We start from the raw sequence: 55,971 nt of genomic DNA on the forward strand, positions 1-55,971 counted from the left end.
CCCCCCCCCCCCCCCCCCCCCCCCCCCCCCCCGTCCAAGCACGGCTGTTGCCTTCACGATCCCCCCACCAGCCACGAGGGGCTTCGCCGTTGGCCGTATCCGCGCCGAAGGCGCGATAATGATCGGATGGAAACCGTCCGCATCGCCACCCGCAAGAGCCCGCTCGCCCTCTGGCAGAGCGAACACGTCGCCGACCGCCTGCGCCAGGCACATCCCGATCTGCACGTGGAACTGGTGCCGATGAGCACCCGCGGCGATGAGGTGCTTGACCGCTCGCTGGCGGCCATCGGTGGCAAGGGCCTGTTCCTCAAGGAACTGGAACTGGCCATGCTGCGTGGCGAGGCCGACTGCGCGGTGCACTCTTTGAAGGATGTGCCGATGGAACTGGATGCGCCGTTCGCGCTGCCGGCGATGCTGACTCGCCACGATCCGGCCGATGGCTTTGTTTCCAACTTGTATGCCTCGCTGGATGCGCTGCCGATCGGTGCGCGCGTCGGCACATCGTCGCTGCGTCGGCAGGCGCAGCTGCGCGCGCTGCGACCGGACCTGCAGCTGCTGGACCTGCGCGGCAACGTCAACACCCGCCTGGCCAAGCTCGACAACGGCGGCTACGACGCCATCGTGCTTGCGGTGGCCGGGCTGGAGCGGCTGGGGCTGGGCGAGCGCATCGTCGCCCGCCTGCAACCGCCGCAGTGGCTGCCGGCGCCGGCACAGGGCGCGGTTGCGGTGGAATGTGATGGCAGCAATGCGCGCTTGATGGCGCTGTTCGCCGGCCTGGATGACGCGGCTACCCGTGCCTGCGTCGAGGCCGAGCGGGCGATGAACCGTGCGCTGCATGGCAGCTGCCACGTGCCGGTAGCGGCGATCGCGCAGTGGCAGGGGCAGGATCTGCACCTGCAGGGGCTGGTCGGCAGTGCCAGTGATGGCCGCGCGGTGCGCGCCGAGGCGATCGGCCCGGCCAGTGACCCGGAAGTACTGGGCCAGCGCGTGGCGAAGATGCTGCTGGATGCCGGTGCCGGCGAACTGCTGAACGTCTGAGGCATCGCAGGTAGTGCCGGCCGCTGGCCGGCAACCTCGTGCCCCGATTGAATGCAGTTGCCGGCCAGCGCCCGGCACTACCGAAAGAAGAACGGGCGCCTTTGGCGCCCGTTTCTTATTTGAATTTGTAGACCACGTTCATCGTGGTCAGCGTATCGGTCTTGCGCTTGTCCTCGGCCACGTCACTGTTGTAACGCGCCTGCCAGCCGGCCTTCAGCGCCAGGTGCTCGTTCATGCTGACCGAGACGCCGAAGTCGTTCTGGCCGAAGGTGTTGTACGAACCCGATTCGACCAGGAGGGTGTTGACCAGGTCGGTGTTGTCGGTCAGCGAGTACTTCAGGTCGAACAGGCCACGACCAATCATGCCGGTGCGGGTGCGGTCGTCTTCGGTGCTGTGGGTGCGGCGCACACCGGGGCCGATCTGCGCGTCGAACGAGAAACGCTCGGTGTTCCACAGGCGGGTGCCGTAACCCAGACCGAACGAGCTCTGGCGGTCGTAGGTGGCGAAGTCGTCACGCTCGGTACGTACCGTCGCGGTCAGCTGGCGATGCTCGCCCAGCTGCAGCGCGCTGCCGGCACTGCCGGTGTAGCGGTTGGCGGTGGTGTTGTTGCGGCGGGTGGTGGTGCCGTCGTCGTTGGTCTCGGTCACCTTGGAGCTGGAGCGCAGGCCGAACAGGTCCATGCTGTGCACCCAGTCGCCGTCGGTGTAGCGCAGGCGCAGGCGACCGTTGAAGCTCTCGGTGCTGCTGTTGCCGCGTGCCGAGGCGAAGCCGAGCTCGCCGCCGCTGCCGCTCCACGGCGAAGACATCGCCGCCAGTTCGGAGGCGTCCTGCGCATACGCAAGCGGCGCGCACAGCAGCAGGGGGATCAGCAGGGACACACGCAGGGACATCGGGGCTTCTCCGAAGCGGTTGACAGCCGGTGATGATACTGGAAGCGTGATGGCGGTCCGAATCGATCCAAAACGCGCTTCAGGAAACGTTCCTGCCGCCAGCCCATTCAGGGTAGATCGACGCGCAATGCCGGGTCGTTGAAGCGCGAATAGCGCAGGCGCAGCTGGAAGCTGCGGCCGTTGCTGCTGCCACTGCGTACGATCTGCCGAGGCAGGCCCTGCGCGTCCACCCAGTACTCCATGCGTTCGCCGGGCTGGGCGCCGCGCAACCGGTAGTGGCGGGTTTCGACCCCATCCAGGGACTGGCTGCCGAGGTCTTCGGCCCGCAGGTCGGCGGGCAGGGCATCGGCCGGCAGCGGGTTGCGCCATTGCTCAAGCAGGCCCGGCGGGGTCGGGACCTGGCGGACCCCGCCGTCGGCCTGCAGGAACATGGTGTCGCCGATGATCGTCTGCGGTCCGGCCGCGGTCTGCAGCCGGAATCGATCGGGGGCGACGAAGTCCATGGCGCTGCGCACAGGTTCCGGCGCACCCAGCACCTCCAGCTCGGCATGGAAGCTGCGCAGGGTGGCGAAGCGTTGGCTGGCCGCCAGCACTGCCTGCGCCGGATCGGCGGCAGGGACGGCGGCCTCAGTGCCGGCCGGAGCCGGTGCGCGATCACAGGCGGCCAGCAGCAGGCAGGCCAGCAGGGGCAGGGCAGGCAACCGGCGCATCGGGTGTTCCATGGGGCGGGGGGCGCCCACGATAGCCCAAACGTCCCACACAAGACCCGCGACTCGGACATAATCGGGGGTATGGACCGATACGAACGCATCACCGCCCTGCATCGTCTGCTCAAGTCCGCGCGCTATCCGGTGACGGTGGCGACCCTGCAGGACAAGCTCGGTTGTTCCCGCGCCACCGTCTACCGCGACCTGGCCTTCCTGCGCGATGCGCTGATGGCACCGATCGAGGGCGACGGCGAGGCCGGCTTCCGTTACCAGGCCGACGAGAGTGACCGCTTCGAGCTGCCCGGCCTGTGGCTGAGCTCGGAGGAGCTGCACGCCCTGCTGGCCTCGCAGCACCTGCTGGCACGGACCGGCGGCGGCGTGCTGTCCTCGGTGCTGGCACCGCTGCAACAGCGCATCGAGAGCCTGCTGGCGGCCCAGGCCGGCGTCTCCAACTGGCCGGTGGACCGTGTGCGGGTGATCCCGCACCGTGGCCGCAAGTTCGACGAGGGCAGCTTCCGCAGCGTGGCCTCGGCCGTGCTGGAGCGCCGCCAGCTGGCGTTCGAGTACCGCGCACGCTCCACCGACGAGCCGACCAAGCGCACGGTCTCGCCGCAGCGCCTGACCCATTACCGCGACAACTGGTACCTGGATGCCTGGGACCACGACCGCGAGGCCCTGCGCAGTTTCGCCGTGGACCGCATCCACAAGGCGCGGGTGGTCGACAGCACGGCCCGCGACGTGGCCGACAGCGAGCTCGACGAACAGCTGGGCGCCAGCTACGGCATCTTCTCCGGTGCACCGAAGGGCTGGGCGACCATCCTGTTCAGCGCCAAGGCCGCGCGCTGGGTGGCCGACGAACACTGGCACTCCAAGCAGCAGGGCCGTTTCCTGGCCGACGGCCGCTACGAGCTGAAGGTACCGTACAGCGTCTCCCGTGAACTGCTGATGGACGTGCTGCACTACGGCTCGGATGCCGAGATCGTCGAACCGGTGATGCTGCGCGAGCAGGCCAAGGCGCTGCTTGAGCTTGCCCTGAGCAACTACGACAACTCCTGACCCTCCCCCCGAGAACCCTTTCGCCCATGAAGAAGACCCTGTTGCTGCCCCTGCTCGCCGCTGCGCTGGCCCTGACCGCCTGCGGCAAGTCCGGCGAGCCCTCGCAGAAGCTGGTGGTGGCCGCCACGGCCGTGCCGCATGCCGAGATCCTGGAAGTGGTCAAGCCGATCCTCAAGCAGGAAGGCGTGGACCTGGATGTGCGCGTGTTCAATGACTACGTGCAGCCCAACGATCAGCTGGTGCAGAAGCAGGTGGATGCCAACTACTTCCAGACCGAGCCGTACCTGGATGCCTACAACCGCGATCGCAAGAGCGATCTGGTGAAGGTGATCGGCGTGCACATCGAGCCGTTCGGCGCGTACTCGCGCAAGATCAAGTCGCTGGCCGAGCTGCGCGAAGGCGCCGACGTGGTGATCCCGAACGACCCGAGCAACAACAGCCGCGCGCTGATCCTGCTCCACAAGGCCGGTGTGATCGAGCTGAAGGACCCGACCAACGCGCTGTCGACCCAGCGCGACATTGCTGCCAACCCGAAGAAGCTGAAGTTCCGCGAGCTGGATTCGGCGATGCTGCCGCGCGTGCTGGACCAGGTCGATCTGGCCCTGATCAACACCAACTACGCGCTGGATGCCGGCCTCAACCCGACCAGGGATGCACTGGCGATCGAGAGCAAGGATTCGCCGTACGTGAACTTCCTGGTCGCACGCCCGGACAACAAGGACGATGCCCGCGTGCAGAAGCTGGCCAAGGCCCTGACCAGCCCGCAGGTGAAGGCCTTCATCGAGACCAAGTACAAGGGCGCGGTGCTGCCGGCGTTCTGACCGGCGCCGCGGACGTTCTGGCCATGCGGTAGTGCCGGCCGCTGGCCGGCAATCTGCAAATGCTGCCAAGGATCATGGGGTTGCCGGCCAGCGGCCGGCACTACCGTCAGTCGACGTGGAAGGCGAGGGTGGCGGCCACCGCCTGTTGCCACCCCGCATACAGCTTCTCGCGCCGGGCCACCTCCATCTGCGGCTCGAAGCGCCGGTCCAGGCCCCACTGCGCGGCGATCTGCTCGCGGCTTGACCAGAAGCCCACGGCCAGCCCGGCCAGATAGGCCGCGCCCAGTGCGGTGGTTTCGGTCAGCCGAGGCCGCAGCAGCGGTACGCCGAGGATGTCGGCCTGGAATCCGGCCAGGAAGTCATTGCCGATCGCACCGCCGTCGGCGCGCAGTTCGGTCAGCGCGATGCCGGCATCGGACTGCATCGCATCAAGCACGTCGCGGGTCTGGTAGGCCATGGCCTCCAGTGCCGCGCGCACGAAGTGGGCCTTGCGGGTGCCACGGGTCAGGCCGAACATCGCCCCGCGTACGTCACTGCGCCAGTAGGGCGCGCCCAGGCCGACGAAAGCCGGCACCAGGTACACGCCACCACTATCGGGAACCTGCGCGGCCAGCGCCTGGCTGTCGCTGGCGCGCTCGATCATGCGCAGTCCATCGCGCAACCACTGCACCACGGAACCGGCGACGAAGATCGACCCCTCCAACGCGTACTCCACGCGCCCGTCCAGGCCCCAGGCGATGGTGGTCAGCAGGCCATTGCGCGAGCGCACCGCCTGCGCGCCGGTATGCATCAGCATGAAGCAGCCGGTGCCATAGGTATTCTTGACCATGCCCGGCTGGAAACAGGCCTGGCCGAACAGCGCTGCCTGCTGGTCACCGGCGATGCCGGCGATCGGAATCGGATGGTCGAAGAAGAACTGCGGCCGGGTGTGCGCGTACACCGAACTGGAGTCGCGTACCTGCGGCAGCATCGCGCGCGGGATGTCCAGCAGCGCCAGCAGGTCGTCGTCCCAGTCCAGCGTGTGGATGTTGAACAGCAGGGTGCGCGCGGCATTGCTGTAGTCGGTCACGTGCGCCTGGCCACCGCTCAGGTTCCACACCAGCCAGCTGTCGATGGTGCCGAACAGCAGCTCGCCGCGTTCGGCGCGTTGCTGCGCGCCCTCCACATGGTCGAGGATCCAACGGATCTTGGTGGCCGAGAAATAGGCATCGATCAACAGGCCGGTACGCTCGCGAACCAGCGCTTCATGGCCTTCGGACTTCAACCGTTCGCAGATGGCGTGGCTCTGCCGCGACTGCCAGACGATGGCATTGTGGATCGGCTGGCCGGTCGAGCGGTCCCAGACCACGGTGGTTTCGCGCTGGTTGGTGATGCCCAGTGCGGCGATGTGGCGCGGGTCGATCTGCCCGCGGCTGAGCAGTTCGGTCAGCGTGGCATAGACACTGGTGAGGATCTCGCGGGGGTCATGCTCGACCCAGCCCGGCTGCGGGAAAATCTGCGCGAACTCGCGTTGCGCGCTGCCGACGATGTCGCCGGCATGGTCGAACAGGATCGCGCGCGAACTGGTGGTGCCCTGGTCGATGGCCAGCACGTAGCGGGGCGTCATGCAGCGTCTCCGGTAGCGACGGTGTTGGTAGAGTCGAGCTTGCTCGACTGCTTTTCATGTCAGTCGAGCAAGCTCGACTCTACCGTCTATCGATCCATTCCTGCAGCCGTGCCACCTGCGCGGTATCCAGCCGCAGGCCCAGCTTGCTCCGCCGCCACAGCACGTCCTCGGCACTGCGCGCCCACTCGTGCTCGCACAGGAACGCCACCTCGCGCGCATGCAGTCCAGCGCCGAACGCATCGCCCAGATCGGCCATGCTCTGTGCGCCTTCCAGCAACGCCAGGCTTCGGCTGCCGTAGGCTTCGGCCCAGCGCCGCGCGATGTCCGCTGGCAACCACGGCACCAAAGCCAGCAAGCGTGAGCACGCCTGAGCGGCGTCGCCCCAGTCACTGCCCGGCAGTGGTTCTCCCGTTGCCGTCCATGCCGCTCCCATCTGCGACAGGGCGGGGCGCAGCAGCTCCAGCGCTTCCTCGGCCAGCACCCGATAGGTTGTCAGTTTCCCGCCCAGCACGTGCAGCGCCGGTGCCGGATCCACCTGCAGCTGCAGGCGGTAGTCGCGGCTCAGCCTTGCCGCGCGCGGGTCGGGGTCGGCCAGCAGCGGACGCACCCCGGCGAACTGCCAGACCACATCTGCCGCGCTGATCGGTTCGCGCAGATAGCGGTTGGCGGCCTCGCACAGGTAGGCGACCTCCGAAGGCAGCACGCTGCAGCGTGCCGGGTCGCCGCGGTAGTCGGTGTCGGTGGTGCCAACCAGCAGGTGGTCGTGGGCGAACGGCAGCAGGAACACTACGCGGCCATCGGGTTGCTGCAGCAGGCAGGCACTGTCGTCAGGCCAGGCGCGGCGCAGCACGATGTGGCTGCCCTGCACCAGGCGCAGGGCAGGGCCGGCGCTGCGCGGCTGCATCCAATCCAACAGGCCGCCTGCCCACGGACCGGCGGCATTGACCACGGCACGGGCGATCACCGCCTGCTGCTGGCCGTCGGCTGTTTCCAGCGTCACGTGCCAGCGGCCCTGTTCGGCGCGCAGGTCGACGCAGCGGCTGTGGACCCGTACCTGTGCACCACGTTGCGCGGCATCCCGCGCGTTGAGGATGACCAGACGCGCATCATCGACCTGTGCGTCGGCATAGCTGAACGCCTGTCGCAGCGATGGCGAGAGCTGTGCACCCAGCGGGTCCTGTTGCAGATCCAGTGCGCCCGATGCAGGGAAGGCGGGGCTGCGCGGCCCCAGGTGGTCGTACAGCCACAAGCCCGTGCGCAGCAGCCAGCGTGGGCGCAGGTGAGGTTCCCAGGGCAGCACGAAACGCAGCGGCCGGACCAGGTACGGGGCCTGGCGGCGAACGACCTCGCGTTCGCCCAATGCCTTGCGTACCAGGCCGAACTCGCGCTGCTCCAGGTAGCGCAGGCCACCGTGGATCAGCTTGCTGCTGGCGCTGGAGGTATGCGCAGCAAGGTCATGCTGCTCGCACAGCAGCACGCGCAGGCCACGACCGCTGGCATCACGGGCGATGCCGGCACCGTTGATGCCGCCACCGATCACCAGCAGGTCGACTTCATGCATCGCGCCTCCGCATCCTGTTTGTGTGTAGAGCCGACCGTCAGTCGACTGCTTTTTCGATAGTCGAGCATGGACTCTGCTCTACAAGAGCAGTCGACTGACAGTCGACTCTACAGACAGCGGGTGACGGAAAGGACGACGGGCCCCGAAGGGCCCGTCGCGTTACATCAGTGAAGCAGGTACAGCCTGGATCAGAAGCGGGCGCCGATGCCGAAGCCGACGGTCCACGGATCCATCTTGGCTTCGCCGATCTTCTCGCCGCCGATCTTCACGTCCGGGCGCGAGCGCATGTAGCGGGCGTCGGCACGGGCGAACCAGGTGGAGTTGATGTTCATGTCCACACCGACGGTGCCGATCACGCCCTTGGCATCCTTGAAGCGGATGTCGCTGTCAGCGCCGTTGCCCAGCTTCTCGTTGCTGAAGCTCGACTGGTAGTAGCCCACGCCCACGAACGGACGGAACACGTTGTCAGCCTGGCCGAAGTGGTACTGGCCGCTCAGCGCGATCGGCTGCTGCTCGACCGAGCCCAGGCGGGCGTTGTCCGGACCCTTGAACTTGTTGTCGAACTTGTCGGCAGCGCCCCACAGTTCAACGGCCCAGTTGTCGTTGATGTAGTAGCTGAAGCTGACGGTCGGCGCCGGGCCGCCATCGGTCTTCTTCACGCCGGTGATCGGGTCGTTCTTCGGTTCCAGCAGCGAGATGCCGCCAACAACGGCAAAATGCTTGCCCGAAGCGGTATCGGTGGTGCTGCTGTCCTGGGCGAAAGCGGCCGGCGCGAACGCGGCGGAGGTCAGCAGGGCGAGACTCAGGATACGGATGGAGCGCATGGGGGTATCTCCTAATGTTTCTTGTTTTGGGCTCCCGGTTGCGGGGCGAGCACACCGTAGTCGCCCCAACATGAATCGAATCCGACGCGCGTTAAAAAATAGTTTTCCTTGTTCAGCGACTGGAGCGGAAAGCCTGTTTTCATGGGCTTTTCGGCCATCGGTGGCATTCATGCAGTTGGAGAAGATGTGAGCGAAGCAACGTTGTGCATCGGCCTGCAAGCGCAGGTGAACGTGGATTGCAGGGTGCTGCTGCTGGGCTCGATGCCCGGCGTTGCGTCATTGCAGGAGCAGCGCTACTACGCCCATCCGCGCAATCGTTTCTGGCCGTTGCTGGCCGATATCTGCGGCTTCGACGCAGGACTGGCCTACCAGCAACGGCTGCAGGCACTGATGGCGGCAAAGGTCGGCCTGTGGGATGTGATTGGCCAGTGCGAGCGGCGCGGCAGCCTGGATGCCGACATCGTGCGTGGCACGGAAGTGCCCAATGCGTTGCCGGCACTGATCGCTTCGCTTCCTGAGCTGGAGCTGATCGGCTGCAACGGCGGTGCGTCGCTGCAGGCGTTCCAGCGCTGGGTGTTGCTCCGTCTGGAGGCCCCTCCGACGCTGCTGGCGCTGCCATCCACCAGCCCGGCCAATGCCGCGTGGTCGTTGCCGCGCCTGCGCCTGGCCTGGCAGCCGGTGGCCGACGCACTGGCGACATGAAGCGGACATCGTCCGGACAATACGCTACCGACTGGATGCAGCCGCAACCCATGGGCAACAGCGTGTCCCGGCTGCGTGCGTACTGAAAACACCTGTAACGGTTGGCGCTGGCCCCCGCTGGCCGCACAATAGACGTTTCCCTACACCAGATTGCCGGAGTTATCCCCATGGCCGAAATCAAGGAAGCACTTGTCCCCGATATCGGTGACTACAGCGATATCCCGGTAATCGAGGTGCTTGTCGCCGTCGGCGACACGGTCAAGAAGGACCAGGGCCTGGTGACGCTGGAAAGCGACAAGGCCACCATGGAAGTGCCGTCGGCCGTCGCCGGGGTGGTCAAGGAGATCAAGGTCAAGGTCGGTGACACCCTGTCCGAGGGCAAGGTCGTGGCGCTGATCGAAGTGGCTGAAGGCGAGGCTGCCAAGCCGGCAGCTGCCGCCCCGGCACCGGCCAAGGCAGCGGCTCCGGCTGCCGCCACCCAGAGCGCACCGGCCCCCGCCGCTGCTGCGCCGGCTGCCCCGGCCGCCAGCGGTGGTGCGGTTGAAGCGCTGGTGCCGGATATCGGCGACTACTCCGGAATTCCGGTCATCGAAGTGCTGGTCGCCGTCGGCGACACGGTCAAGAAGGACCAGGGCCTGGTCACGCTGGAAAGCGACAAGGCCACCATGGAAGTGCCGTCTTCGGTGGCTGGCGTGGTCAAGGAGCTGAAGGTCAAGGTTGGCGACAATCTGTCGCAGGGCAATGTGGTCGCCATCATCGAGGCCGAGGGCGCTGCTGCGCCGGCACCGAGCAAAGCAGCGGCTGCCGCTGCTCCGGTTGCCGCAGAGACCGCCACCAAGGTGGAGCCGGTCGCCGTGCCGGCTCAGCCGGACAAGCTGGCTGCTCGCGAGATCGCCTCGGCGGGTACACCATCCAGCCCGCCGGTGCAGTTCAACGCCGATGGCGTGCTGCCGGCCAAGGTGCCGTATGCCACTCCGGCCGTGCGCGTGTTCGCCCGCGAGCTGGGCGTGGACCTGCTGCAGATCAATGGTACCGAGAAGGGTGGCCGCATCACCAAGGGTGACGTGCAGAAGTTCGTCAAGGCCGCGCTCAGCGGCGGCGTACCGGCGGCTGCCGGTGGTGCCGTTGCCGCCGGTGGCGGCCTGAACCTGCTGCCGTGGCCGAAGGTCGACTTCAGCAAGTTCGGCGACGTTGAAGTGCAGCCGTTGTCGCGCATCAAGAAGATTTCCGGCGCGAACCTGGCCCGCAACTGGGCCATGATTCCGCACGTCACCCAGTTCGAACAGGCCGACATCACCGACCTGGAAGGCCTGCGCGTGGCGCTGAACAAGGAAAACGAGAAGGCCGGCATCAAGCTGACCATGCTCGCCTTCCTGATCAAGGCCAGTGCCGCGGCGCTGAAGAAATTCCCGGAGTTCAACGCCTCGCTCGATGCCAGCGGCGAGAACCTGACCCTGAAGAAGTACTTCAACATCGGCTTTGCCGCCGACACCCCGAACGGTCTGGTCGTGCCGGTCATCCGCGACGTGGACAAGAAGGGCGTGGTGCAGATCGCGCAGGAAACCGGCGAACTGGCCAAGAAGGCGCGCGACGGCAAGCTGGGCCCGGCCGACATGAGCGGCGGCTGCTTCTCGATCAGCTCGCTGGGAGGCATCGGCGGCACCGCGTTCACCCCGATCGTCAATGCACCGGAAGTGGCCATCCTCGGCGTCTCCAAGTCGTCCATCCAGCCGGTCTGGAATGGCAAGGAGTTCGCACCGAAGCTGATGCTGCCGCTGTCGCTGAGCTACGACCACCGCGTCATCGATGGCGCCCTGGCCGCACGCTTCACCACGTACCTGTCGCAGGTACTGGCCGACATGCGCCGCGTGCTGCTGTAAGGCATCCGCTTCGCCCCCATCGTGCGGCCGCTGCCCCTGGCGCGGCCGCCTGTCGAAACGCAGTGACAGCCCGCCGGCCACGCCGGGCGGGCCCGAGGAAAACCCACCATGGCCACGATTGAAATCAAGGTTCCCGACATCGGCGATTACAGCGATGTACCGGTGATCGAAGTGCTGGTCGCCGTCGGCGACACGGTGAAGAAGGACCAGGGTCTGGTGACCCTGGAATCGGACAAGGCCACCCTGGAAGTGCCGTCCTCGGCTGCCGGCGTGGTCAAGGAAATCAAGGTCAAGCTCGGCGACACCCTGTCCGAAGGCGCCGTGGTCGTGGTGCTGGACGCTGAAGGTGCCGCCGAAGCCCCGGCCAAGGCTGCCGCGCCGGCCCCGGCAGCGGCCGCTCCGGCCAGCAAGCCGCCGGTGACCCCGTCGCACCGCGCCCCGGCTGAACCTGCTGCGCCGAAGCCGGCGCTGTCCAGCGGCAAGCAGGCCGACATCGAATGCGAAATGGTCGTGCTGGGCTCCGGCCCGGGCGGCTACACCGCCGCCTTCCGCGCCGCCGACGTCGGCCTGGATACGGTCCTGGTCGAGCGCTACGCCAGCCTCGGCGGTGTCTGCCTCAACGTGGGCTGCATCCCGTCCAAGGCCCTGCTGCACGCCGCAGCGGTCATCGACGAAGTGGCCCACGCCGGTGATTTCGGCGTCGAGTTCGGCAAGCCGACCATCACCCTGGACAAGCTGCGCCAGTACAAGGAAAAGGTGGTCAACCAGCTGACCAAGGGCCTGGCCGGCATGGCCAAGCAGCGCAAGGTCCGCAGCGTGCAGGGCGTGGGCAAGTTCGTTTCCGCCAACGAACTGCTGATCACCGCCGAAGACGGCAGCACCCAGCTGCTGCGCTTCCAGAAGTGCATCATCGCCGCCGGTTCGCAGGCGGTGAAGCTGCCGAACTTCCCGTGGGACGACAAGCGCGTGATGGACTCCACCGACGCACTGGAACTGGCCGAAGTGCCGGGTTCGCTGCTGGTCGTCGGTGGTGGCATCATCGGCCTGGAGATGGCCACCGTGTATGGCGCGCTGGGCAGCAAGGTCACCGTGGTCGAGTTCATGGACCAGCTGATGCCAGGCGCCGACAAGGACCTGGTCAAGCCGTTGGCCGACCGCCTGAAGAAGCAGGGCATCGAAGTGCACCTGAAGACCAAGGCCTCCGGCGTGACCGCCGATGCCAAGGGCATCACCGTGACCTTCGAAGCCGCCGAGGAAGGCCAGGCGCCTGCGCTGGCGCAGGGCACCTTCGACCGCGTGCTGGTGGCCGTGGGTCGCTCGCCGAACGGCAAGAAGATCGATGCCGAGAAGGCTGGCGTGCAGGTGACCGACCGCGGGTTCATCCCGGTTGATCGCCAGATGCGCACCAACGTGCCGCACATCTTTGCCATCGGCGACATCGTCGGCAACCCGATGCTGGCCCACAAGGCCACGCACGAGGGCAAGCTGGCCGCCGAAGTGGCTGCCGGGCACAAGAAGGAGTGGGTGGCCCGCGTGATTCCGTCGGTGGCCTACACCAACCCGGAAATCGCATGGGTTGGCGTGACCGAGACCGAAGCCAAGGCCAAGGGCCTGAAGGTCGGCGTGGCCAAGTTCCCGTGGGCGGCGAGCGGCCGCGCGATCGGCATTGGCCGTACCGAGGGCTTCACCAAGCTGATTTTCGACGAAGAGACCCACCGCATCATCGGTGGTGCCATCGTCGGCGTGCATGCCGGTGACCTGCTGGCCGAGATCGGCCTGGCCATCGAGATGGGTGCGGAAGCGGAAGACATCGGCCACACCATCCATGCGCACCCGACGCTGAGCGAATCGGTGGCGATGGCCTCGGAAATCTACGACGGCACGATCACCGATCTGTACATGCCGAAGAAGAAGTAAGGCGCCCGCGCCTTTGCGAACGAAAAGCCCCGGCATTGCCGGGGTTTTTTTTGTTGGGCCTCGATCATTCTCACTGCAAGCGTTCGGGCCGGCCGCGCAGCGGTTCGGCGTGCGGAAGGCGGAGCCACAACCGCCGCCACCGCAGCGGCTGCCTGGATGCCTGACACGCGGAGGGAGAGGGGGCTGGGTGCGAAGTAAAGGAGGAGGTGACGTCCGCAGGCCGGCGCCGGGGGACATTCGAACCCAGCCCCCTCTCCCTCAAGCGCTCGACCAACCCGCTTCTGCTCTTCTGTCAGAAGCCACAAAAAACGCGGCCCCGATGTTCCGGAGGCCGCGCCAGGAGAGAGGATGCCGTGGAAGGGGGCGGGGGATCAGAACACGAAGCTGACGCCGGCCACCGGGCCCTTGAATTCCTGCTTCAGGCCGATGGTGCCATCGCTGCCCTTCTTGTCCGCGTCGAGCTTGAACCAGTCGTAGCCAGCGAACACACCGAAGTTCTTCGTGAAGCGGTAATCGACGATGGCGTTGGCGCGGCTCAGGTCGCCCTTGTAGTCATCGAAGCTGCCCCAGCGCGTATTGAGGTACTGACCCTGCAGCGTGATCATCCACTTTTCCGACGGGGTGAAGCTCAGGCGCGCACCGACCACTGGCGCGACGCCGTCGGTCTTCTCGTTGAGGAACTGGCCCTCATAAACGGTACCCAGATCGGCGTAGGCCTTGGTGCTGACCTTGGCGTACTCGGCACCCAGCTGCAGGCCGAGGTCGAAGGTATCGGTGTCCACCACCGAGTAGTCATAGACCAGGCTGGCGACCTGGTATTTCAGCTCACCCTTGACGAAGCTGCCGGACGGCACGTTGACGTCACCGAAGGAGATGTCCTGGCCGAGGGTCTCGCGGCGGTCCTTGTCGTACTTGAAGTAGTTGAACAGCAGGCGCTGGCGGTTGCTGATGCGGAACATGCCGTCGATGCGCGGCTCCCATTCCTTGCCACCCAGCTTGAAGTCCTCGGAGAAGCCGATGTCCTGGCCGGCGACGTTGGTCTTGCCGCGAAGGGTGTTGTCCGAGTCGATGTTCATCGCACCCAGGCGCAGGGCGAAGCGGTCATCGCCTTCAGCGGCGTGGGCGGCTGTGGCGAACGAAGCGCCGGCGGCGAGCAGGGAAAGGGCGAGCAGGGTGGGTACAGGGCGCATCGAAGAGTCCTTGCAGTGGTTCATCAGAATGAAGACCACTGTGCCGGACGGCGCCGTCCACCATCCGTGAACGTATGGTCCACGGCATGTGCACGGTTCAGCGCTGTCGCGACGATGCAAAAAAGATGGCCCCGGAGCGGGGCTTCGGGGCCATCGTGGGACCTGCGGGGCGAAGCGTCGACGAGGTTGCTGCAGGCAGGTCGAAAGATCGGACCGGCACCCTGCGGCGAAAGTTCCGTGGCCTGCGACCAAAGTTCAATACTGCGCTGCAACATCGCGCGGACGTCATTGTCCCCCGGGTGGCACGCAAAAATGTAAGCGCTACCGCAACTTGCGGCTTCCCGGGATGAACAGGCAGCGGTTGTCTCGCAAATTGTCCCATTGCTATAATTTGGCGGCTCGATGAGGCCCCCCTTGCTGTAGCCGCCTCAGCCTTCCACTTGCAACCACGCGGGACGTCCTGTGCTGAACTCCGTTGATGCGGGTCGGCGACTGATGCTGCGCGCCGCGGTCTACCCGCTGGCCGCAGTGGCTGTCCTGGCCCTGGCCTTCCTGCTGGTTGGTCCGAAGTATGCCCTCGGCGCGCTGGCGTCCGGTGTGGCCATTTCGGCCGGTGGCTGGGTTGCGGCACGGATGGCACTGGGCGGGGGGGCACTGGGCGCAGGATCGGCGATGGCTCGCCTGATCATTGCGATCGTCGCCAAGTGGGTAGTGGTATTCGGCGTCCTGCTGGTGGGGTTCCTGGTCTTCAAGCTGCCTGCATTGGCGCTGTTGGCCGGTATCGCCGTCGGTCTGATGTTCCAGGTCCTGGCCATGGCCAGGCGTTGACAGAATTCAATTAACTGAAGGTTCCGGACACATGGCGGGCGAGGCTCTAACCCCTACCAGCTACATCCAGCATCACCTGCAAAACCTGACCGCGCCGGTCGGCAAGGGTGAGGGTATGTTCTGGCACATCCACGTCGACACCTTCCTCACCGCGGTCCTGATGGGCCTGGTGATTGTTGTCGCGTTCTGGCTGGGAACCCGCAAGGCCACCGCCGGCGTGCCGGGCAAGTGGCAGGCTTTCGTGGAAATCTGCCTGGAGTTCGTCGATCGCCAGGCCAAGGACACCTACCACGGCAAGAGCAAGCTGGTGACGCCGATCGCCATCACGATCTTCTTCTGGATCCTGATGATGAATCTGCTGAAGATGATCCCGGCCGATTTCATCGCCAAGCCGCTGGAATGGGCGGGCGTCCACTACTGGAAGCCGGTGCCGACCGCTGACGTCAATGCCACCCTGGGCATGGCCTTCAGCGTGTTCTTCCTGATGCTTTTCTTCGCGCTGAAGTCCAAGGGCCTGCTCGGCTTCATCAAGGAATTCCTGACGGCGCCGTTCGGCAAGTGGATGATGCCGTTCAACCTGATCCTCAACATCGTCGAGTGGCTGAGCAAGCCGATCTCGCTGGCGATGCGACTGTTCGGCAACATGTTCGGCGGCGAAATCGTGTTCCTGCTGATCTGGGTGCTGGGTGGTGCCGGTTTCTTCGGTGCCATTGCCGGTGGTGCGTTCGGCCTCGGCTGGATGCTGTTCCACCTGCTGGTGATCCCGCTGCAGGCCTTCATCTTCATGATGCTGTCGATCGTGTACCTGAGCCTGTCGGAAGACGCTCACTGAGTTTCAAGCTTCAACGCGTTTCAACCTTCATCCGTTTCATCACCCTTAGCAACTTAAGTTCCTGGAGATAACCATGTACTTCGCCGTCCTGACCAACTTCGCGCAGATTCAGAGCTCCACCGCCCTTGCCGTCGGCATCATGATCGGCCTGGCCGCGCTGGGCGCCGGTCTGGGTCTGGCCATCATGGCTGGTAAGTTCCTGGAGTCGGCCGCCCGCCAGCCGGAACTGATCCCGGTCCTGCAGGTGCGCATGTTCATCACCGCTGGCCTGATCGACGCCGCGTTCATCATCTCGGTCGCCGTCGGCCTGCTGCTGGCCTTCGCCAACCCGCTGTCGGCTGCCTTTGCTGGCGCCGTCACCAAGGCTCTGGCCGGCTGATACAGCGGTTTGAGACGACCGGGTGCTGATGCACCCGGTTTCGGATGAAGGCCGGATGCGCCGCTTCGGCGGCGCGTCCACCCCGAAACCAGCGATCGAGCTAACCATGAATATCAATTTCACCCTTCTTGCGCAGGCGCTCGCCTTCGCTGGTCTCATCTGGATCATCGCGACCAAGATCTGGCCGCCGCTGATGAACGCGATCGAAGAGCGCCAGCAGAAGATTGCTGAAGGCCTCGCTGCTGCCGACCGCAGCCAGAAAGATCTGGCCCAGGCGCAGGAGAAGGTCAACGAAGCGCTGAAGGAAGCCCGCACCAAGGCCAACGAGATCATCGATCAGGCCCACGCGCGTGCCAACCAGATCGTTGATGCTGCCCGTACCGAAGCGATCACCGAAGCCACCCGTCAGAAGGATCTGGCCCAGGCCGAGATCGACGCCGCCGCCAACCGTGCCCGTGAAGATCTGCGCAAGCAGGTGTCCGCGCTGGCCGTGACCGGTGCCGAAAAGCTGCTCAAGCGCGAAATCGACGCCAACGCCCACAAGGCGCTGCTCGACGAGCTGGCCTCGGAGATCTAAGGATGAGCCAGGCCCTCACGCTTGCCCGCCCGTACGCCCGCGCCGCGTTCGCGACCGCGCGCGACGAAGGCGCGTTCGCGCCGTGGTCGGATGCCCTCGCGTTCTCCGCCCACGTCGCCGCCGACCCGCGCGTGGCGGCCCTGCTCGCCAACCCGGAGCTGGGCCGTGACGCCGCCGTCGCCCTGCTGGCGCCGGTGACCCACGGCGAGACCTACTCGCGCTTCCTGGCCATCCTGGCCGAATCGCATCGTCTGCCGCTGCTGCCGGAAATCTCCGGCATGTTCGACGCCCTGCGCGCCGATGCCGAGCACGTGGTCAAGGCCAACGTGACCTCTGCCGCCGAACTCTCGGCCGGTGAACTGGACGCGATCAAGGTCGCGCTGCGCAAGCGCTTCAACCGCGAGGTCGAAGTGACCACCGCGGTCGACGCCTCGCTGATCGGTGGCGCCGTGATCGACGCCGGTGACGTGGTCATCGATGGTTCGCTGAAGGGCAAGCTGGCCCGTCTGCAGACCGCGCTCGCTAACTGAATTCATTTAACGTCCGGCCCCGCTGCCGGCACTAGGACTTGACGATGGCAACCACGCTCAACCCCTCCGAAATCAGCGAACTGATCAAGAACCGCATCGAGAAGGTCAAGCTGGCCGCGGAATCGCGCAACGAAGGCACCGTGACCAGCGTGTCCGACGGCATCGTGCGCATCTTCGGTCTGGCCGACGTGATGCAGGGCGAAATGATCGAACTGCCGAACAACAGCTTCGCCCTGGCCCTGAACCTGGAGCGCGACTCGGTCGGCGCCGTGGTCCTGGGCGGCTACGAGCACCTGCGCGAAGGCGACGTTGCCAAGACCACCGGCCGCATCCTGGAAGTGCCGGTCGGTCCGGAACTGCTGGGCCGCGTCGTCAACGCCCTGGGCGAGCCGATCGATGGCAAGGGCCCGCTGGGTACCGACCTGACCGCTCCGGTGGAGCGCGTTGCACCGGGCGTGATCTGGCGCAAGTCGGTCGACCAGCCGGTGCAGACCGGTTACAAGTCGGTCGACTCGATGATTCCGATCGGCCGTGGCCAGCGCGAGCTGATCATCGGTGACCGCCAGACCGGCAAGACCGCGATGGCCATCGATGCGGTGATCAACCAGAAGGGCACCGGCATCAAGTGCGTGTACGTTGCGATCGGCCAGAAGGCTTCGACCATCGCCAACATCGTGCGCAAGCTGGAAGAGAACGGCGCGCTGGCGCACACCGTCGTGGTCGCCGCCACTGCCTCCGAATCGGCTGCCATGCAGTACATCAGCGCCTACTCGGGCTGCACCATGGGTGAGTACTTCATGGACCGCGGCGAAGACGCGCTGATCGTGTACGACGATCTGTCCAAGCAGGCCGTGGCCTACCGCCAGATCTCGCTGCTGCTGAAGCGCCCGCCGGGCCGTGAAGCCTACCCGGGTGACGTGTTCTACCTGCACTCCCGTCTGCTCGAGCGCGCTGCCCGCGTGTCCGAGGAGTACGTCGAGAAGTTCACCGAAGGCAAGGTCACCGGCAAGACCGGTTCGCTGACCGCGCTGCCGATCATCGAAACCCAGGCGGGCGACGTTTCCGCGTTCGTTCCGACCAACGTGATCTCGATCACCGACGGTCAGATCTTCCTGGAAACCGACCTGTTCAACGCCGGCATCCGCCCGGCCGTGAACGCCGGTATCTCGGTGTCGCGCGTCGGTGGCTCGGCCCAGACCAAGATCATCAAGAAGCTGTCGGGCGGCATCCGTATCTCGCTGGCCCAGTACCGTGAGCTGGCTGCGTTCGCGCAGTTCGCCTCGGACCTGGACGAAGCGACCCGCAAGCAGCTGGAGCGTGGCCAGCGCGTCACCGAGCTGATGAAGCAGAAGCAGTACGCGCCGATGTCGATCGCCAACCAGGCGCTGTCGATCTACGCCGTCAACGAGGGCTACCTCGACGACGTGCCGGTCAACAAGCTGCTGGCGTTTGAAGAAGGCCTGCACGCCCACTTCGCCAACACCCAGGGCGAGCTGATCGGCAAGGTCAACGCCACCGGCGGTTGGGACAACGACATCGAAGGTGCCTTCAAGAAGGGCATCGCCGAGTTCAAGACCACCGGCAGCTGGTAAGACGGACGTGTGGCGGGGCCTGGCCCCGCTACACCGTTGATTGCAGCGGGGCATCGCCCCGCTCTACGGGAATCAAAGATGGCAAGCGGACGCGAAATCAAAACCAAGATCAAGAGCGTGCAGAACACCCGCAAGGTGACGCGCGCCCTGGAAATGGTCTCGGCCTCCAAGATCCGCAAGGCGCAGGATCGGATGAAGACCTCGCGTCCGTACGCGCAGGCGATGAAGCAGGTGATCGGCCACCTGGCGCAGGCCAGCACCGATTACCAGCATCCGTTCCTGGTCGAGCGCGAGCAGGTCAAGCGGGTCGGTTTCATCGTGATCTCCTCCGATCGCGGCCTGGCTGGCGGCCTCAACAACAACCTGTTCCGCAAGCTCCTGGGTGAAGCCAAGGCCTGGCAGGACAAGGGTGCCGAAGTGGACATGGTGACCATCGGCCAGAAGGCGTCGACCTTCTTCCGCCGGGTCAAGGTCAACATGGTCGGCAGCGTGACCCACATTGGTGACGTACCGAAGCTGGAATCGCTGATCGGCGTGATCAAGGTCATGCTCGATGCCTTCACCGAAGGCAAGATCGATCGCGTGTACCTGGTCTACAACCGCTTCATCAACACGATGACGCAGAAGGCCAGCTTCGATCAGCTGTTGCCGTTGCCGGCCGCCGAGAAGCAGGTCGCCCATCACGACTGGGACTACCTGTACGAACCCGATGCCGCGACCGTGCTCGAGCACGTGATGACGCGTTACATCGAATCGCTGGTGTACCAGGCGCTGCTGGAAAACGTCGCGTCCGAACATGCCGCGCGCATGGTCGCGATGAAGTCGGCCAGCGACAACGCCAACAAGCTGATCGGCGATCTGCAGCTCGTCTACAACAAGGCGCGCCAGGCAGCGATCACCCAGGAAATTTCCGAAATCGTCGGCGGCGCGGCAGCAGTCTGACCGCGTTCGTTCAAAGCACACATTTAGAGGATGCAGCAATGAGTCAGGGCAAGATCGTTCAGATCATCGGCGCCGTCGTCGACGTCGAATTCCCGCGTGAGTCGGTGCCGAAGGTGTATGACGCACTGAAGGTGGAAAACACCGAGATCACCCTTGAAGTCCAGCAGCAGCTGGGCGACGGCGTGGTCCGTTGCATCGCGCTGGGTTCCACCGACGGCCTGAAGCGCAACCTGGTTGCGATCAACACCGGTCGCGGCATCTCGGTGCCGGTCGGCGCCGGTACCCTGGGCCGCATCATGGACGTGCTTGGCCGTCCGATCGACGAAGCCGGCCCAGTGGCCGCCAGCGACAGCTGGGAAATCCACCGCGACGCGCCGTCGTACGAAGACCAGTCCCCGGCCACCGAGCTGCTGGAAACCGGCATCAAGGTCATCGACCTGATGTGCCCGTTCGCCAAGGGCGGCAAGGTCGGCCTGTTCGGCGGCGCCGGCGTCGGCAAGACCGTCAACATGATGGAACTGATCAACAACATCGCCAAGGCGCACAGCGGTCTGTCCGTGTTCGCCGGCGTGGGTGAGCGTACCCGTGAGGGCAACGACTTCTACCACGAAATGAAGGACTCCAACGTCCTGGACAAGGTCGCGATGGTGTACGGCCAGATGAACGAGCCGCCGGGCAACCGTCTGCGCGTCGCCCTGACCGGCCTGACCATGGCCGAGTACTTCCGCGACGAGAAGGACGAAAACGGCAAGGGTAAGGACGTCCTGCTGTTCGTCGACAACATCTACCGCTACACCCTGGCCGGTACCGAAGTGTCGGCACTGCTGGGTCGTATGCCGTCGGCGGTGGGTTACCAGCCGACCCTGGCCGAGGAGATGGGTGTCCTGCAGGAACGCATCACCTCGACCAAGAACGGTTCGATCACCTCGATCCAGGCCGTCTACGTTCCCGCGGATGACTTGACCGATCCGTCGCCGGCGACCACCTTCGCCCACCTTGACTCGACCGTGACCCTGTCGCGTTCGATCGCCTCGCTGGGTATCTACCCGGCAGTCGATCCGCTGGATTCCACCAGCCGCCAGATGGACCCGCTGGTCATCGGCCACGAGCACTACGACACCGCCCAGCGCGTCCAGCAGACCCTGCAGAAGTACAAGGAACTGAAGGACATCATCGCCATCCTGGGCATGGACGAACTGTCCGAAGAAGACAAGCAGGCCGTGTCGCGCGCCCGCAAGATCGAGCGCTTCTTCAGCCAGCCGTTCCACGTGGCCGAAGTGTTCACCGGCTCGCCGGGCAAGTACGTGTCGCTGAAGGACACCATCCGTGGCTTCAAGGCCATCGTCGATGGCGAGTACGACCACCTGCCGGAACAGGCGTTCTACATGGTCGGCAGCATCGAAGAAGCGGTCGAGAAGGCCAAGAAGATGGCCGAAAAGGCCTGATGCGGCGGGGACGGGTTTCGGCCTGTCCCATCCGTGAAACGGGGTGGGCCTGCGCCCACCGCTGCGGAAACCCCTGCGGTGGGTAACACCCGCCCCCTAGCGAAGAGAGTTCCATGAGCACCATCCGTTGCGACATCGTCAGCGCCGAGCAGGAAATCTTCCGTGGTGAAGCGACCCTGGTCGTGGCCACCGGTGAGCTGGGCGAACTGGGCATCGCGCCCAAGCACGCGCCGCTGATCACCCGCCTGAAGCCGGGCAAGGTGGTGGTGACCACGCCGAACGGCGAGCAGCTGGATTTCGCCATTTCCGGCGGCATCCTGGAAGTGCAGCCGCAGGTCGTGACCGTGCTGGCCGACACCGCGATCCGCGCGCAGGACATCGACGAAGCCTCGGTCCGCAAGGCCAAGGAAGAAGCCGAGCGCATCCTGGCCAACCGCGGCGAAGCGATGGAAGTGGCCGAAGCCCAGCAGAAGCTGGCTGAGGCCGTTGTCCAGCTGCAGGCGCTGGAGCGCCTGCGCAAGACCCTCAAGCACTGAGGTCCACGCGGTACCCACGAGAACGCCGGCCCTGTGCCGGCGTTTTTGTTTGGCTGGTGGGGCAGGGCCGACTGGGTAGAGTCGACTGTCAGTCGACTATCGCGCGCAGCGCGGGATTTTCGCGGTCTGATGGAAGAGCAGTCGACTGACAGTCGACTCTACCGATCCCGATCCCGATCCCGATCCCGATCCCGATCCCTGCGCCGCGTCAGCGATACACCACGTAGCGCATCAGCAGGAAGGACACGCCGGCCAGCCCGCCTTCCACCAGTGGCTTGGCCAGCCAGGTGTACTGCAGGCCCAGTGTGTGGTCGACCAGGCTTACCAGCAACGTGCTGGCCACGGTCAACAGCAGCCACAGCCCGAAGAAGCGCGCGAAGCGCCTCCAGCCCAGTTTGTGCGTGCCTGCCTCGGCAAAGGTGTAACGGCCGTTGAGCCAGAAGCCCAGCAGCATCCCGGCCAGGCGACCGGCAATGTTTGCTGGCACCACGGGCAGGCCCAGCGCGGTCGCGGCGACGAACACCAGCCAGTCGAGCAGCAGCTGCAAGAGCCCGATGATGAGATAGGTGCTTCCCTGGCGGACGAGGCCCATTGGTACGGTGAAGGAGGTGGGATGCACATGTTAACGGCCCACGCTCTAGAATCATCGGCAACGAACCACGGACTGCCGTTTCCATGACCCAACCCCTGCACGTCATCATCCTCGCCGCTGGCGCGGGCAAGCGCATGAAGTCGGTGCTGCCGAAGGTGCTGCAGCCGATCGCCGGCCAGCCGATGCTGGCACACGTGATCGCGGCCGCCCGCGAACTGGAACCGGCGGCGATCCATGTGGTCTATGGCCATGGTGGTGAAGCGGTGCGCCAGCACTTCGCTGACCAGCCCGACCTGCAATGGGCTGAACAGGCGCAGCAGCTGGGTACCGGCCATGCGGTGGCCCAGGCGATGCCGCAGGTTCCGGATGCGGCCCAGGTGCTTGTGCTGTATGGCGACGTGCCGCTGATCCGAGCGCAGACCCTGCGCGACCTGCTGGCGCAGCCGGGCCGGCTGGCCGTGCTGGTCGCCGATGTCGAAGACCCGACCGGTTACGGCCGCGTGCTGCGCGACGCCGAGGGCAAGGTCGGCTCGATCGTTGAGCAGAAGGACGCCAACGACGACCAGCTGCGCGTACGCACGATCAACACCGGCATCATCGCCGCCGAATCCACCGCGCTGCGCCGTTGGCTGTCGCAGTTGTCGAACAGCAATGCACAGGGCGAGTACTACCTCACCGACGTGTTCGCCTTCGCCGCGCATGAGTACACCCCGGCCGAGATGGCGCTGGTGGCTGATGCACAGGAAGCCGAAGGGGCGAACGATCCCTGGCAGCTTTCGCAGCTGGAGCGTGCCTGGCAGCGCCGCGCGGTGCGCGCTTTGTGCGCGCAGGGGGCGCGCGTGCGTGACCCGGCACGCCTGGACATCCGCGGTACTGTCAGTGTCGGCAGCGACGTGCTGATCGATGTTGACGTTGTGCTCGAGGGCAACATCGTGCTGGGCGATGGCGTGACCATCGGACCGTTCAACCGGCTGAAGGACGTCAACCTCGGCCCGGGCACCGAAGTGCGCGCGCATTGTGACCTGGAAGGCGTGGTCACCGAAGGTGCTGCGCTGGTGGGGCCGTTCGCGCGGCTACGCCCGGGTACCGTGCTGGCCGACGGTGTGCACGTGGGCAACTTCGTCGAGACCAAGAAAGTCACCCTCGGTGTTGGCAGCAAGGCCAACCACCTGACCTACCTGGGCGACGCGGTGATCGGTAGCAAGGTGAACATCGGTGCCGGCACCATCACCTGCAACTACGACGGCGTGAACAAGTCGACCACCACCATCGGCGACAACGCCTTCATCGGCTCCAACAGTTCGCTGGTAGCACCGGTGACCATTGGCGACAGCGCGACGATTGCCGCCGGTTCGGTCATCACCCGCGACGCCCCGGATGGCAAGCTGACCCTGGCACGTGCACGACAGGAAACCATCGATGGCTGGAAGCGCCCGCTCAAAAAGCCCTGAGCCACGTGCAGCACGCGCCGATGAGCTCGGGGTGCTGCCTGCGATCGAGCGACGTGCTGGCGAACTGCTGAAGGGCCACCCGGCCTACACGGTGTTCGCCGGCCATGGGTTGGACCTGCAGACCCTGCAGGAGGGCCTGCAGCGCGGTCAGTTGTGGGTGGTGGATGCAGCTGATGGCGGCATCGCGGGTTACCTGCTGGCCGGCGAACTGTGCGGTGAGTTCCATGTGCTGCAGATGGACGTGGACCCCATGCATGCCCGGCGCGGCCACGGCCGCGCGTTGCTGCGGCATGCATTGGGCGAGGCCAAAGCGCTTGGTTACCCGGCGGCAGTGCTGACCACGTTGTCCGATGTACCGTGGAATGCGGACTTCTATGCAAGCGAAGGATTCGCGGTAGTGCCGCAGGCGGAGTGGAGCGATGGCCTGCGCGCCGTGATGGCTGAAGAGGCCGCGCTGGGGTTTCCGATGCATCTGCGGGTGGCGATGCGGCGCGTTTAGTAGCTGCCGACCTTGGTCGGCATATCCACGCATGGCGTGGATCTACTGACAGGCCGACCAAGGTCGGCAGCTGCCGGGAAACCCGCTCAGCCCACCGGCAACAGGATCGACACGCACAACCCGCCATCGCCGCGGTTCTGTAGTGACACCCGGCCGCCATGCGCTTCCACGATCTCGCGGGTCAAAGCCAGGCCCAATCCGGTGCCGTTGCGCTTGGTCGAATAGAACGGCATCAGCGCGTTCTGCAGCACCTGCTCGTTCATGCCCTTGCCACGGTCGAGCACGTCCAGGCGCAGCCACTGCGGCAACCGCGTCAGCTGCACCTGCACATCGTCGTTCGGCGGATCAGCCTCGGCGCAGGCTTCATGTGCATTCTTCAGCAGGTTCAACAGCGCCTGCCCGAACTGCGCGATATCGATGCGGCTGCACAGCTCTTCATCCGGCTCGTGCTCCATGCCGAACGGGATCTGCTGGCGCATGCTGGACAGGAACGGTGCCCAGTGCACGGTCTGCAACTGCGGCTGCGGCAGCTTGGCAAAGCGCGCATAGCCGCGGATGAAACCTTCCAGGTGGCGCGCACGGTCTTCGATGGTGGTGAAGATCTCCGGCAGCCGATCAAAGCGTTCGCGCTGCACCAGCACGCCGCCGGAGTGGGCCAGCGATGCGATCGGCGCCAGCGAGTTGTTGAGCTCGTGGCTGATCACCCGGATCACCTTCTTCCAGGTCTGAACTTCCTGGCGGCGCAGCTCGGCGGTCAGCAGACGCACCAGCAGCAGGTCATGCGGTCGGCCATTGAGCTGGAAGGCGCGCCGCGACAGGTGGTAGACCTGCTCGTCGTCCTCGTCACCATCCTCTCCCTCGGCGTGCACCGCGAACAGACTGTCGCCGCCACGGGCGATGGCATCGCGCAGCTCCACCGGCACCTGTTCCAGCACTTCTTCCAGACGTTGGCCTTCCAGTTTCCAGCCGCCGTGCAGCAGCTTGCGCGCGGCCAGGTTGGAGAACACCACGCGGGCGATGCCATCACCGCCGGAGGCGATCAGCAGCATTGCCACTGGCGTGTTCTGCACCATGGTGTCCAGCAGCAGCTCGCGCTGCACCAGGCCCTGTCGCTGCGCGCGCAGCACATCACCCAGCTCGCGGTGGGCTTCCACCAGGTCACCCAGTTCATCGTTGCCGGGCCAGTACACGCCGAAGTTGTACTCGCCATCGCGGTAGCTGCTGGTGGTGCCGGACAGGGCGCGCATCAGCGAACGTACCGGCGCGGTGGCGCGACGCAGGGTCCACCACATCAGCGACAGCAGGACCAGCGCCGATACCGTGGTGACCACCCAGCCATGGTCCATCCAGTACGCCAGCAGCCACGGCAAGGCAGCGGCCAGCGCCAGCACTGGCAGCAGGCGCAGGAACAGTCGGAAGGTGAACGAGCGCCGTTTCATTCGCGAGGGATGCCGTGGCGATCCATCCGCCGGTACAGCGCCTGCCGGCTCAGGCCGAGTTCGGCGGCGGCCTGGGCGATGACGCCGTGGTTGCGCGCCAGTACGTCTTCGATGCGCGCGCGGTCGGGATCATTGCCCACACTGGGCGTCGGGCGCGGAGCGGCGGCTGCGCGCGGCAGGTTGAGATCGGCGACTTCGATGCGATTGCCGGTGGCCAGCAGTTCGGCGCGCTGGATCACGTTGCGCAGCTCGCGCACGTTGCCCGGCCAAGGGTGCCGCTGCAGGGCTGCGGTGGCGGCACTGGACAGGGGTTTGCCAGCGGTCAGGAAGCGCTCGGCCAGCGGCACGATGTCGCCCGGACGCTCGGCCAGCGGGGGCAGCACCAGTTCCACCGTGTTGAGGCGGTAATAGAGGTCTTCGCGGAAGCTGCCCTCGCGGATCATCGCTGGCAGGTCGGCGTTGGTCGCACTGACCACGCGCACCTTGACCTGGCGCTCGCGGTTGGAGCCCAGGCGCTCGAAGCGGCCTGTTTCGAGCACACGCAGCAGCTTCATCTGCCCGCCCAGCGACAGGTTGCCGATCTCATCCAGGAACAGGGTGCCACCATCGGCGGCTTCGAACTTGCCTTCGCGTGCCTTGTTGGCGCCGGTGTAGGCACCGGCCTCGGCACCGAACAGTTCGGCCTCGATCAGTTCCGACGGCAGCGCACCGCAGTTGACTGTGATGAACGGTCCTTTGGCCACCAGCGAATTGGCCTGGATGATCTGCGCGATCTTTTCCTTGCCGGCACCATTGGGGCCGGTGATCAGCACCGGCAGTTCCGAGCGCGCGACCTGGCAGGCCAGGGCAATGACGCGCTCACTGGCCGGATCGGCAAAGACCGCGCCGCACAGGTCGTACTTCTCTTCCAGCGCATTGCGCTGACGCAGTTCACGGCTGCGGCGCCGGTCCAGTTCGCGACGCGCCTCGGACAGTTCCAGCAGGTTGTTGACGGTGGTCAGCAGCTTGCGGTCGTCCCATGGCTTGGCCAGGTAGTCGGCGGCACCGGCCTTGACCAGGTCCACCGCGCTGCTGAGGTGGGTCCAGGCGGTCAGCAGGATCACCGGCAGGTCAGGATGGCGTGCGCGGATCTGCGCGAACAAGGCCTCACCTTCTTCGCCGGAGGTAGTGTCCTCGCTGAAGTTCATGTCCTGGATCACCAGGTCGACCGGCTGCGACTCGAGCAGGGCCAGCCCTTCGGACGGGCTCTGCGCCTGCAGGGTGTCGATGTCGTGCAGGGAGAACAGCACATCCAGTGCGGTGCCTACACTGGCGTTGTCGTCGATGATCAGGATCGAAGGCATCAAGCGGTTCTGCAGAAAGGGATGGGCGGCGCCGATGGAGCCGATCGTGTCCATGCACCGGGAGAGCCCGGCGCCACCCATCAAGCATAGCCAAACCCGTGGCCGCAGGGGCAGGCGGGGTCAGCGCCGCGCTGGCGGAGGGGGTGGTGCCGGTGGAGGCGGAGCGACCAGCGCCAGGCGCCAGGCAGCCGCATTCACCGGGACTGTCATTTCGCGCCTGTCGCGGCGCAGCAACAGATAGACGGTGGGGCCGGTGGAGTGGCGCAGGGCGCCGGCAAGGTGCTCGACCTGGCGCACCGCAGTGTCGTCCACGCGCAGGATGCGATCGCCGCTGCGTACGCCGAAGCGGGCTGTCGGGCTGGCAGCCTCTACATGCACCTGGCCCTCGGTCGAGCGCAGTGCCAGCCGTGCATCATCCTGGCGCCATTCCAGCGTCTGCGAGTTGCCACCGCCGGCCAGTGCCGGCAGTGGCAGGAGCATCACCAGCAGCATCCAGTGGGCGCGCATCTCACGCGCCCCGGGTGGCGACCGCAGGCGGGACGGCTGCAGCACGCCGGGCCGGCCCGAACACCGCGATCTGGCCCAGCACCCACAGCAGCAGCGCGCCCAGCGGCAGGTAGTACAGCGGCATGCGTGGCAGCTCGTACATGTTCATCAGTGCAAGGTTGATCGCATAGGCAGCGAGCATGCCCAGCACGATGCCCAGCGTGGCCAGCAGGAAGTTCTCGGTCTGGAAGTAGCGCAGGATCTGCCCACGGGTGGCGCCCAGTGCGCGGCGGATGCCGATCTGCTTGCTGCGCTGCTGCACCCAGAAGCTGGCCAGGCCGATGATGCCCAGTGCGGTGACCACCAGCAACGAGATGCTGACCGTGATCAGCAGGCCGACCATCGCGCGATCGTTCTTGAAGAAGTCCTTGCGCTGGTCTTCATAGGTCAGCTTGTCGCGCATCAGCCGGTTGGGATCATTGCGTTCCAGTGTTGTGGCGGCGGCGTTGAGCACTTCCTCGCGGCGCGCAGGGTCGGTGCGCAGTACATAGGTGCCACCTTCATCGAAGCTGCGGCGCAGCGGCAGCAGCATCGAGTTGGTCCAGTTGTCATTCCAGCCATTGGGCGTGCTGAGGGTGTCGACGATGCCGACCACATTCAGGGGCTGCTTGCCCATGTAGTAGGTCTTGTTCAGTGCGCTGCCGTTGGGCTCCATCTTGGCGGCAGTGGCCTGGGTGAGGATCACCGGAATCGCCTGTTCCTTGGCGCCGCCCTTGCTCGCTTCCTTCATGTCCTTGTACTCGCTGGGCAGGAAATCACGACCCGCGATCAGGTTGATGCCCATGGTTCCCAATCCACCTTCGGACAGGGTGTACATCGAGGCATTCGTGGTCGGGCGCTCCTGGTCGAGCTCACGCGAGATGCTGCTGCTGGAGGACCCAATGCGGAACGGAACCTGGTTGATGATGGTGGCGCTGGTGACGCCGGGAATGGCACGCAGCGAGGCCAGGTCTTCGCGGGTGCGGGCCATGGCGTTGGTCTGCTCGCCGATGCCGCTGACGCGCACCATCACCAGTTCGTTCTCGGCGATGCCACTGGGCATGCTGATCTTGTCGACGCGCTGGCTGACCAGGAACAGCGCGTTGCAGACGATGGCGCAGGTCAGCGCGACTTCCAGCACGATCAGGGCGGCCGCGGTCTTGTGCCGGCGCAGGGTGCTGAGGATGGGGCGGATGTCCATGGGAGTCCTCGTTCTCGTACTTACTGCGACTTGAGCTGGATGGCCGGGGTGACCTGCATGGCGCGCCATGCAGGCAGGAAACCGGCGGCGAGGCTGGCAAACAGGGTCAGGCCCAGTGCGAGCAGCAGCATGTTGCCGTCCAGGTGGGCCAGCTTGGCGTACTCCACCGGTTGCTGGCGCACCGCGAACAGGCCGAGCAGGGCCAGGCCGATACCCAGCACGCCACCGACCACGCCGACCGCGCCGGCTTCCACCAGGCACTGCAGGAAGATCTGGCCACGACTGGCACCGAGGGCACGGCGCACACCGATCTCACCGCTGCGGCGCAGGAACTTGGCCAGCAGCAGGCCCACCGTGTTGACCAGGCAGACGCCGAGGAAGCCCAGGGCCAGCCACAGCTGCAGGCGCACGTCGCTGGGCACCGCGCCGTTGAAGTCCAGCCATTCCATCACGGTGCGCAGGCGCACGTTCGGCGGGTGCTTGAAGCGGCCAGCCTCGCGCTGCTGTGTCGAATAGTTCTCCAGGTAGCGGCGATAGTCGGCGGCCTTGGCCGGGTCCAGTTCCACCCAGTACTGCAGCCAGGCGCACGGTGCATTGAGCGAGTAGCTGTTGCCGTCGGGGTTCTCACCGAAACAGTTCATGTTGCCGTTGTTGCCCAGCTTCAGGTCGAACGAAGTGGAGATCGGCAGCAGCAGATCTTCGTCCTTGCCGAAGCTGCCCGTGGTCAGATCGTAGAAGTGCGGCTTCGGGCTCCACTCCTTCATGACGCCGACCACGCGATAGCTCTGGCCTTCCATGCGCACGTCACGCCCCACGCTGTTGGCACCCTGGAACAGCTTGTCGTTGAGTGCCTTGGAGATGACCACCACGCGGGCGCGGGCGTTGTCATCCTCGCGCGTCCAGGGGCGGCCGTACTGCATGGGAACCTCGAACATCGGGAAGAAGTCGGCCGACGTCCAGCGGGTGTCGATGCTGAAGGGCTTGAGCGTGCTGTTGTTCGGCTCAATGGTGCCACCGCCGCCGCTCATCAGGGCTTGGCGCTCACCCTTGGCCTCGCGCAGCAGCGCTTCACCGTCGAACCGGGTCAACTGGGTTTCCGGCTCCTCGCCGGCGACATAGGCGCCGGTTGCCGCATCCAGCTGGACGTAGAACAGGCGGTCGCTCTTGCCGGGAATCGGGTCGCCGGACAGTACATGGAACACAGTCAAAGTGGTCATCGAGGCGCCGATGCCCAGCGCGATGGCAACCACCATCAGCGCGGTCAGTACCTTGTTGCGGCGGAAGCTGCGCACCGCCAGTCGGGCGTAGTAGGCGAACATGGTCGGGCCCTCACTCGTTGACGGCGACGATGTGACGCGGCGGGGTGGCCAGCACCGGCTCGCGCACCAGGTCGGTCACCTGGCCATCGACGATGTGCACGTTGCGCTGCGCGCGGGCGGCCAGTTCCGGATCATGGGTGACCATCACGATGGTGGTGCCAGCGGCGTTGATCTCTTCCAGCAGTTCCATCACGCCGCGGGCCATCTGCGTGTCCAGGTTGCCGGTCGGTTCGTCGGCCAGCAACAGGCGCGGGCTGCCGGCCAGGGCGCGTGCGATGGCCGCGCGCTGCTGCTGGCCGCCCGACAGTTCATTCGGATAGTGCTTCATGCGCGAGCCGAGGCCGACCTGGCTCAGCGCCTTCTCGATACGTTCGCGGCGCTCGTTGGCGCTCATCTTCCGATAGCGCAGCGGCACGTCGACGTTGTCGAACAGGTTCAGGTCGGGGATCAGGTTGAAGCCCTGGAAGATGAAGCCGATCTTCTGGTTGCGCAGGCGGCTGCGCGCATCGTCGCCGAGCTTGCTCACGTCCTGGCCGTCGAGCATGTAGGTGCCGCTGGTGAAGGTTTCCAGCAGACCGGCGATGTTGAGGAAGGTGGTCTTGCCGGAGCCGGACGGGCCGGTGACAGCGACGAACTCGCCTTCCTTGACCTGCAGTTCCAGCGAGCGCAACGCATGGGTTTCCACCTGTTCGGTGCGGAAGACCTTGGCGACCGAACGCATTTCGAGCATGTACATGGGGTGTCCTCTCTCCAGGATTCAGGTATCAGGTATCAGTTGACGGAGACGCGTTCGGCGTCCTTGAACAGGTCGCTGCCGGAGACCACGATGCGGTCCCCCGGCTGCACACCCGACTTGATTTCCACTTCGCCCAGGCTGCTGACGCCCAGTTCCACCGGACGGCGCACCGCGGTGCGGCCATCCATCACGTAGGCGATGCCGTTGCCCTGCTCGACGAACGGGCCGCGCTCGACCTTCAGCACGTCCTTGCGGGTATCGAGCAGCACGCGCACCGACATCCGCTGGCTCTGGCGCAGGCCTTCCGGCTGCGCGCTGGCGAAGCGCACGCGGGCGTTGACCTCGCCGTTGACCACTTCCGGCGACACCGCACTGATCTCGCCCGGGAACGGCTTGCCGTTGCCGCCGGTCAGCTGCGCCGGCATGCCGATCGCCAGGTCGCGCGCGAAGCTCTCCGGCACCTTGATCTCGACTTCGAACTTGGACAGGTCAACCACGCCCAGCACCGGCGCGTTGGCGGCCAGGTTGGTGGACTGGATGGCCTGCACCTGGCCGACCTGGCCGTCGAACGGTGCGCGCAGGGTCAGCGCGTCGACCTGGCGCTGCACCTCGGCCACCACCGCCTTCTGGCGATCGGCCAGCAGGCGCTTGTTGCGGGCATCCAGGTCCGCGCCCTGGCTCTGCAGGCGGGCATCGATGGTGGCGTTGGCCAGGGTGATGTCGGCCTTCTTCAGCGAGTCCTTGGCCTTGGCCAGGTCGATCTGCGGCACCGCGCCGCCGTCATAGCCGCGCTGGTAGCGCTGCAGGTCACGGTCGGCGGCCTGCCGTTCGATGGTGGCCTGATCGGTTTCCTTGCGCGACTTGGCGCGGGCCAGGGTGGCGTCCAGTGCGGCCCGGCTCGATTCAGCCTCCAGGCCGGCCAGGGTGGCCTGTTCCTGGGCCAGCTTGCTGCGCAGTTCCGGGCTGTCGATGACCGCCAGTTCCTGTCCCTTCTTGACCACGTCGCCGGCGACCACCTTCAGGTCCACGGTACCGGCCGAGATGGCATACAGAATCGGGCTGTTGGCAGCGATCACGCGGCCGTCGGCAGCAATGTCGCGGACCAGGTCGCCGCGCTTCACTTCGGCGATGCGCACGCGGCTGCTGTCGAAGGAACGGCTGGCATTGGACCAGGCATGTACCGCCCAGCCAATGCCGGCCAGCAGTGCGATGGCGGCAAGCGCCGGCCAGCGGTAGCGCTGCCAGGAGGCGCGGGTGGTGCCTGCCGGGGCGGAGGAAACGATCTGGTCCTGTGCGGAGGTGTCGCGGATCATCGATGCGTGCCTGTCGGTGGTGCCTGGGTGGTACCCGATACAAGCACGATGCATGCCAACTTTATTTCCTTTCAGTTCAATGATTTGGATGGGTGCGAAAAGTGTCCGCGTGTCCGCGGACACCTTTCCGGACACTTTCATTAAGCGGACAGGAGGGCGACGCCGGACGCGCAGGCTAGAATGCGCCGATCGTCTTCAAGGAAACGCCTGACATGTGTGGAATCGTAGGTGCGATCGCTGATCGCGACGTAGTGCCGGTGCTGATCGAAGGCCTGAAGCGGCTTGAGTACCGTGGTTACGATTCCTCCGGTATCGCGGTGATCGACCAGGGTGAGCGCCGGGATGTACGCCGCGTGCGTCGCACCGGTCGCGTTTCGGAAATGGCCACTGCGGCCGAGGCCGAGGGCTTCAATGCAGTGCTGGGCATCGGCCATACGCGCTGGGCCACCCATGGCGGTGTCACCGAGGCCAACGCGCATCCGCACATCAGCCACGGCGTGGCGCTGGTGCACAACGGCATCATCGAGAACCACGAAGAGCAGCGCGAGAAGCTGCGTGCGCTGGGCTACAGCTTCGAGTCGCAGACCGATACCGAAGTCATCGCGCACCTGATCCACCATCACCTGAAGGACGGCGATGACCTGCTGGTGGCGCTGCAGCGCACCGTGAAGGAACTGACCGGTGCCTACGCTCTGGCCGTGGTCAGCCGCGCCGAACCGGAGCGCTTCGTGTGCGCGCGGATGGGTTGCCCGTTGCTGATCGGTCTGGGCGAGGGCGAGAACTTCGTCGCGTCCGACGTTTCGGCGGTGCTGTCGGCCACCCGCAAGGTGATCTTCCTGGAGGAGGGCGACACCGCCGAAATCCGCCGCGACGGCGTGCGCATCTTCGATGAGCATGACCAGCCGGTCGAGCGCGACGTGCACCTGTCCGACGTGTCGCTGGCGTCGTTGGAGCTGGGCCCGTACCGCCACTTCATGCAGAAGGAAATCCACGAACAGCCGCGTGCGCTGGGCGATACCATCGAGGCGGCAATCGACGCCGGTGGTTTCCCGGCCGAGCTGTTCGGCAAGAATGCCGAGGCCGTGCTGTCGGGCATCGAAGGCGTGCAGATCATCGCCTGCGGCACCAGCTACTACGCCGGCCTGACCGCGCGTTACTGGATCGAAGCCATTGCCGGCCTGCCGTGCAGCGTGGAGATTGCCAGCGAGTACCGCTATCGCGCCGCCTATGCGAACCCGAAGCACCTGATCGTCACCATTTCCCAGTCCGGCGAAACGCTGGATACGATGGAGGCGCTGAAGTACGCCAAGTCGCTGGGCCACAAGCACACGCTGTCGATCTGCAACGTGCCGGAGAGTGCGATCCCGCGCGCCAGCGAACTGGTCTGCTACACCCGCGCCGGCGCCGAGATCGGCGTGGCCTCGACCAAGGCCTTCACCACCCAGCTGGCCGCGCTGTTCCAGCTGACCGTAGTGCTGGGCAAGCTGCATGGCCGCATCGACGCGGCGCAGGAAGCGGACTACCTGGAGCAGTTGCGCTTCCTGCCGGGCAGCGTGCAGCACGCGCTGAACATGGAGCCGCAGATCGCTGCCTGGGCCGAGCGTTTCGCGCGCAAGAGCAGTGCGCTGTTCCTGGGCCGTGGCCTGCATTACCCGATCGCGCTGGAAGGCGCGCTCAAGCTGAAGGAAATCTCCTATATCCACGCCGAGGCCTATCCGGCGGGTGAGCTGAAGCATGGCCCGCTGGCGCTGGTGGACGAGGACATGCCGGTGGTGGTGATCGCGCCCAACGACAGCCTGCTGGAAAAGGTGAAGTCGAACATGCAGGAAGTGCGCGCCCGTGGCGGCGAGCTGTTTGTGTTTGCCGACCAGGACAGCAACTTCAACGAGTCCGAGGGCGTGCATGTGATCCGCACGCCGCGCCATGCCGGCGTGCTCAGCCCGATCGTGCACACCATCCCGGTGCAGCTGCTGGCATATCACACCGCACTGGCGCGTGGCACCGACGTGGACAAGCCGCGCAACCTCGCCAAGAGCGTGACGGTGGAGTAACCCCGCCGGATCCATTGGATACTGCATGCGAAGGGGCCCCACGTGGGCCCCTTTCGTTTGCGCCGGTAACCGTGGCAAGTGGGACAGCCGCCGGGTGTTCTGTCCGCTGTCGGCAGCCGGCAATCAATCTTTAATGCGCGACATCGCCTGTATTCAGCGGCGGTTTCAGCCACGGTGCCATTCTCTGGATCGTCAGTTGGTTCCCACGACGAACTGTCCTATCGATGCCGGTAGTGACCGATGGTCGCAGTCGTAGAATCACTTTGACCGAGGGTCGGGTTGAGCCGTTGAGCCCACCTCGTTCGCGTTGCAGCACGACGTCTGCCGATTCATTCCAAGCGGCAGGCGGGTGCGCCAGACGTGCGCTGAAAGGTCTGTTCCCGGGGAGGGGGCGTATCGGAAGAGCACACTTTTTTGACTTCAGTGACCTGCACCAGGAAACAAGAATGAACGTCCGCGAACTCCTGCAATCCAAGAAAGAAGCTGTCATCACCATCGACGCCGAAGACACCATCGGTGCCGCCGCCCACAAGATGAGCGCGAACAGGATCGCTGCGCTGGTGGTGATGAAGGACGATGCCCCGGTTGGCATCATTTCCGAAAAGGACATCGTGCGTACCCTGGCCGACGACGGCCCGCAGGCCGGCCGCCGGGTGATTTCCAGCCTGCCGTCCACTGGCCTGGAAGGTATTGCGCCGGAAGCGACCCTGAAGCAGGCCATGTCGTTGATGACGTACTCGCGGCGCCGTCATCTGATGGTCACCGAAGGCACGCTCCTGGTGGGCATCCTCAGCCTGGGCGACATCGTGAAGAACCTGCTGGGCGAGCTGGAGCTGGAAAAGGCCGTGCTGCAGGACATCTACATGGCGGCCCACTGAGGACTCCATTGTCGGAACGAGAGAAGCCGGGCATTGCCCGGCTTCTTCGTTCACGGCTTCGGTGGAATCAGAAAGTGACCTTCACCGAGTCGGCGCTGTAGTTCGCCGGGCCGTGGTAGACCACTTCGATGTTGTTGCCATCCGGATCAATCACGAACGCGCCGTAGTAACCGGGGTGGTAGGGGCGCTCGCCGGGTGCGCCGTTGTCCTTGCCTCCGGCAGCGATGGCCGCAGTGTGGAAGGCATCGACGGTGGCGCTGTCGCGGGCCTGGAACGCCAGGTGGTGGCGGCCGGTCAGCTGGCCGGCGGCGGCTTCGCTGCTGGCGCTGGAAATGAACAGCTCGTCGGCCCAGAAGTAATCCTCGCCTTCGCCGGCGATCGGGATGCCGATCGTATCGAACACCGCCTGGTAGAAACGCCGGCTGGCGGCCAGGTCGCGTACGACCAGCTGGATGTGGTCGATCAGTCGCCCGCGGTGCAGTTCCATCGTTTCCATACCAACCTCGCAAAAAAAGGGGACGGAGGGGATCAGGTCGCTTCCGGCCAATAGTGCCAGAAACGACTTGATCCCCTCCGTCCCCTTTTGGGGTCAGTTGGAGATGATCTCGACCCAGTAGCCGTCCGGGTCCTTGATGAAGGCCAGGTTCTTCATGCGGCCGTCGGTGAGGCGCTTCTGGAAGGTCACGCCCAGGTCCTCGAAGCGCTGGCAGGCGGCCTCGATATCCGGCACTGACACGCAGATGTGGCCGAAGCCGCGCGGGTCGCTGTTGCCGTCGTGGTAGACCGCGCCGTCCTGGCTCTCGGTGCCGTGGTTGTGGGTCAGCTCCAGCACGCCCGGCAGGCCGGCCATCCACACGCGACGGGCGTCGTCATCCTCGGGTACCACGGCGCCGGCCGGTACGTAGGCCAGGAAGTACAGGCTGAACTGGGCTTCGGCGAAGTCGCGCTTGTCGATCAGCTGGTAGCCGAGCACGCGGGTGTAGAAGTCCAGCGAGGCGGTGATGTCCTTCACCCGCAACATGGTGTGGTTGAACACGAAGCCGGTGGTTTCGGCCGGAGCCTGGGCGGCGACGCCGGGGACATCGCGCAGGGCGGGAATGGTCATGGGGGAGGTCCTTCAGACAGGGCCGTTGCCGGCCGGATAGCTTCATTCTACCGGCCAGCACCTGACGGCACCGCGACGTACAATGGCTGGATCGCACCGTTCCGTCCTGATGACCATTGCCCGCCATGTCGCAGCGTGAATGGGTGGCCGCCGCCATCCGCAAGATCGAAGCCGATTTCAACCGTTCCGCCGATACCCACCTGATCCCGTTGGCGCTGCCCGGGTTCGAGGGCATCGATGTGTACCTGAAGGATGAATCGAGCCATCCCACCGGCAGCCTCAAGCACCGGCTGGCCCGCTCGCTGTTCCTGTATGCGTTGACCAACGGCTGGTTGCGCGAGGGGCGGCCGGTGATCGAGGCATCCAGCGGTTCGACCGCGGTGTCCGAAGCCTATTTCGCGCGTCTGCTGGGCCTGCCGTTCATCGCGGTGATTCCGGCCACGACCTCGCCGGAAAAGATCGCAGCGATCGAGTTCCATGGTGGCCGCTGCCACCTGGTCGAGCGCGCCTGCGATCTCAACTGTGATTCGGAGAAGCTGGCCCGCGAGACCGGCGGCCACTTCATGGATCAGTTCACCTACGCCGAGCGTGCCACCGACTGGCGCGCCAACAACAACATCGCCGAATCCATCTTCAAGCAGATGGCCGAAGAGCCCAGCCCGGTTCCGGAATGGATCGTGTGCAGCCCCGGTACCGGCGGTACCGCGGCCACGCTGGGCCGCTATGTCAGCTACCGCCGGCATGACACCCGCATCCTCTGCGCGGACCCGGAAGTGTCGGTGTTCTTCGATGGCTATCAGGCTGCCGTGGCCGGCCAGCAGGACTGGCGCGGCCTGACCTGCAGCGGCGGTTCGCGCGTGGAAGGTATCGGCCGGCCGCGGGTGGAACCGAGCTTCATTCCGACCAGTGTGGATGCGATGGTGAAGGTGCCCGATGCACTGAGCCTGGCCGCGATGCGCCATGTCAGCCGCCAGCTCGGCCGACGCGTGGGTGGCTCCACCGGTACCAATTTCATCGGCGTGCTGCAGGCTGCGCAGTGGATGCGCGAGGCCGGCCACCAGGGCAGCATCGTCAGCATCCTGTGCGACAGCGGTGAGCGCTACGCGCAGAGCTACTACGACCCGGCGTGGTATGCACGGCAGGGTATCGATGTGCAGGGGGCCGACGCGCAGCTGGCTGCTGCGGTAGCCGGGCAGGGCCTGCCGCAACTGCCGTGGTGCAGCCTGGAAGCGCTGTAGCCGGCCGGCATTCCGCCGGGCATGGCCCGGCGCTACCGATCGTGCTGGGAGGGTAGCGCCGGGCCATGCCCGGCGAGCGCAGCGGTGTGTCGCACCCCGATCAATACCCCGCTGCGGTGAACGCATCCAGCACTGCATCGCGCAGCGCATCGGGCAATGCCTCGATGTCCATCGCGCGATCATCCAGGTGCAGGCTCGGGTCCAGGCCGCTGGCCCGGCCCTGGGCCAGTGCCTGCAGCCACAGCAGCACGCAGATCACAAACTCGCGCTCATGGCCCAGCCGCAGCTGGCTGGCGCCGCGTTCGATCACCTCGAACGGGTACCACTCCTGGGCATCGTTGAAGGTGCCGCCCTGCTGAAGCACGGCCTGCAACTGCTGCAGGTGGCGCGGGGCGTCGTCGCCGGCATCGCACAGCGCGGCGATCCAGGTCAGCTCGGCCGCGCTGGCGGACAACGCCAGCGACCGCGCCGATGAGACGGATGCAACTGCAGCCAGACCTTCCATGTGGGCCCTCGTTGGGTACCTACCGCTGCGGACTCCCCCGCAGCCAGAGCTTCGAACCGCGACCGTAAGGCCGACGTGAATACCGGGCAGCGCCCCCTTGTCAGCCACGCCCGGCAGCGCCATATCTACCGTGCTGCCCGCCTGTCGGGCCCGTACCCTGGAGATCTGCCGTGACCGTTGCCAACCCCCTGCTCGATTTTTCCGGCCTGCCGCGCTTCGAGGCGATCCGCCCCGAGCACGTGGCGCCGGCGCTGGACGTGCTGCTGGCCGAGGCCGAAGCCGCCGTCAGCGCAGCCGAGCAGGTGCAGCCGGTGCGCTGGGAGACCTTCGTTGCCCCGCTGGACGATGCCACCGAACGCCTGTGGCGCGCTTGGGGCTTGGTCGGCCACCTGCAGGGCGTGGTCAACACCCCGGAACTGCGCGAGGTCTACAACAGCAACCTGCCTCGGGTGACCCGTTTCGCCAGTGCGCTGGGCCAGAACCTGGCGTTGTACCGGCAGTACCAGACCCTGGCTGCCAGCGCCGAGGCGGCGCACTTTGACGAGGCCCAGCGCAAGGTGCTGGACAACACGTTGCGCGATTTCCGCTTGGGTGGCGCTGAGCTGGCACCCGAGGCGCAGCAGCGTTTCGCGGCAATCAAGGAGGAGCTGTCGGCACTGTCGGCGAAGTTCTCGCAGAACGTGCTCGACGCCACTGATGCGTGGTCGCTGATCATCGAGGACGAAGCGCGACTGAAGGGCCTGCCGGAAGACGTGAAGGCTGCCGCGCATGCTGCAGCAGAGAAGGACGGCAAGACCGGCTGGAAACTGACCTTGCAGATGCCGTGCTACCTGCCGGTGCAGACCTGGGGTGAGGACCGCGACCTGCGCGAGATCCTTTACCGCGCCAGCGCACAGCGTGCGTCCGAGTTCGGCGACGATGCATTGGACAACAGCGGTAACATCGACCGCATCCTGGCCTTGCGCGCTGAACTGGCCGCGCTGCTCGGTTTCGGCTCGTATGGCGATTATTCGGTGGCGACCAAGATGGCGCAGGACCCGGCCGAGGTGCTCGGTTTCCTGCGTGACCTGGCCACGCGCGCCAAGCCGTTCGCGGCCGAGGACCGCGCCGAACTGGAGCAGTTCGCGCGCGAACAGTTGGGCATTGACACACTGCAGGCCTGGGACCTGGCATTCGCCGCCGACCGCCTCAAGCAGGCGCGCTACAGCTATTCCGAGCAGGAAGTGAAGCAGTACTTCACCGAGCCGAAGGTGCTGGGCGGCCTGTTCTCGGTGATCGAACAGCTTTACGGCCTGCGCGTGCAGGAGGACAGCGCTCCGGTCTGGCACGAGGACGTGCGCTTCTTCCGGCTGGTCGATGCGCAGGGCGCGCTGGTGGGCCAGTTCTACCTGGATCTGTACGCGCGCGAAGGCAAGCGTGGTGGCGCGTGGATGGATGATTGCCGCAACCGTCGCGAGCGTGCCGACGGCAGCGTGCAGACGCCGCTGGTCTACCTGGTGTGCAACTTTGGTCGCGGTGCCAACGGTAAGCCGGCTACCTTCAGCCACAATGAAGTGACCACCCTGTTCCATGAGATGGGCCACGGCCTGCATCAGCTGCTGACCCGCATCGGCGAACTGGGCGTGGCCGGCATCAACGGCGTGGAATGGGACGCGGTGGAGCTGCCCAGCCAGTTCATGGAGAACTTCTGCTGGGAATGGGACCACCTGCAGGGCATGACCGGGCATGTGGAAACGGGTGAGCCGCTGCCGCGCGCGCTGTACGAGCGCATGCTGGCCGCACGCAACTTCCATAGCGGCATGGCCACCGTTCGCCAGCTGGAGTTCGGCCTGTTCGACATGCTGCTGCACAGCCAGTTCGAGCCGGCGCAGGACAGCGTGCTGGCACTGCTCGACCGCGTGCGCGCGGAAGTGGCGGTGAACCATCCGCCGGTCTGGAACCGCTTCCCGCATCAGTTCAGCCACATCTTTGCCGGCGGCTACGCAGCCGGTTACTACAGCTACAAGTGGGCCGAGGTGCTGAGCGCCGATGCCTATGCGGCGTTCGAGGAGGCGCCGCAGGCGCTGGCTGAAACCGGCGCGCGCTTCCGCGAAGAGATCCTTTCTCGTGGTGGCAGTCGCCCGGCGGCGGAGAACTTCAAGGCCTTCCGTGGCCGCGCGCCGCAGATCGATGCGCTGCTGCGCCATTCGGGCATGGCGTAAGGCCAACGATCATCCACGCATGGCGTGGATCTACCGGAATGTTCGGACATGGCGTAACGCCTTGGTAGGCGCCAACCTTGGTTGGCGAAAAGCCCAGGCCAACCAAGGTTGGCCTCTACCGGGCGTCGCGCCTTGGGATCATTCGGCGTAGATCATCTTCCGGGTCATGCCGCCGTCCACGATGAAGTCCTGGCCGGTGGTGAAACCGGACAGCGACGACAGCAGGTACACCGCCAGTGCACCGATGTCTTCGGGGCGGCCGACCCGGCCCACCGGGTGTTGCGCACGGTCGATGGCTGAGTATTCCGGCGCGTGGCGCCGCGATGGTGCCTGCCACGCAGTGGTGCCGATCCAGCCGGGGCTGATGCTGTTCACCCGCACCGCCGGCCCGCTGCTGATCGCCAGCGCGTGGGTGAAGGCGACCAGTCCACCCTTGGCTGCGGCATAGGCTTCGCTGTGTGATTCGGATTGCCACGCGCGGGTCGAGGCGATGTTGATGATCGCGCCGGCAGCATTCGCCGAGAGTGCCGGCAGCGCATGCTTGCTGCACAGGAATGCACCATGCAGCGAGGACAGACGGCGCTGCCATTCGTTCCAGTCCATGTCCTGCAGCAACGTGCCATGCGGTCCAGCGATGCCCGCGTTGTTGACCAGCCCATCGATGCGACCGAAATGCTGCAGGGCTACGGCGATGAAAGCGCGCACGCTGGCTTCATCGGTGATGTCCAACGGTTGGAACGCGGCATCGTCGCCGCGCCGCCATTCCGCCAGGCACGCTTCGCCAGCCTCGGCGTCCAGATCGCCGATCAGCACGCGTCCACCGGCACCGAGCACGGCCTGGGCAATGCCACGGCCGATGCCGTTGGCGCCGCCGGTGACCAGCACAACCTTGCCCGACAGCGGCGCGGCCGGCCATGCGGCAATCGGCGGCACCGTGCTCACGTCAGGTCTTCGCCGCGCAGGCGGCGGTGCCAGCCGTCCACACCGATGCGGTCCAGGGTCTGGATGTTGCGCTCGACGATCACGTCCGGGTCCGGATAGACATCCACCGCGCGTGCCACGCTGTCTTCGCGCAGCAGGTGCAGGGTAGGGAAGGGCGCGCGGTTGGTGTAGTTGCTGGCGTCGTCTGCGGCCACGCCATCGAACTGGTAGTCCGGATGGAAGCTGGCCACCTGCAGGATGCCCTGCAGGTCCAGTGCCTCGATCGCTGCGTCGGCGTTGTCGAGGAAGTCGTTGTAGTCGAGGAAGTCGGTCAACACCTGCGGATGCACGATCAGGGTGGTGTCGATCTGCTCGGCCGGGGTATCGCGCAGCAGCACCAGCTCCTCGGCCAGCTGTTCAACCAGGGCTTCCGGCGTGGTCGCATCGCTGAGCACGATGCGGACCTGGTCCTTCACGTACACCGCCTTGGCGAACGGGCACAGGTTCAGGCCGATGACGATGCGCTCCAGCCACAGGCGGGTGGCGGCGATCGGGTCATCGGTGGGCAGGTGGGAATCGGTCATGGCGGGCACGTGGGCTGGCGGGGCCGCCATTGTAGGCAGTGTGCCGGTGCTGCGCTGTCCACTGTGCAGGAACTGGACAGTGGCGAAGCTGGAAATCCCTGACGATTCAAGTCGTTGCGCACTATCAATGGATGGCCGATTGCCAGCCCGGGGCGACGGGCGTGGAATGGATGCACGACACAGGAGGACACCCATGACTGCATCTTCCCCGTGGCTGCCGGACGCTCTCTGGGCCGGCGCCTTCTTCGATGGGCACTGGCAGGCCGCTGTGCAGCGGCAGCCGGTGATCGAACCGGCTACCGGCCAGTCGCTCGGCGAGATCGGCCTGGCGGACCCGGCGCAGGTGGCGCGTTCGGCAGCTACCGCTGCGCAGGCACAACGGGCGTGGGCCGCCGCACCGTATGAACAGCGCGCCGAGGTGCTGCGCAAGGCTGCGCGGCTGGCCGAGGAGAACATCGACACCCTCATCGACTGGTTGGTCCGCGAAAGCGGCTCGACCCGCCTCAAGGCCGGCTTCGAGGCCAAGGTGACGATCAAGGCGCTGCAGGAGGCCGCCGCTCTGCCGTCGCGCAGCGTCGGCGAGATCCTGCCCTCCGAACCGGGCCGGCTGAACCTGGCACGGCGCCGGCCGCTGGGCGTGGTGGGGATCATTTCGCCGTTCAATTTCCCGCTGTACCTGGCGATGCGCGCGGTGGCCCCGGCGATTGCACTCGGCAATGCGGTGGTACTCAAGCCCGATCCGCGCACGGCGGTGTGTGGTGGCGCGGTGATCGCGCGCTTGTTCGAGCAGGCCGGTCTACCGGCGGGTGTGCTGCACATGCTGCCGGGTGACGGTACGGCCGGTGCCGCACTGACCAGCGATCCGAACGTGGCGATGATCCAGTTCACCGGCTCCACCGCGGCCGGGCGCAAGGTGGGCGAAGCAGCGGGCAAGCACCTGAAGAAGGTCTCGCTGGAGCTGGGGGGCAAGAATTCACTGATCATTCTGGACGATGCCGACCTCGATCTGGCGGTGGCCAACACTGCGTGGGGTGTCTACCTGCACCAGGGCCAGATCTGCATGGCGACCGGCCGCGTGCTGGTGCACCGGAAGATCCACGGCGCGTTCCTGCAGAAGCTGGTGGCCAAGGCCAAAGCGCTCAAGGTGGGCGATCCTGCACGCGAGGACGTAGCAATAGGCCCGCTGATCAACGCCGGCCAGCGCGACCACGCCGCGCGCGTGGTCGAGCAGGCGGTACAGGCCGGCGCCACGCTGGAAGCGGGCGGCACGCACCGGGACCTGTTCTTCGCACCGACCGTGCTTGGCAACGTCGCGGCCGACAATCCGGCATTCAACGAAGAAATCTTCGCACCGGTGGCGGTGGTGGTGCCATTCGACGATGACGACGAAGCCGTGCGCCTGGCCAACGACAGCGAGTACGGACTGTCGATGGCGATCATCTCCAGCAATGTCGGCCGCGCGCTGAAGATCGGCGAACGCCTGCGCACCGGCCTGCTGCACATCAACGATCAGACCGTGAACGACGAGGTGATCAATCCCTTCGGTGGCGTGGGTGCGTCCGGCAACGGCACCAGCATCGGTGGCCCGGCCAACGGCGAAGAATTCACCCAGTGGCAGTGGCTGACCGTCAAGGGCGAAGCGCCCGCCTACCCGATCTGATCCAGGAGGATCCACGTATGAACATCGACACTGCAACCCGTGAGATCACCGCCGCCGTGGTGCGCGGCAAGGAACAGCCTTTCGTCATCGAGCAGGCCACGCTGCGCGGCCCGCAGGACGACGAAGTGCTGGTGAAGGTGGTGGCCACGGGCCTGTGCCATACCGACCTGATCGTGCGCGACCAGTACTATCCGGTGCCGTTGCCGGCGGTGCTTGGCCACGAAGGCGCCGGCATCGTTGAAGCGGTCGGGCCCAACGTCAAGGAGCTGAAGGCGGGAGATCATGTGGTGCTGACCTACGGTGCCTGTGGCCACTGCAATCCCTGTCGCGGTGGCCACGGCGCGTATTGTCGCGATTTCTTTGCGCTCAACTTCGGTGGCGACGATGGTCACGGCCATACCGCGATCACCGATGCGCAGGGCCAGTCGTTGCACGACCACTTCTTCGCACAGTCCTCGTTCGCCACCTATGCACTTGCACGCGAGATCAATGCAATCAAGGTGCCGGACGATGCACCGCTGGAACTGCTCGGCCCGTTGGGCTGTGGCATCCAGACCGGCGCGGGTGCGGTGCTCAACTCGCTGCAGGTGCGGTCCGGCAGCAGCTTCGCCAGTTACGGTGCCGGTGCAGTCGGCCTGAGCGCGGTGATGGCGGCCAAGGTGGCTGGCGCCACCACCATCATCGCCATCGATGTGGTGCCGTCGCGCCTGGAGTTGGCGCTGGAGCTGGGGGCCACCCACGTGATCAACAGCCGCGAGACCGATGTGGTCGAGGCCGTGCGTGCGATCACCGGCGGCGGCGCTGATTTTGCGCTGGAATCGACCGGTCGCCCGGAAGTGCTCTCCGCCGGCATCGAAGCGCTCGGCGGGCTTGGCATGATGGGCGTGGTCGGTGCGCCGAAGCTGGGCACCACCGCCAGTTTCGATGTGAACAACCTGCTGCTCGGCGGTCGCAGCATCCGCGGCATCGTCGAGGGTGACAGCGTGCCGCAGGTGTTCATTCCGCAGCTGGTGACACTGTTCCAGCAGGGCCGTTTCCCGTTCGACAAGCTGGTGAAGTTCTATCCGCTGGAACAGATCAACCAGGCCGCCGAAGACAGCACCCGTGGCATCACGTTGAAGCCGATCCTGCGCATCGCGGCGTAAGTGCAGGGTGGCACGGCTGGGTGCGGCCCCCCGCCTTGGACAGGTCTCCGCGATCTGTTGGACATGCGATGGGGTCGGAGCCGATTTCCGGAGGAAATCGGCTCCGACCCCCTTGATTGATTGGGTAAGGAATCCCTGGCGGAAACGTTCCGTTGCCGTGGCGTAACACGGGCATGGCGAACGCGGGTGTACTCTGCCTCCATGATGGCTTCCGCACTGGGACAACAACAGTTGGTGGCCGCCCGGGCGGCCTTCGCCGAGGGGGATGCGCGGTCATTGGGCCTCCTGCCCTTGCCGCTGCAGCAGTCGTGGCAGCGCTCGCGTGCGGCCGGTCTGCAGCCGGGGCAGGAGCCGGACTACCGGCCGCTGCTGGGCGATGGCCGCCATCTGTCCCATCCCGATGACAGACGCCTGGCGCGCTGCGTGCAGCCGGAGCTGCAACAACTCTGGGCGGCCTTCGGTGGGCGTGGCTGGACGATGTTCTGCGCCAACCGCGACGGCATGGTGGTCGCGCAGCAGGCGCATGGCCTGGAAGACGCGCCCCTGTTAAGGCCGATCCAGGTTGGCCGACGGCTGGGCGAGAGCGAAATCGGCACCACGGCACCGGCGGTCAGCCTGGCCGACGACCTGCCGGCGCTGGTGCGTGGCAACGAGCACTACCTGCAGCGTTTCGCCCCAGTGTTCTGCCTCAGCGAGCCGCTGCACGATCTCGACGGCAAGGTCTTCGGGGTGATCGACATCACCGGCCTGGGCGAGCGCGATCCGTCCTTGCTGCAGGGCTATTTCCGGCAGGCCGCGCTGGCCAGCGAGAACCGCCTGTTCCATGCCCTCACCGACGTGCACCTGCTGGCCGTGCAGCATGATCCACGCTGGCTGGCGTCACCGCTGCAGGGGCTGCTGGCGGTGCAGGAGGACGGCCAGCTGCGCGCGGCCAACCGCGTTGCAAGGCGCCTGTTGGGTCTGCCACGGCGCGGGCCGTTGCCGTTGCTGAGTCTGGAGGCGCTGTTTGCCGGTGCCAGTGCGGCGCAACGGCGTCGCCTGCTGCAACCGGGTGCGCCGCATCGGGTCCGTCTGGGCGAGGGCAGTGCGGTCTACCTGCAGCATCTGCAGGCACCGCGAGGTGCATTGCGGCGTGGCGCGCAGCAGAGTGCGCCGACAAACCCGGGTGCGCCGCAGCTGCGTGACCAGCAGCGCGAGGCGGCACGCCGTGCGGCACAGGCCGCAGACGGCAATCTCAGTCTGGCCGCACGCCAGCTGGGTATCTCGCGCACCACGCTGTACAAGCTGCTGCGCGATTGACCGGAAGGTCGCCGGGCATGGCCCGGCGGCATCCATCAGTCGCGGAAGTTGTTGAACTGCAGCGGCAGCTCGAACTTGCCGGCCTTCAGCACGGCGATGGCGTCCTGCAGGTCGTCGCGCTTCTTGCCCTGCACGCGCAGCTTGTCGCCGTTGATCTGGCTCTCCACCTTCAGCTTGGCATCCTTCAGTGCCGCGGCGATCTTCTTGGCGATCTTCTGCTCGATGCCCTGCTTGACGGTGATCTTCTGCCGGGCCTGCGCCAGGTTGGTTTCGATATCGCCGAATTCCAGGCTGAGCACGTCGATGCCGCGCGCGGCCAGGCGTGCACGCAGGATGTCGTTCATCTGCTTGAGCTGGAACTCGGTCGGCGCAGTCTGGTTGATGACATCGCCATCGCGTTCGAACTTGGCATCCACGCCCTTGAAATCGAAGCGGGTGGCGAGCTCGCGGTTGGCCTGGTCGATGGCGTTGGTCAGCTCGTGGGTGTCGACTTCGGACACGACGTCGAAGGAAGGCATGGGCGGTACTCCGCAGAATTCAGTGGCGGCCATTCTATCGCGCCGGCCTGCATGCCCGCTTTCTGTTGCCATGCTCGGCTGCTTTGTGAAGAGCAGCCGAGCATGGCTCGACTCTACAAGACGGCCAGCCAGGCTTGGCTCGGCGCTACATAAGAGCAACAGGCGGGCGATAATGGGCCATGAACCTGCAACGCTCTCCCTCGCGCGCGGTGACCTGGATGGTTGCGGCGGTCGCCTGTTTCTCGCTGATGGACGCTGGCATGAAACAGCTGTCGGCCAGCTATCCCACCCTGGAAGTGACCTTCCTGCGTGGCGCGGCCTCGCTGCCGTTCGTGCTGGTCTGGGTACTGGTCAGCGCCGGCCCGCGCTCGCTGATCCCGCGTCGCTGGGGGTTGCACCTGCTGCGTGGCGCGCTGGGCATGGCGATGATCGGCTGCTTCGTGTTCGCCCTGCGCGATCTGCCGCTGTCCACCGCCTACACCATCTATTTCGTCGCCCCGCTGCTGATCGCCGCGTTGTCGGTGCCGCTGCTGGGTGAACGGGTCGGCCCGCGGCGCTGGGTGGCCATCGGCATCGGCCTGATCGGCGTGCTGGTGGTACTGCGGCCGGGCGTGGACGGCTTCATCTCGGTGCCAGGGTTGATGGTGCTGGCGGCGGCCACCGCCTATGCCATCGCCGCGATCACGGTCAGCCTGCTGACCCGCACCGATACCTCGCAGTCGATGGTGGTCTGGTTCCTGGTGATCATGGCCATCGGCGCCGGCCTGCTGGCGATTCCGGGCTGGGTGCCGCTGCAGCTGGCGCATGCGCCGCTGATCGCCGGTATGGGGCTGGCCGGAGCGCTGGGCCAGATTGCCCTGACCAAGGCGTTCCAGCTGGGCGAGGCCTCGATGATCGCGCCGCTGGAGTACAGCGGCCTGGTCTGGGTGATCGGCTGGGATCTGGCCTTCTGGGGCCAGCTGCCGGATGGCTATACCTGGGTGGGAGCGGCGATCATTGTCGCCTCCGGCCTGTACCTGCTGCACCGCGAGCGGGTGAACCGGCAGGAGCCGCCGAAGCCGCTGGATCATCCCTGAGTCGGTTGGGCCGGGGAATGGGGTTAGAGCCCCTGCGGGGATCCGGCCCCGGGGTCGGATCCCGCAGGGGCTCTGACCCCAGCCAACGCTCCGGTTTGGGTGACTTAGAACCAAAAGGAATAACATTCTGGCCCATGGCGCGGGCGCGCAAGCCCCCACGCTGGTAGGCTGCACGCCCCCTTCCCCCACCCAGCCGGTGAGTCACGCCCGTGATCGAGTTCCAGCGCCTGCACAAATCCTATGCCGTTGCCGGCCGCGAAGTCAGCGCGCTGCAACCGCTGGACCTGACCATCGAGGCCGGAGAGGTGTTCGGCATCATCGGCCATTCCGGCGCCGGCAAGTCGACCCTGATCCGCATGATCAACCGCCTGGAAGAGCCCAGCGGTGGACGGCTGTTGATCGGCGGCGAGGATGTCACCGCGCTGGACCCGAACGGCCTGCGCACGCTGCGTCGGCGCATCGGCATGATCTTCCAGCACTTCAACCTGCTGTCTTCGCGCACGGTGGCGGGCAACGTCGCCTTCCCGCTGGAGCTGGCCGGTACGCCGAAGGCGGAGATCGACGCGCGTGTGGCCGAGCTGCTGCAGACCGTCGGCCTGGAAGCGCATGCGCAGAAATACCCGGCCCAGTTGTCCGGTGGCCAGAAGCAGCGCGTCGGCATCGCCCGTGCGCTGGCTACCCGCCCGCAGATCCTGCTGTGCGACGAGGCGACCAGTGCGCTCGACCCGCAGACCACCGCCTCGGTGTTGTCACTGCTGTCGAAGATCAACCGCGAGCTGGGCCTCACCATCGTGCTGATCACCCACGAGATGGACGTGATCCGCCGCGTCTGCGACCGCGTCGCTGTGCTTGATGCCGGCCAGATGGTCGAGACCGGCCCGGTCACTCGGGTGTTCCTGCACCCGAAGCATCCGACCACGCGCCGTTTCGTCAGCGAATCGGAGCACGTGGATGAAGGCGCGCTGCACCGCGATTTCGACGTCGTCGGCGGTCGCATCGTGCGCCTGACCTTCCTCGGCGGCGACACCTATGAACCCCTGCTCGGCAGCGTCGCCCGCCAGACTGGGGTCGATTACAACATCTTGTCCGGCCGCATCGACCGGATCAAGGACACCCCGTATGGCCAGCTGGTGGTCGCCCTGGTGGGCGGTGACCAGTCCGCCGCGCAGGCCGCATTCGTGGCCGCCGGCGTGCACGTTGAGGAACTGCGTCGATGATCGCCGCCACTGCTGAAGGTTTCTTCCGCCACCTGGATGCGGACAAATGGGTGGATATCGGCAAGGCGACCATCGAGACGCTGCTGATGATGGCCGGTTCGCTGCCACTGACTCTGGCCATTGGGTTGCCGATGGGCGTGTTGTTGTACGTGTTCGGGGCGCCGCAGCTGAAGCGCCGGCCCTTCGCCTACGGCGTGCTGGCGTTGGTGGTGAACCTGCTGCGCTCGGTACCGTTCATCATTCTGATGGTGGTGCTGATCCCGGTGTCGCTGTGGCTGATGGGCCAGTCGATCGGTGTGCTCGGCACGCTGCCCGCACTGGTCATCGGTGCGGCACCGTTCTACGCGCGGCTGGTCGAGACTGCTCTGCGTGAAGTAGACCGCGGTGTGGTCGAGGCGGCACAGGCGATGGGCGCCACCACCTGGCAACTGGTCAGCCGGGTACTGTTGCCCGAAGCTCGCCCGGGCCTGATTGCAGCCGCGACCGTGACCACGGTGGCGCTGGTCGGGTTCACGGCAATGGGCGGTGCGATTGGTTCCGGTGGCCTGGGCGACCTGGCACTTCGCGAAGGCTACCAGCGCAACCGTACCGACGTGGCCCTGGTCACCGTGGTGGTATTGCTGGTGCTGGTGCAGCTGCTGCAGATGCTCGGCGACCGCCTGGTCACGCATTACAGCCGCAAATAATCGGTTCGTCCGCCGGGCCATGCCCGGCGGCGCCATCTCAACGCACGTTCGGCACTTCGTAGCCCAGCTTGCCGACCTGCTCGGGGTGCTGCGGCACCCGCTTGAGCTTGTCGGTGTTGACGCCGTACTCGTCACGCAGGCGCTCGGCCAGCTCCTTGTACAGGGCTTTGTCCATGTCCGGAGTGCGCGAGAAGATCCAGGCCATCTCGCGACCCGGGTAGCCGATCAGCGCCCATGAGTAGTCCGGGGCCACTTCCAGCACGCGCGAATGCGTAGGCACCACGCGATAGAACCAGGTGCGCCAGCCATGGTTGCCGCTGTCCGGGTCGACGCTGGCGCGGGCGCGGACTTCCTGCAGGGGTTCGCCGAAGCCATCGCGGTAGCGGTAGGTGATGCCGACCTTGTGTTCGTCGCGCAGTTCGTACTGGTTGACGCTGGCGACATGGCCGCGTTCGATGAAGTTCGGTACGCGGCCGATCACGTACCAGGTGCCCATGAAGCGCTTCAGGTCGATCGGTTCGTCCAGGGCGGGAGCGCGCGTTGCGCTGGCACGGGGCGACGGCGGCTCACTGGCGGCCATGGCGGGGCCCGCCAGGGACAGGGCCAGCAGCACGGCGCAGAGCGGGCGGATCGAGGTCATGCGGGAGCGTGCTCCAGTGGGCTTGCACGCGCATGGTCGACTGTGTGCACGCGATCCGTCAATGGTGTCGCAACCTGTGAGAAGGGGCTTGCCCAAGCTGTGTTGCATTGTCTACCGGAGAAGCCCCATGAACGCACGTTCCGTCCTTCGCCCTGCAACTGAACGCGTCATCCTCGAGCGTGCCGACCCGCGCCTGCTGCGCAGCGTGCAGCAGTTGGCCCTGGCCGGCCTGGCGCTGGTACTGGTCTGGCCGGCCGCGCGCGGCAGCAGCGCCTGGCTGGGCTGGCTGCCGATGTGGCTGGTGGGCATGCCGCTGGTGGCCTGGTGGGCACTGCTGCGCTTCCCGTTGCCACGCCTGTCGTGGTTGCGGCTGGCACGTCGTACCGGTGGACAGGCGCGACGTCGCAGCGGCGGGACGCCTCGAGGCCGGCGCGGCTCGACGGCCACGGCCTGACCTTCGACACGGGGGCGGCCGCGACGTTCCGTGCTAGCGTTCCTGGGCTTATGACTGCCTGGAGCTGCAATGTCACGACTCGCTTCCGCCTGCCTGTTGGCCGGCATGATGACCGCTGCCTCGGTGGGGACCGCCGTGGCCGCTGAAGAAACCGATCGCTACGCCTGGCTGGAGGACGTCACCGGCGACAAGCCGCTGTCCTGGGTCAAGGAACAGAACGCCAAGTCCGAAGGGCGCCTGGCGCAGACCCCGGCCTTCAAGCAGATGGAGACCAGCATCCGTGAGGTGCTCGACTCCGATGCCAAGATTCCCGGCGTGCAGAAGATCGGCGACTACTACTACAACTTCTGGAAGGACAAGCAGCACGAGCGCGGCCTGTGGCGGCGCACCACGCTGTCCGAATACCGCAAGGCCTCGCCGCAGTGGGAAACCGTGCTCGACCTGGACGCGTTGAACAAGGCCGAGGGCGAGAACTGGGTCTGGCACGGTGCCGACTGCCTGCGCCCGGACTACAGCCGCTGCCTGATCGCGCTGTCGCGCGGCGGTGCCGATGCCGATGTCACCCGTGAGTTCGACCTGTCCAACAAGTCCTGGATCAAGGACGGCTTCTTCCGTCCGGAATCGAAGGGCGGCCTGAACTGGATCGACCGCGACACCGTATTCGTCTACACCGACTTCGGTGCCGGCTCGATGACCACCTCCGGCTACCCACGCGTGGCCAAGCTGTGGAAGCGTGGTACGCCGATGGCCTCGGCCAGCGTGGTGTACGAAGGCAAGCCGGAAGACATGTACATCGCGGCGATGCACGATGACACTCCGGGCTTCGAGCGCAACCTGGTCAGCCGCACCCTGGCCTTCTACAACAACGAGCTGTACCTGCGTGCCGACAACGGCACGCTGACCAAGATCGACGCGCCGAACTCGGCGGAGAAGGGCCTGCACAAGCAGTGGCTGACCCTGGAGCTGCGTGACGCCTGGACCGTAGGTGGCAAAACCTACGCCTCCGGCTCGCTGCTGGCGACCAAGCTCGACGATTTCCTGGCCGGCAAGCGTGATTTCGAAGTCCTGTTCACCCCGACCGCGACCACCTCGCTGGCCGGTGCGACCTGGACCAAGAGCCACCTGGTGCTGAACGTGCTCGACGACGTCAAGAACCGCCTGTCGGTGCTGACCCCGGGTGCCAGCGGCTGGCAGAAGAGTGAGTTCGTCGGTGCGCCGGCCTTCGGTACCCTGGCCGTGGGCGCGGTGGACAGCAACGACAGCGACGCCGTCTGGCTGACCGCCACGGACTACCTGACCCCGACCACGCTGGCACTGGCCGAGGTCGGGAAGGCGCCGGAAGTGCTCAAGACCATGCCGGCCTTCTTCGATGCCAAGGACAAGGTGATCGAACAGCACTTCGCCACCAGCAAGGACGGCACCCGCGTGCCGTACTTCGTGGTGCACGACAAGGCGATGAAGCTGGACGGTTCCAACCCGACCCTGCTGTACGGCTACGGTGGCTTCGAGATCTCGCTGACCCCGAGCTACTCCGGTGGCATGGGTCGCGCCTGGCTGGAAAAGGGCGGCGTGTACGTGGTCGCCAACATCCGTGGCGGTGGTGAGTACGGCCCGCGCTGGCACCAGGCGGCGCTGAAGCAGAACCGTCACAAGGCTTATGAAGACATGGCCGCCGTGGCGCAGGACCTGGTCACCCGCAAGATCACCTCGGCCAAGCACCTGGGCGTGCAGGGCGGCAGCAACGGTGGCCTGCTCACCGGCAACATGCTCACCCAGTACCCGGAACTGTTCGGTGCAGTGGTGGTGCAGGTACCGCTGCTGGACATGAAGCGCTACAGCCACCTGCTGGCGGGTGCCTCGTGGATGGCCGAGTACGGCAACCCGGACACCAGCGACTGGGAGTTCATCAAGACCTTCTCGCCGTACCATCTGTTCGACGCGAAGAAGACCTACCCGCCGGTGCTGTTCACCACCTCCACCCGCGATGATCGCGTGCACCCGGGCCACGCCCGCAAGATGGCGGCGAAGATGATCGACGCCGGCAAGGACGTGACCTACTACGAGAACATCGAAGGTGGCCACGGCGGTGCGGCCAACAATGCGCAGGCCGCGCACATGGCTGCACTGGCCTACAGCTTCCTGTGGGAGCGGTTGGGCGGCAAGTAAGCAGAACGGAATAAGCAGAACGGAAAACGCCGCCCCAGGGCGGCGTTTTTCGTTATCGGGTGGCGCCGGGCCATGCCCGGCGAGCGCGGAGCGCGGCAATATGCCGCCGGGCATGGCCCGGCGCTACCGGAATCGCTTCAACCCGCGTGCGATCCGCGCCACCGCTTCCTGCAACCGCGGCACTTCCTGGGTGTAGGCCAGCCGCACGTGCTGGTTGGCGCGGTGGAAGCCGAAATCCAGGCCCGGGGTGAACGCCACGTGTTCGGTTTCCAGGAAGTGCGCACAGAACGCCTGCGCGTCGTCGGTAAACGCGCTGACGTCGGCGTACAGGTAGAACGCACCCTGCGGTTCCACTTCGATGCGGAAACCAAGCTCGCGCAGGGCGGGCAACAGATAATCGCGACGCTCGCGGAACGCTTCGCGGCGCTGCTCGAAGATCGCCATCGATTCCGCGCTGAAGCAGGCCAGCGCAGCGTGCTGGGCGATGCTGGAGGCGCTGATGTACAGGTTCTGTGCCAGCTTCTCCAGGTCCGGCACCGCCGCCGGCGGCGCCACCAGCCAACCCAGCCGCCAGCCGGTCATGCCGAAATATTTGGAGAAGCTGTTCAGCACGAACGCGCTGTCATCCACCTGCAGCACGCTGGCTGCGTCCAGGCCGTAGGTCAGGCCGTGATAGATCTCGTCCACCACCAGGTGGCCGCCACGCGCCTGCAGGGCCTTCGATAGTGCGGCCAGTTCGTCGGCGGAGAGCACGGTGCCGGTCGGGTTGGCGGGTGAGGCCACCAGCGCGCCGACACTGTCGGCATTCCAGTGCTGTTCCACCAGCGAGGGAGTGAGCTGGTATGCGGTGTCCGGGCCGACCGGCACCAGCTGCGCGCCGCCTTCCACAAGGCGCAGGAAGTGGCGGTTGCAGGGGTAGCCGGGGTCGGCCAGCAGCCAGTGGCGGCCGGGATCGACCAGCAGGCTGCTGGCCAGCAGCAGCGCCCCGGAACCGCCGGGCGTGACCAGGATGCGTTCGGGATCGATGTCCAGCCCATAGTGGCTGCGATAGAAGCCACTGATCGCCTGGCGCAGGGCCGGCAGGCCGCGCGCGGCGGTATATCGGGTGTGGCCGGCGGCCAGCGCAGCCTGGCCGGCGCGTACGACCGGTTCGGCGGTGGTGAAGTCCGGTTCGCCGATCTCCAGGTGGATCACATCATGGCCGGCCTGTTCCAGCGCCTGTGCGCGGGCCAGCAGGGACATCACGTGGAACGGGGCGATTTCATGGCTGCGCCGGCTGTAGCCCGGCATGTGGGGCAGGGTGCTCATGCAGCCATGGTACGCGGCGTGCCGGGGTCGGATCCCATTTGCGTGCAAAAGGGCTCTGACCCGGAGGAGGGGCGCGCGCGATCCATGACGATCCGCAGGGTTGCCGCATTGCCGGGATTGGGGTCAGATCCCTTTTCGGGAAAAGGGATCTGACCCCGTCGAAGACCATTGCATTGATGCACCAGGAGCCTTATCTCATGAAATCCACCCTCTGCCTGTTGCTTGCCAGCCTGATGACCACCACCGCTACCGCCGCCACTCCGCCCGTTCCGCCGGATGCCGCCAAGCATCCGCACGTGGTCAAGGCGCCGTTCGGTGCGACCCGCAACGATGACTATTACTGGCTGCGCGACGACAAACGCGAGAACAAGGACATGCTGGCCTACCTGCAGGCCGAGAATGCCTATGCCGACCAGCTGCTGGCACCGCTGAAGCCACTGGAAGACACCCTGTACAAGGAGATCGTCGGCCGCATCAAGCAGGACGATTCCAGTGTGCCGGCGCGTGAGCGCGGCTACTGGTACTACAGCCGCTACGAGACCGGCCAGGACTACCCCATCCATGCGCGCCGCAAGGGTGCGATGGAAGCGCCCGAGGAGATCCTGCTCGACGTCAATGCACTGGCCGCCGGCAAGGGTTACTTCAGTGTCGGCTCGATGGAGGTCAGCCAGGACAACCAGCTGTTGGCCTGGGCAGATGATGACGTCGGCCGCCGCCAGTACACCATCCGCTTCAAGGACCTGCGCACCGGCCAGGTGCTGCCCGATGTGATCAGCGGCAGCTCCGGTGATCTGGTCTGGGCCGACGACAACCGCACCGTGCTGTACGTCGAGAACGATCCGGAAACGCTGTTGACCGTGCGCGTGAAGAAGCACGTGCTGGGCACACCGGCCAGTGCCGACACCGTCGTCTACGAAGAGAAGGACGACAGTTTCTACATGGGCATCGGCCGCACCCGCGACGACCGCTTCATCACCATCGGCGTGCACAGCACCGTGTCCTCGGAGGAGCGCTACGCGCCGGCCAGTGATCCGACCACCTTCACCGTGCTTGCGCCGCGCCAGCGCGATGTCGAGTATGACGCTGACCACTACGATGGCCGCTGGGTGATCCGCACCAACGACGGTGCGAAGAACTTCAAGCTGGTCACCGCGCCTACCGATGCCACCTCGCGCTCGCAGTGGCAGGACTGGATCGCGCACGACGCTGCGGTGTTCATCGAAGGCTTCGAGCTGTTCGACAGCTATACCGCCATCGCCGAACGTTCCGAGGGCCTGGAGCGCATCCGCCTGCTGTTCAAGGATGGCCGCAGCGATTACGTGAAGGCTGATGAGCCGGCGTATTCGATGGGCCTGGGCGACAACACCGAGGCCGATACGCCGTGGTTGCGTTACGTCTACACCTCGATGACCACCCCGACCACGGTGTTCGAGCTGAACACTGCCACGGGCGAGCGCCGTCAGCTGAAGCAGCAGCCGGTGATCGGCTATGACGTATCGAAGTACGAAACCGACCGCGTGTGGATCACCGCCCGCGACGGGGTCAAGGTGCCGGTGTCGCTGGTCTACCGCAAGGGCTACCAGAAGGATGGCAAGGGCGCGCTGTTCCAGTACGCCTACGGCAGCTACGGCATGTCGATGGACCCATACTTCAACCAGACCGCGGTGAGCCTGCTCGATCGCGGCGTGGTGTATGCCATTGCGCATATCCGCGGAGGCCAGGAAATGGGCCGTGACTGGTACGAGAACGGCAAGCTGCTGCACAAGCAGAACACCTTCAACGATTTCATCGACGTCACCCGTGGCCTGGTGGCACAGGGATGGGCGGCGAAAGATCGCGTGGCCGCCTCCGGTGGCAGCGCCGGCGGCCTGCTGATGGGCGCGGTGGCCAACCAGGCGCCGCAGGACTATCGGGTGATGGTGGCGCAGGTGCCGTTCGTCGACGTGGTCACCACCATGCTCGATCCGACCATTCCGCTGACCACCAACGAATACGACGAGTGGGGCAACCCGGAGCAGAAGCCGTACTACGACTACATGCTGTCCT

General features: G+C 65.9%; 52 protein-coding genes (1 of these 52 only partly in view). 30 read left to right on the top strand and 22 right to left on the bottom strand.

What is annotated here, in order from left to right; genetic code table 11:
* Positions 1 to 126: 126 nt before the first annotated feature.
* A complete protein-coding gene (hemC, locus tag AC07M7_RS09850; protein WP_046987541.1) occupies positions 127 to 1,038 on the top strand; it encodes a hydroxymethylbilane synthase in 912 nt (303 codons plus the stop codon).
* A 115-nt stretch (positions 1,039 to 1,153) separates the two neighbouring features.
* On the opposite strand, the gene AC07M7_RS09855 is transcribed toward hemC, so the two are convergent.
* Both AC07M7_RS09855 and AC07M7_RS09860 read right to left on the bottom strand, forming a co-directional pair.
* Positions 1,154 to 1,930, bottom strand: coding sequence for a DUF481 domain-containing protein (locus AC07M7_RS09855; RefSeq protein WP_046987542.1), 777 nt, complete (start codon positions 1,928 to 1,930; stop codon positions 1,154 to 1,156).
* Positions 1,931 to 2,037: 107 nt separating this feature from the next.
* Positions 2,038 to 2,640: a LolA family protein gene (locus AC07M7_RS09860; RefSeq protein WP_046987543.1), complete on the bottom strand. Its 603-nt coding sequence runs from the start codon at positions 2,638 to 2,640 to the stop codon at positions 2,038 to 2,040.
* A gap of 81 nt (positions 2,641 to 2,721) precedes the next feature.
* Between AC07M7_RS09860 and AC07M7_RS09865 the strand changes: the two genes are divergently transcribed.
* Both AC07M7_RS09865 and AC07M7_RS09870 read left to right on the top strand, forming a co-directional pair.
* Positions 2,722 to 3,693, top strand: coding sequence for a helix-turn-helix transcriptional regulator (locus tag AC07M7_RS09865; RefSeq protein ID WP_046987544.1), 972 nt, complete (start codon positions 2,722 to 2,724; stop codon positions 3,691 to 3,693).
* 26 nt (positions 3,694 to 3,719) lie between these two features.
* Positions 3,720 to 4,514, top strand: coding sequence for a MetQ/NlpA family ABC transporter substrate-binding protein (locus AC07M7_RS09870; RefSeq protein ID WP_046987545.1), 795 nt, complete (start codon positions 3,720 to 3,722; stop codon positions 4,512 to 4,514).
* Between the two features lie 106 nt (positions 4,515 to 4,620).
* Here AC07M7_RS09870 and glpK read toward each other — a convergent pair whose 3' ends face one another.
* The 3 genes from glpK to AC07M7_RS09885 all read right to left on the bottom strand — a co-directional run bounded on the left by glpK (position 4,621) and on the right by AC07M7_RS09885 (position 8,505).
* Entirely contained in the window at positions 4,621 to 6,120 is a 1,500-nt protein-coding gene (gene glpK, locus AC07M7_RS09875; protein ID WP_046987546.1) for a glycerol kinase GlpK, read from the bottom strand.
* 79 nt (positions 6,121 to 6,199) lie between these two features.
* Positions 6,200 to 7,681, bottom strand: coding sequence for a glycerol-3-phosphate dehydrogenase (gene glpD / locus AC07M7_RS09880; RefSeq protein WP_495207299.1), 1,482 nt, complete (start codon positions 7,679 to 7,681; stop codon positions 6,200 to 6,202).
* A 188-nt stretch (positions 7,682 to 7,869) separates the two neighbouring features.
* Positions 7,870 to 8,505, bottom strand: coding sequence for an OmpW/AlkL family protein (locus AC07M7_RS09885; RefSeq protein ID WP_136639053.1), 636 nt, complete (start codon positions 8,503 to 8,505; stop codon positions 7,870 to 7,872).
* A 186-nt stretch (positions 8,506 to 8,691) separates the two neighbouring features.
* Here AC07M7_RS09885 and AC07M7_RS09890 point away from each other — a divergent pair, with 186 nt between their 5' ends.
* The 3 genes from AC07M7_RS09890 (at position 8,692) to lpdA (ending at position 13,004) form a co-directional block, all read left to right on the top strand.
* Complete coding sequence (locus tag AC07M7_RS09890) at positions 8,692 to 9,207, top strand: DNA-deoxyinosine glycosylase (protein WP_495207300.1); 516 nt, start codon at positions 8,692 to 8,694, stop codon at positions 9,205 to 9,207.
* Positions 9,208 to 9,374: 167 nt separating this feature from the next.
* On the top strand, positions 9,375 to 11,087 hold the full coding sequence (aceF, locus tag AC07M7_RS09895; protein WP_046984969.1) for a dihydrolipoyllysine-residue acetyltransferase: 1,713 nt from the start codon (positions 9,375 to 9,377) through the stop codon (positions 11,085 to 11,087).
* A gap of 108 nt (positions 11,088 to 11,195) precedes the next feature.
* Entirely contained in the window at positions 11,196 to 13,004 is a 1,809-nt protein-coding gene (gene lpdA / locus AC07M7_RS09900) for a dihydrolipoyl dehydrogenase (protein ID WP_482998351.1), read from the top strand.
* Positions 13,005 to 13,375: 371 nt separating this feature from the next.
* Here the strand turns inward: lpdA and AC07M7_RS09905 are convergent, their stop codons facing one another.
* The gene (locus AC07M7_RS09905; RefSeq protein WP_010481314.1) at positions 13,376 to 14,194 is read right to left on the bottom strand and encodes a hypothetical protein; all 819 of its coding nucleotides are present in this window, start codon (positions 14,192 to 14,194) and stop codon (positions 13,376 to 13,378) included.
* Between the two features lie 462 nt (positions 14,195 to 14,656).
* Between AC07M7_RS09905 and AC07M7_RS09910 the strand changes: the two genes are divergently transcribed.
* The 9 genes from AC07M7_RS09910 to AC07M7_RS09950 all read left to right on the top strand — a co-directional run bounded on the left by AC07M7_RS09910 (position 14,657) and on the right by AC07M7_RS09950 (position 21,855).
* A complete protein-coding gene (locus AC07M7_RS09910) occupies positions 14,657 to 15,022 on the top strand; it encodes a hypothetical protein (RefSeq protein ID WP_211195204.1) in 366 nt (121 codons plus the stop codon).
* Positions 15,023 to 15,053: 31 nt separating this feature from the next.
* Entirely contained in the window at positions 15,054 to 15,854 is an 801-nt protein-coding gene (gene atpB / locus AC07M7_RS09915) for a F0F1 ATP synthase subunit A (protein ID WP_295382031.1), read from the top strand.
* A gap of 73 nt (positions 15,855 to 15,927) precedes the next feature.
* The gene (gene atpE, locus AC07M7_RS09920; protein WP_005411133.1) at positions 15,928 to 16,233 is read left to right on the top strand and encodes a F0F1 ATP synthase subunit C; all 306 of its coding nucleotides are present in this window, start codon (positions 15,928 to 15,930) and stop codon (positions 16,231 to 16,233) included.
* Positions 16,234 to 16,339: 106 nt separating this feature from the next.
* Positions 16,340 to 16,810 carry a F0F1 ATP synthase subunit B gene (locus AC07M7_RS09925; protein ID WP_012512170.1) on the top strand — a complete coding sequence of 157 codons (471 nt, stop codon included), beginning with the start codon at positions 16,340 to 16,342 and terminating at the stop codon, positions 16,808 to 16,810.
* Positions 16,811 to 16,812: 2 nt separating this feature from the next.
* Complete coding sequence (locus tag AC07M7_RS09930) at positions 16,813 to 17,340, top strand: F0F1 ATP synthase subunit delta (protein ID WP_495207301.1); 528 nt, start codon at positions 16,813 to 16,815, stop codon at positions 17,338 to 17,340.
* A gap of 44 nt (positions 17,341 to 17,384) precedes the next feature.
* Positions 17,385 to 18,932 (top strand): F0F1 ATP synthase subunit alpha, encoded by a 1,548-nt coding sequence (atpA, locus tag AC07M7_RS09935; RefSeq protein WP_046984974.1) that lies wholly within the window; start codon positions 17,385 to 17,387, stop codon positions 18,930 to 18,932.
* Positions 18,933 to 19,010: 78 nt separating this feature from the next.
* On the top strand, positions 19,011 to 19,874 hold the full coding sequence (atpG, locus tag AC07M7_RS09940; protein WP_006394538.1) for a F0F1 ATP synthase subunit gamma: 864 nt from the start codon (positions 19,011 to 19,013) through the stop codon (positions 19,872 to 19,874).
* A 38-nt stretch (positions 19,875 to 19,912) separates the two neighbouring features.
* The gene (gene atpD, locus AC07M7_RS09945; protein ID WP_046984975.1) at positions 19,913 to 21,319 is read left to right on the top strand and encodes a F0F1 ATP synthase subunit beta; all 1,407 of its coding nucleotides are present in this window, start codon (positions 19,913 to 19,915) and stop codon (positions 21,317 to 21,319) included.
* 113 nt (positions 21,320 to 21,432) lie between these two features.
* Complete coding sequence (locus tag AC07M7_RS09950; protein ID WP_005411127.1) at positions 21,433 to 21,855, top strand: F0F1 ATP synthase subunit epsilon; 423 nt, start codon at positions 21,433 to 21,435, stop codon at positions 21,853 to 21,855.
* 208 nt (positions 21,856 to 22,063) lie between these two features.
* On the opposite strand, the gene AC07M7_RS09955 is transcribed toward AC07M7_RS09950, so the two are convergent.
* Positions 22,064 to 22,447 (bottom strand): GtrA family protein, encoded by a 384-nt coding sequence (locus AC07M7_RS09955; protein ID WP_495207302.1) that lies wholly within the window; start codon positions 22,445 to 22,447, stop codon positions 22,064 to 22,066.
* A gap of 83 nt (positions 22,448 to 22,530) precedes the next feature.
* On the opposite strand from AC07M7_RS09955, the gene glmU reads away from it, so the two are divergent.
* Positions 22,531 to 23,898, top strand: coding sequence for a bifunctional UDP-N-acetylglucosamine diphosphorylase/glucosamine-1-phosphate N-acetyltransferase GlmU (glmU, locus tag AC07M7_RS09960; RefSeq protein WP_337302222.1), 1,368 nt, complete (start codon positions 22,531 to 22,533; stop codon positions 23,896 to 23,898).
* Positions 23,867 to 24,397 carry a GNAT family N-acetyltransferase gene (locus AC07M7_RS09965; protein WP_046984979.1) on the top strand — a complete coding sequence of 177 codons (531 nt, stop codon included), beginning with the start codon at positions 23,867 to 23,869 and terminating at the stop codon, positions 24,395 to 24,397. Before glmU ends, AC07M7_RS09965 begins: the two co-directional genes overlap by 32 nt.
* A gap of 86 nt (positions 24,398 to 24,483) precedes the next feature.
* Here the strand turns inward: AC07M7_RS09965 and AC07M7_RS09970 are convergent, their stop codons facing one another.
* The 7 genes from AC07M7_RS09970 to AC07M7_RS10000 form a co-directional block, all read right to left on the bottom strand.
* A complete protein-coding gene (locus tag AC07M7_RS09970) occupies positions 24,484 to 25,836 on the bottom strand; it encodes an ATP-binding protein (RefSeq protein WP_046984980.1) in 1,353 nt (450 codons plus the stop codon).
* On the bottom strand, positions 25,833 to 27,179 hold the full coding sequence (locus tag AC07M7_RS09975; protein WP_253078350.1) for a sigma-54-dependent transcriptional regulator: 1,347 nt from the start codon (positions 27,177 to 27,179) through the stop codon (positions 25,833 to 25,835). Before AC07M7_RS09975 ends, AC07M7_RS09970 begins: the two co-directional genes overlap by 4 nt.
* 120 nt (positions 27,180 to 27,299) lie before the next feature.
* Positions 27,300 to 27,686, bottom strand: coding sequence for a PDZ domain-containing protein (locus tag AC07M7_RS09980; RefSeq protein WP_046984981.1), 387 nt, complete (start codon positions 27,684 to 27,686; stop codon positions 27,300 to 27,302).
* Between the two features lies 1 nt (position 27,687).
* Positions 27,688 to 28,905 carry an ABC transporter permease gene (locus AC07M7_RS09985; RefSeq protein WP_495207303.1) on the bottom strand — a complete coding sequence of 406 codons (1,218 nt, stop codon included), beginning with the start codon at positions 28,903 to 28,905 and terminating at the stop codon, positions 27,688 to 27,690.
* 20 nt (positions 28,906 to 28,925) lie between these two features.
* Positions 28,926 to 30,224: an ABC transporter permease gene (locus tag AC07M7_RS09990; protein WP_495207304.1), complete on the bottom strand. Its 1,299-nt coding sequence runs from the start codon at positions 30,222 to 30,224 to the stop codon at positions 28,926 to 28,928.
* Between the two features lie 10 nt (positions 30,225 to 30,234).
* Positions 30,235 to 30,960 carry an ABC transporter ATP-binding protein gene (locus AC07M7_RS09995; protein WP_006394322.1) on the bottom strand — a complete coding sequence of 242 codons (726 nt, stop codon included), beginning with the start codon at positions 30,958 to 30,960 and terminating at the stop codon, positions 30,235 to 30,237.
* Between the two features lie 35 nt (positions 30,961 to 30,995).
* The gene (locus AC07M7_RS10000) at positions 30,996 to 32,273 is read right to left on the bottom strand and encodes an efflux RND transporter periplasmic adaptor subunit (RefSeq protein WP_046984984.1); all 1,278 of its coding nucleotides are present in this window, start codon (positions 32,271 to 32,273) and stop codon (positions 30,996 to 30,998) included.
* A 212-nt stretch (positions 32,274 to 32,485) separates the two neighbouring features.
* Here AC07M7_RS10000 and glmS point away from each other — a divergent pair, with 212 nt between their 5' ends.
* The gene (gene glmS, locus AC07M7_RS10005) at positions 32,486 to 34,324 is read left to right on the top strand and encodes a glutamine--fructose-6-phosphate transaminase (isomerizing) (protein WP_046984985.1); all 1,839 of its coding nucleotides are present in this window, start codon (positions 32,486 to 32,488) and stop codon (positions 34,322 to 34,324) included.
* 446 nt (positions 34,325 to 34,770) lie between these two features.
* Positions 34,771 to 35,202, top strand: a complete 432-nt coding sequence (locus AC07M7_RS10010; RefSeq protein ID WP_046984986.1) for a CBS domain-containing protein — start codon at positions 34,771 to 34,773, stop codon at positions 35,200 to 35,202.
* A 67-nt stretch (positions 35,203 to 35,269) separates the two neighbouring features.
* Here AC07M7_RS10010 and AC07M7_RS10015 read toward each other — a convergent pair whose 3' ends face one another.
* Both AC07M7_RS10015 and gloA read right to left on the bottom strand, forming a co-directional pair.
* Entirely contained in the window at positions 35,270 to 35,698 is a 429-nt protein-coding gene (locus AC07M7_RS10015) for a VOC family protein (protein WP_046984987.1), read from the bottom strand.
* Positions 35,699 to 35,791: 93 nt separating this feature from the next.
* Positions 35,792 to 36,307 (bottom strand): lactoylglutathione lyase, encoded by a 516-nt coding sequence (gene gloA, locus AC07M7_RS10020; RefSeq protein ID WP_136639044.1) that lies wholly within the window; start codon positions 36,305 to 36,307, stop codon positions 35,792 to 35,794.
* Positions 36,308 to 36,432: 125 nt separating this feature from the next.
* Between gloA and AC07M7_RS10025 the strand changes: the two genes are divergently transcribed.
* On the top strand, positions 36,433 to 37,545 hold the full coding sequence (locus AC07M7_RS10025; RefSeq protein ID WP_046984989.1) for a PLP-dependent cysteine synthase family protein: 1,113 nt from the start codon (positions 36,433 to 36,435) through the stop codon (positions 37,543 to 37,545).
* A 100-nt stretch (positions 37,546 to 37,645) separates the two neighbouring features.
* On the opposite strand, the gene AC07M7_RS10030 is transcribed toward AC07M7_RS10025, so the two are convergent.
* Positions 37,646 to 38,050, bottom strand: a complete 405-nt coding sequence (locus AC07M7_RS10030) for a hypothetical protein (protein ID WP_046984990.1) — start codon at positions 38,048 to 38,050, stop codon at positions 37,646 to 37,648.
* Positions 38,051 to 38,220: 170 nt separating this feature from the next.
* Here AC07M7_RS10030 and AC07M7_RS10035 point away from each other — a divergent pair, with 170 nt between their 5' ends.
* Positions 38,221 to 40,251, top strand: a complete 2,031-nt coding sequence (locus tag AC07M7_RS10035) for a M3 family metallopeptidase (protein ID WP_426355110.1) — start codon at positions 38,221 to 38,223, stop codon at positions 40,249 to 40,251.
* 138 nt (positions 40,252 to 40,389) lie between these two features.
* Here AC07M7_RS10035 and AC07M7_RS10040 read toward each other — a convergent pair whose 3' ends face one another.
* A complete protein-coding gene (locus AC07M7_RS10040; protein ID WP_337302218.1) occupies positions 40,390 to 41,193 on the bottom strand; it encodes an SDR family oxidoreductase in 804 nt (267 codons plus the stop codon).
* The gene (locus AC07M7_RS10045; RefSeq protein WP_032129027.1) at positions 41,190 to 41,756 is read right to left on the bottom strand and encodes a DUF1415 domain-containing protein; all 567 of its coding nucleotides are present in this window, start codon (positions 41,754 to 41,756) and stop codon (positions 41,190 to 41,192) included. Before AC07M7_RS10045 ends, AC07M7_RS10040 begins: the two co-directional genes overlap by 4 nt.
* A 193-nt stretch (positions 41,757 to 41,949) precedes the next feature.
* Here AC07M7_RS10045 and AC07M7_RS10050 point away from each other — a divergent pair, with 193 nt between their 5' ends.
* The 3 genes from AC07M7_RS10050 to AC07M7_RS10060 all read left to right on the top strand — a co-directional run bounded on the left by AC07M7_RS10050 (position 41,950) and on the right by AC07M7_RS10060 (position 45,860).
* On the top strand, positions 41,950 to 43,416 hold the full coding sequence (locus AC07M7_RS10050) for a benzaldehyde dehydrogenase (RefSeq protein ID WP_495207305.1): 1,467 nt from the start codon (positions 41,950 to 41,952) through the stop codon (positions 43,414 to 43,416).
* Between the two features lie 17 nt (positions 43,417 to 43,433).
* Positions 43,434 to 44,561: an NAD(P)-dependent alcohol dehydrogenase gene (locus AC07M7_RS10055; RefSeq protein ID WP_006393723.1), complete on the top strand. Its 1,128-nt coding sequence runs from the start codon at positions 43,434 to 43,436 to the stop codon at positions 44,559 to 44,561.
* Positions 44,562 to 44,762: 201 nt separating this feature from the next.
* The gene (locus tag AC07M7_RS10060; protein WP_253078344.1) at positions 44,763 to 45,860 is read left to right on the top strand and encodes a helix-turn-helix domain-containing protein; all 1,098 of its coding nucleotides are present in this window, start codon (positions 44,763 to 44,765) and stop codon (positions 45,858 to 45,860) included.
* 35 nt (positions 45,861 to 45,895) lie between these two features.
* Here AC07M7_RS10060 and AC07M7_RS10065 read toward each other — a convergent pair whose 3' ends face one another.
* Positions 45,896 to 46,378: a YajQ family cyclic di-GMP-binding protein gene (locus AC07M7_RS10065; RefSeq protein WP_006471121.1), complete on the bottom strand. Its 483-nt coding sequence runs from the start codon at positions 46,376 to 46,378 to the stop codon at positions 45,896 to 45,898.
* A 179-nt stretch (positions 46,379 to 46,557) separates the two neighbouring features.
* On the opposite strand from AC07M7_RS10065, the gene AC07M7_RS10070 reads away from it, so the two are divergent.
* The 3 genes from AC07M7_RS10070 to AC07M7_RS10080 all read left to right on the top strand — a co-directional run bounded on the left by AC07M7_RS10070 (position 46,558) and on the right by AC07M7_RS10080 (position 49,357).
* On the top strand, positions 46,558 to 47,454 hold the full coding sequence (locus AC07M7_RS10070) for a DMT family transporter (protein WP_012512153.1): 897 nt from the start codon (positions 46,558 to 46,560) through the stop codon (positions 47,452 to 47,454).
* Between the two features lie 209 nt (positions 47,455 to 47,663).
* On the top strand, positions 47,664 to 48,671 hold the full coding sequence (locus AC07M7_RS10075) for a methionine ABC transporter ATP-binding protein (protein ID WP_495207306.1): 1,008 nt from the start codon (positions 47,664 to 47,666) through the stop codon (positions 48,669 to 48,671).
* Complete coding sequence (locus AC07M7_RS10080) at positions 48,668 to 49,357, top strand: methionine ABC transporter permease (protein WP_046984997.1); 690 nt, start codon at positions 48,668 to 48,670, stop codon at positions 49,355 to 49,357. The genes AC07M7_RS10075 and AC07M7_RS10080 overlap by 4 nt, the downstream gene beginning before the upstream one ends.
* A gap of 37 nt (positions 49,358 to 49,394) precedes the next feature.
* On the opposite strand, the gene AC07M7_RS10085 is transcribed toward AC07M7_RS10080, so the two are convergent.
* On the bottom strand, positions 49,395 to 49,997 hold the full coding sequence (locus tag AC07M7_RS10085) for a lipocalin family protein (protein WP_046984998.1): 603 nt from the start codon (positions 49,995 to 49,997) through the stop codon (positions 49,395 to 49,397).
* 127 nt (positions 49,998 to 50,124) lie between these two features.
* On the opposite strand from AC07M7_RS10085, the gene AC07M7_RS10090 reads away from it, so the two are divergent.
* Together AC07M7_RS10090 and AC07M7_RS10095 are read left to right on the top strand one after the other, a co-directional pair.
* Complete coding sequence (locus AC07M7_RS10090; RefSeq protein WP_046984999.1) at positions 50,125 to 50,451, top strand: hypothetical protein; 327 nt, start codon at positions 50,125 to 50,127, stop codon at positions 50,449 to 50,451.
* A 69-nt stretch (positions 50,452 to 50,520) separates the two neighbouring features.
* On the top strand, positions 50,521 to 52,617 hold the full coding sequence (locus tag AC07M7_RS10095; protein WP_495207307.1) for a prolyl oligopeptidase family serine peptidase: 2,097 nt from the start codon (positions 50,521 to 50,523) through the stop codon (positions 52,615 to 52,617).
* 123 nt (positions 52,618 to 52,740) lie between these two features.
* On the opposite strand, the gene AC07M7_RS10100 is transcribed toward AC07M7_RS10095, so the two are convergent.
* A complete protein-coding gene (locus AC07M7_RS10100) occupies positions 52,741 to 53,925 on the bottom strand; it encodes a pyridoxal phosphate-dependent aminotransferase (protein WP_136639037.1) in 1,185 nt (394 codons plus the stop codon).
* Positions 53,926 to 54,122: 197 nt separating this feature from the next.
* Here AC07M7_RS10100 and AC07M7_RS10105 point away from each other — a divergent pair, with 197 nt between their 5' ends.
* Positions 54,123 to 55,971 carry the 5' portion of a S9 family peptidase gene (locus AC07M7_RS10105; protein WP_046985002.1) on the top strand. The gene runs 284 nt beyond the window's last position, so the window shows 1,849 of its 2,133 coding nt (coding positions 1-1,849); the start codon lies at positions 54,123 to 54,125; the stop codon falls past the right edge of the window.

Source organism: Stenotrophomonas sp. GW821-FHT09E08 (assembly GCF_059416125.1).

Bases quoted from the DNA above. Each gene is read 5' to 3' on its own strand.
- hemC (WP_046987541.1), top strand. From the start codon at position 127: ATGGAAACCGTCCGCATCGCCACCCGCAAGAGCCCGCTCGCCCTCTGG.
- AC07M7_RS09855 (WP_046987542.1), bottom strand. From the start codon at position 1,930: ATGTCCCTGCGTGTGTCCCTGCTGATCCCCCTGCTGCTGTGCGCGCCG.
- AC07M7_RS09860 (WP_046987543.1), bottom strand. From the start codon at position 2,640: ATGCGCCGGTTGCCTGCCCTGCCCCTGCTGGCCTGCCTGCTGCTGGCC.
- AC07M7_RS09865 (WP_046987544.1), top strand. From the start codon at position 2,722: ATGGACCGATACGAACGCATCACCGCCCTGCATCGTCTGCTCAAGTCC.
- AC07M7_RS09870 (WP_046987545.1), top strand. From the start codon at position 3,720: ATGAAGAAGACCCTGTTGCTGCCCCTGCTCGCCGCTGCGCTGGCCCTG.
- glpK (WP_046987546.1), bottom strand. From the start codon at position 6,120: ATGACGCCCCGCTACGTGCTGGCCATCGACCAGGGCACCACCAGTTCG.
- glpD (WP_495207299.1), bottom strand. From the start codon at position 7,681: ATGCATGAAGTCGACCTGCTGGTGATCGGTGGCGGCATCAACGGTGCC.
- AC07M7_RS09885 (WP_136639053.1), bottom strand. From the start codon at position 8,505: ATGCGCTCCATCCGTATCCTGAGTCTCGCCCTGCTGACCTCCGCCGCG.
- aceF (WP_046984969.1), top strand. From the start codon at position 9,375: ATGGCCGAAATCAAGGAAGCACTTGTCCCCGATATCGGTGACTACAGC.
- lpdA (WP_482998351.1), top strand. From the start codon at position 11,196: ATGGCCACGATTGAAATCAAGGTTCCCGACATCGGCGATTACAGCGAT.
- AC07M7_RS09905 (WP_010481314.1), bottom strand. From the start codon at position 14,194: ATGCGCCCTGTACCCACCCTGCTCGCCCTTTCCCTGCTCGCCGCCGGC.
- atpB (WP_295382031.1), top strand. From the start codon at position 15,054: ATGGCGGGCGAGGCTCTAACCCCTACCAGCTACATCCAGCATCACCTG.
- atpE (WP_005411133.1), top strand. From the start codon at position 15,928: ATGTACTTCGCCGTCCTGACCAACTTCGCGCAGATTCAGAGCTCCACC.
- AC07M7_RS09925 (WP_012512170.1), top strand. From the start codon at position 16,340: ATGAATATCAATTTCACCCTTCTTGCGCAGGCGCTCGCCTTCGCTGGT.
- AC07M7_RS09930 (WP_495207301.1), top strand. From the start codon at position 16,813: ATGAGCCAGGCCCTCACGCTTGCCCGCCCGTACGCCCGCGCCGCGTTC.
- atpA (WP_046984974.1), top strand. From the start codon at position 17,385: ATGGCAACCACGCTCAACCCCTCCGAAATCAGCGAACTGATCAAGAAC.
- atpG (WP_006394538.1), top strand. From the start codon at position 19,011: ATGGCAAGCGGACGCGAAATCAAAACCAAGATCAAGAGCGTGCAGAAC.
- atpD (WP_046984975.1), top strand. From the start codon at position 19,913: ATGAGTCAGGGCAAGATCGTTCAGATCATCGGCGCCGTCGTCGACGTC.
- AC07M7_RS09950 (WP_005411127.1), top strand. From the start codon at position 21,433: ATGAGCACCATCCGTTGCGACATCGTCAGCGCCGAGCAGGAAATCTTC.
- AC07M7_RS09955 (WP_495207302.1), bottom strand. From the start codon at position 22,447: ATGGGCCTCGTCCGCCAGGGAAGCACCTATCTCATCATCGGGCTCTTG.
- glmU (WP_337302222.1), top strand. From the start codon at position 22,531: ATGACCCAACCCCTGCACGTCATCATCCTCGCCGCTGGCGCGGGCAAG.
- AC07M7_RS09965 (WP_046984979.1), top strand. From the start codon at position 23,867: ATGGCTGGAAGCGCCCGCTCAAAAAGCCCTGAGCCACGTGCAGCACGC.
- AC07M7_RS09970 (WP_046984980.1), bottom strand. From the start codon at position 25,836: ATGAAACGGCGCTCGTTCACCTTCCGACTGTTCCTGCGCCTGCTGCCA.
- AC07M7_RS09975 (WP_253078350.1), bottom strand. From the start codon at position 27,179: ATGCCTTCGATCCTGATCATCGACGACAACGCCAGTGTAGGCACCGCA.
- AC07M7_RS09980 (WP_046984981.1), bottom strand. From the start codon at position 27,686: ATGCGCGCCCACTGGATGCTGCTGGTGATGCTCCTGCCACTGCCGGCA.
- AC07M7_RS09985 (WP_495207303.1), bottom strand. From the start codon at position 28,905: ATGGACATCCGCCCCATCCTCAGCACCCTGCGCCGGCACAAGACCGCG.
- AC07M7_RS09990 (WP_495207304.1), bottom strand. From the start codon at position 30,224: ATGTTCGCCTACTACGCCCGACTGGCGGTGCGCAGCTTCCGCCGCAAC.
- AC07M7_RS09995 (WP_006394322.1), bottom strand. From the start codon at position 30,960: ATGTACATGCTCGAAATGCGTTCGGTCGCCAAGGTCTTCCGCACCGAA.
- AC07M7_RS10000 (WP_046984984.1), bottom strand. From the start codon at position 32,273: ATGATCCGCGACACCTCCGCACAGGACCAGATCGTTTCCTCCGCCCCG.
- glmS (WP_046984985.1), top strand. From the start codon at position 32,486: ATGTGTGGAATCGTAGGTGCGATCGCTGATCGCGACGTAGTGCCGGTG.
- AC07M7_RS10010 (WP_046984986.1), top strand. From the start codon at position 34,771: ATGAACGTCCGCGAACTCCTGCAATCCAAGAAAGAAGCTGTCATCACC.
- AC07M7_RS10015 (WP_046984987.1), bottom strand. From the start codon at position 35,698: ATGGAAACGATGGAACTGCACCGCGGGCGACTGATCGACCACATCCAG.
- gloA (WP_136639044.1), bottom strand. From the start codon at position 36,307: ATGACCATTCCCGCCCTGCGCGATGTCCCCGGCGTCGCCGCCCAGGCT.
- AC07M7_RS10025 (WP_046984989.1), top strand. From the start codon at position 36,433: ATGTCGCAGCGTGAATGGGTGGCCGCCGCCATCCGCAAGATCGAAGCC.
- AC07M7_RS10030 (WP_046984990.1), bottom strand. From the start codon at position 38,050: ATGGAAGGTCTGGCTGCAGTTGCATCCGTCTCATCGGCGCGGTCGCTG.
- AC07M7_RS10045 (WP_032129027.1), bottom strand. From the start codon at position 41,756: ATGACCGATTCCCACCTGCCCACCGATGACCCGATCGCCGCCACCCGC.
- AC07M7_RS10050 (WP_495207305.1), top strand. From the start codon at position 41,950: ATGACTGCATCTTCCCCGTGGCTGCCGGACGCTCTCTGGGCCGGCGCC.
- AC07M7_RS10055 (WP_006393723.1), top strand. From the start codon at position 43,434: ATGAACATCGACACTGCAACCCGTGAGATCACCGCCGCCGTGGTGCGC.
- AC07M7_RS10060 (WP_253078344.1), top strand. From the start codon at position 44,763: ATGATGGCTTCCGCACTGGGACAACAACAGTTGGTGGCCGCCCGGGCG.
- AC07M7_RS10065 (WP_006471121.1), bottom strand. From the start codon at position 46,378: ATGCCTTCCTTCGACGTCGTGTCCGAAGTCGACACCCACGAGCTGACC.
- AC07M7_RS10070 (WP_012512153.1), top strand. From the start codon at position 46,558: ATGAACCTGCAACGCTCTCCCTCGCGCGCGGTGACCTGGATGGTTGCG.
- AC07M7_RS10080 (WP_046984997.1), top strand. From the start codon at position 48,668: ATGATCGCCGCCACTGCTGAAGGTTTCTTCCGCCACCTGGATGCGGAC.
- AC07M7_RS10085 (WP_046984998.1), bottom strand. From the start codon at position 49,997: ATGACCTCGATCCGCCCGCTCTGCGCCGTGCTGCTGGCCCTGTCCCTG.
- AC07M7_RS10090 (WP_046984999.1), top strand. From the start codon at position 50,125: ATGAACGCACGTTCCGTCCTTCGCCCTGCAACTGAACGCGTCATCCTC.
- AC07M7_RS10095 (WP_495207307.1), top strand. From the start codon at position 50,521: ATGTCACGACTCGCTTCCGCCTGCCTGTTGGCCGGCATGATGACCGCT.
- AC07M7_RS10100 (WP_136639037.1), bottom strand. From the start codon at position 53,925: ATGAGCACCCTGCCCCACATGCCGGGCTACAGCCGGCGCAGCCATGAA.